Genomic DNA, 57,671 nt, shown 5'->3' on the forward strand with positions numbered 1-57,671 from the left:
ACAACAAATTCTTTTTTGGCTCGAAGTTGTTCTCAAAATCTTCTTAGGCAAGTATAATTTTCAAAATGAAAAATTAGCTTTTTAAGGAATGACTAATTACTAGATTAAAAAAGCAAAGAGGCTGTCCGAAAAGTTTGGACAGCCTCAATTTTTGCTGGTTCTATTCTTACCCCAATACAGGAGGAGTATATGAATATTTGATTCTCAGAAGGTGTATCTGACTTTTAGGTCACTTCCTTTTGCTTTTTTAATCTTCTATAATAAATTTTGTATTGCTATTATCTAATTTAAGAAAATAAACTCCTTTTGGTAGACTTTTCAAATTAACTGTATTCCCATTCTCGAATGGTTTTTCAATTGTTTGAACATTTTGTCCAGCAGAATTAATAATTAATGCAATTTTAAATTTTTTCAAATCTTTTTCGCCAGTTACTCTTAAAACATTTCCTCTAACTGGATTTGGCACAATGGTTAGATTTTTAGATATTGAAACATCATCTACAGCCATAAAAGCTCCCCAAATCAGCGCAACAAATTCAGGGCGGTCTATATATGGATTCCTATTTCCCTGATATGTGAAAGCTGCATTATTTCGTGCTATTTCAAAAGCTGAGACTGGATCTCCATCATTCCACGCAAGTAATTGTTTGAGTTCCCAAGTTTGAAGACCTGGAAATGCCGAAGAGCCTAAAATGTTTCCACTGCTGAAACCAGAAAGTTGTGTTTCATATCTTGTTACAAAATATAAAATCATTCTTGCAATATCTCCCTTAAATTCATCTATTGGTTCAAAAACAGTACCTGCGTAGCCCGCGGAAGCCGAACTTCCTAATTTTGAACCATTTAATGAAGTAAAGGAAACCGTTCCTACTTTTCCAAATGGGTAATTTGATCGCATTCCGTTTACCTTGCCATCAGTTGGTGTCACAAAATGGACATCTGATCTCATTGGTAAGTTTTGGTTAAATAAGCTTTGTGGTACTACATGCTCCCTATTATAACAATCGCCTTCACTGCTGTAATTACCACACTGGTTAGAACCGTGGTTATAGTTGTATGGATCTGATCCAAGTGGATTTTCTGAATACATATCCATTACAGTTCCGTCGTTTTCATAAAAATAATCTCGGTCTGTAGTTTGAAATGCATTTAATAATCCTGCATACCCTTTGTCTTGGTGCCCATTGGTAATTATTGTTTTAAGTTTTGATTTTAGGGTTGCTCCAGAAAGACCTGCTGTTCCGTCATAATAATTCGTTGGTGCTTGTGCAGAGATTGTACAAAATACAAAGCCCGTCAAAAGATTTAGTAATAATTTTTTCATGCTAATGTTAAAAAATAAAAGGTTTATAAAAGTTGTTTGAATGAATTTTTGTTTGGAAAATATTGTTTGGAGAATATTGTTTGGAGAATACTTAATTTTTATTCAGAAAATGATACATTGTATTTTAATTATTTAGAGTGTGTTTGATGGTTAGATGGTCTGGGATGAATTTTTGTATACTTAATACTAAATTTATAAGTCTGATGTATTATTAGCAAAAGAAAAAAAAGGGCACAACAGATTAGATAAAAGATATCCTTGGATGAAACCCTATGTTTACTATTACGTATTGCTTTTCTTTTTAATGTCCTTTTAAAACTCATTACATTACTTTTAAAAGGACAATTGATAGTTTAGCCCCATTATATTCGTTTTATCAAATTTTTGATAAAATGGCGAAATCATAGAAGCAGACTTACCCTTGCTGATGTTAAACAAAGAATTGATTTTGGGATATAACCAATAAGCTATTTCTGTTGACAATATCCCAACTCCAGCGCCTGCAAATACATCAGTTACCCAATGTTTGTTATTAATTACCCGGTATACACTTGTAAAAACCGCAAATGAATATCCCGATATTCCAAGCCAGTAATTGGTGTCCTTATATTCACGGAATAAAAAGTGGGCAGTCGAAAAGGCAACAGCAGCATGTCCCGAAGGAAACGACATATTATTGGATTTATCAGGTCGTTCTTCTCCGATTAATTTCTTACTTGGAAGTACAATAGCCGCTGTCAAAGCCTGGCTGGTTGCAAAAATAATTGTTCTTTCTTTAAAATTATGTTTACCCTTCATTCCTGCTATATTCAAGGCATACACCATTGCAGCAGGGACGTACTGTGTATAATTATCCAGCTTTGAATTGGACAAATTATGTTCATTCACTTCTCCCCTAACATCACGATCTATTTCTTTCATCTCAGGAACAACAAAACTGATGGCACCGACTGTAATCAAGCTTGCCGGGATAATTAATTTCTTGTAACTTAATTGATGATGTTTCAGATCAGATACTTCTAAAGAATCATAGTAATCTAGAGTATTTAACTTCAGACTGTCTTGTGCTGAGGCTAAACAACAAATCTGCATCAATATTATGAGCATATATTTTTTGAAAAAATTTGTCATGGGAATATGCATTTTGATTTAATTCAGTGGTTATTTTCGAACATAGTTATTGATGTTCCGATATAAAACCGGAATAAAAACAATAGAATTATATTGATTTAAAGATTAGTTAGATATTGGAGGTTGCTTTAAAAACTTCATTTTATTTATTGAATTGCAATGTTTAAAAAAATCTGAAAAGTAATTATTCAAATTTCATTTTCTGAATTCTTACGGCATTCAGAATAGCAATAAGTGAAACTCCTACATCAGCAAAAACAGCTTCCCACATGGTTGCTAAACCACCAGCTCCAAGAATAAGCACAATTGCTTTCACTACAAATGCTAGGATGATATTCTGCCAAACAATCTTTTTTGTTTTTTTACCGATATTGATTGCCATGGGAATTTTTGAAGGTTTATCATCCTGAATTACGACATCGGCTGTTTCAATAGTCGCATCACTTCCTAATCCACCCATAGCAATTCCTACGTCACTCAATGCAACCACTGGTGCATCATTTACCCCGTCACCAACAAATGCGACGCTCTCTTTTCTTGCTTTAATCTCTTTAACTTTATTGACTTTGTCTTCTGGAAGTAAATCACCAAAAGCATTATCAATTCCTATCTCGTCCGCAACATATTTAACCACACTACTTTTATCCCCACTGAGCATAGTCACCTTAACATTAAGATTATGAAGTTTTTTGATTGTAATCCCTGCATCTTCTTTTATACTGTCTGCAATAGTAATAAGGCCAGCAAATTTTCCTTCATATGCTATTGCGATGATAGTATAAATAATTGTGGAAGGGTCAATATCATATTTAATATTGAATTTATCCATTAGCTTAAAATTACCCACCAGCAAATCTTTTCCGTTCACAGTCGCTTTAAGACCGTGACCTGCAATTTCTTCAGTATTATCAAGATTGATAGAATTATCAATTTCTCCAACATACTCATGAATAGCGGTTGCGACAGGATGCGTTGACTTACTCTCCAGCGTATTTACAAGTTTAAGAATTTCATCCTGGTCAAAACCTGGTTCAATTTTAACTTCCTGAACTTTAAAAACACCTTCAGTCATTGTTCCGGTTTTGTCCATTACAACGTTTTGTATCTCAGCAATTTTATCGAGAAAATTACTTCCTTTAAATAAAATCCCATTTCTGCTTGCGGCACCAATCCCTCCGAAATATCCTAAAGGAATCGATATTACCAATGCACAAGGGCATGAGATCACTAAAAATACCAGCGCACGATACAACCAATCTCTAAATACATAATCATCAACAATGAAATATGGTACAACGCAGATTAAAATTGCCAATAAGACGACTATAGGTGTATATATACGAGCAAATTTTCTGATAAAAAGTTCTGTAGGGGCTTTTTGTGATGTGGCATTCTGTACCAATTCCAAAATCTTACTTAATTTACTGTCTTCGTAAGCAGTAGTGATCTTTACTTGTGCGACGCTCGTCAGATTGATCATTCCTGCTAAAACTGACTCCCCTTTGCTTTTCGTATCTGGTTTACTTTCGCCTGTTAAAGCAGCGGTGTTGAAGGATGCCGAATCACTTAGCAATTCACCGTCCAACGCTAATTTTTCACCAGGTTTCAATTGAATAATCTCTCCTATTTTAGCTTGTGCAGCTTTTATAGTTTTAGGAATATTATTCTCCAAAATTGTAACCTCATCTGGTCGCTGGTCAAGTAAAGCTTTAATATTACTCTTAGCCCTTGTAACTGCGAGAGTTTGAAAGGTCTCTCCTACAGCATAGAACAACATTACAGCAACACCTTCAGGATATTCTGCGATAACAAATGCGCCGACAGTAGCAATGGTCATCAGTAAAAATTCCGAAAAAACATCACCTTTTACGATACTTTCAATAGCTTCTTTTATAACAGGAAGGCCAACAGGAGCATAAGCAGCCACATACCATATTGTCCTAATCCATCCATCAAACCATTCAATTTTAACGTAATTATCAAATACAATTCCCGTTAATAGAAGCACAAGTGATATTACTGATGGTAAAAACATTTGAAAAATAGTTTTATCCGTGCTTCCGTGGTCGTGTCCGTCTTCATCGCTATGATCATGATCATGCCCGTCGTTCGCTGTATGTTTCGATTTTTTCAGGAGATTATCAGCCTTTTTATCAATCTTTTCCTCTTGTGCAGAGCAGCAGAGCTGTTTGCCCTCTGCGTCATACTTGTGAATGTGTTCCATAATATTTTGATTAAATGTTTACATTTTTAAATCTTAAAGTAAGCTAAACGTTGTTTCCTTCATCATGATTACTTTTGTTTGAAATATTACTTTTTATTATCTTTCTAAACCATGTGAATTTATTAAGAGATAATAATATGTAAATTAAAACGGTAGAAAATATGGCCAGTACATACATATTGAGAGCAACTGCAGAGCCGACTGCAGCCGTAGCCCATAAGGCAGATGACGTTGTTAGCCCCATAAGACCGTTGCCTTTATCCTTAAAGCTCAAACCTGCGCCGATAAAGCCGAGTCCCGTTGCTATCGCAGCGAGCATTCGTGCAATAGCAGATTTATCATCTGTAAGGTGAGATGCAATTGCAACAAACAGACACGAAGCCAAGGTAATTGCACCAAAAGTTCTGATTCCCGCATCTTTATGGGATGTTTCCCTCTCAAAACCTATAATACAACCTAATACTATTGACAAAAAGAGTTTAGCTGCAATAATTAACTCAAAGCGGAGATCCATATTCATATCAATTATTTTTTTTGATTCTGCTTCAAACCATTATTTTTATAAAGGTAATAGGCTGTTTGATAATTCGCAATTGCCCTTCTTACTATTTCCGGCTTAGGTAATACAGCAATCTGATCGTTTTTTCCTTGTATATATTTAAAAGTCTCAACTTTTTGTTGGGGTGAAAGGATGACGAGATCATCATTCTCCATATAGGCAAGTTTTTGGTAAGTCCCAACAAATATTCTGGGAATATAGTTGTCGCTAAGTACATTTTTTCCATACAGATTGCTTGTATATTTCCATCCTAAAAAGTTAAATAAAGTAGGATACAAATCAATTTGAGAACACATTTTATCGATTTTCAAAGACTGCTTGTCTTGAAGATTTACAATCATCGCGGGAATATGGTATTTTGATATATCAATTTCATTTTTCCCAGCGCTGCTGGCACAGTGGTCTGCAACAATAACAATAACAGTATTTTTATACCATGGCTTATTTTTTATCTTTTTCAGAAATGCTCCTATTGCATAATCTGTATATTTAACTGCTCCTTCTCTTCCTGAACCAGAGGGAATATCAATTTTTCCATCCGGATAGGTGAACGGTCGGTGATTTGACGTAGTCATAACAAAGTCGTAGAAGGGTTTGCCACTTTTATATTGCTGATCTGATTTTCTGATTACCTCATTGTAAAGATCCTCGTCACATATACCCCATGCGTTTTCGAAAGTAATATTTCTATCATCGATTGAAGTTCTTGGCGCAAGATAGTTTTCCTTTGCAAATGCATTTCTGTTTCTATCAATAATGTTATATCCGTTATTCCCAAAATACTTGTTCATATTATCAAAATATCCGTCCCCTCCATAAAAAAAACTTGTATCATAACCCTGCTGACTGAAAATTGATCCTATTGTTGTCAGCTGGTCATTATTTTTTCGTCTGACGATACTATTACCTGGTGTAGGGGGTATTGCAAGAGAAAGAGCTTCCATTCCTCGAACCGTTCTCGTACCTGTAGCATACATATTTGTAAATAAAACACTTTCTTTTGCAAGCGAATCCAATACCGGAGTTATACCCTGATTATTTCCAAAAGTTTTCATGAAATCTGCACTGAAACTTTCCATTGTAATCATAATTACATTAGGTCTTTGTACAGTTGCTGTGGTGGGTTTAATTTTTCTTTCGATTGAGAAACTGTTCTGCAGAAATATAGAACTGCTGTCTTTCAAATCATTTTTAATAATCTTAAAAGCATCCTTATTATCCATAAGTTGATAAAAATGATCGTAATTAATTTCATTATTATTATAAGCAGAAAAGAATGAATAGATTCCTGATTTTGACAATTCATTTTGATAGCGGTTGGTACTCAAATCCGCAAAATTGTTTTCGACTAAGAAAGCATAAACAAGAGTTGCTACAAAAATTCCAACCGTTATTTTCAGCCTTGACAAAAATCTGGTAGTGCCTTTGAAAGTATCAAAAAAATATTTTTTTCGGATACAGAAAAAAATTACAAAAAATGTGAGAATTATCATCACTGCAATTAATATTGGCAGGGGATAAGACTCATTGATATTATTAATTACTTCGTAAGTGTAAATAAGATAGTCTACAGCGATAAAATTAAACCGGCTTTCAAATTCCTGCCAAAAAGTTATTTCAGCAAAAAAGGAAAAAAACAGAATCAATACAACAAGAGAAAAAGAAAAGTAGGTAATGATTTTATTTAATCTAGAATCTACCAATCGTTGGGGCAAAATCAACAAATAAAGGCTATATGGAAATATGAAAAACAAACCTACCCCTATGTCATATATAAGTCCTAATAAAAATACTCTAATAAAAGCTACTGCAGAAAACTCAGCCTTAGGAAATGAGGACAATACAAATCCCAGCCTTAGTAAAAAAGACATTATGATAAATAATAGAAAAAATCTGGTAAGCAATGCATAGCTGCTCTTAAAAAGACTTTTAGGTTTCATACCGAGAATAGATTTATTTTAAAGTTAAATGTGGATAGCGATCCCATGAACCGCCAAGGAAGCTTCCTGAAGTGATTGATAATACGTGGGCCAGAGCCAATAATTATGACATCAAATCTGTTTTCCATATTCCAATATTTTTGATTATTAATATTGTAAATCTTTAAAGATGTGCTTCGCCTTCTTTGTGTCCTTCTGTTTCAATTTGAAAAGTAGTATGTGAAATTTTAAAATCAGTAGTAGCTTTTTCTGTAAGTGTTTTTAGTAGAATATTCATATCCTCACTACGCTCAGCAATGACATGTGAGCTCATTGCATTAAATCCTGAAGTAAGAGACCAAACATGCAGGTCATGTATTTTTTTGACTCCATTTATGGATTCAAGGGATTTCCGTAAATCTTCTATGTTAACATCATTTGGTGTACCTTCTAAGAGAACATTTATAGCCTCCTTCAACAGTTTCCAAGTCCTTGGAAATATTAAAAGACCTATTGCAGCAGAAATTAATGGATCAGCATAATACCAACCTGTTGTTAACATTATTATTCCTGCAATCATTACTCCTATCGATGTTAATCCATCGGAAAGAACTTCAAAATAAGCGCCCTTCATATTTAGACTCTCGGAAGAATCTTTACGGATAATTATGATCCCTATGATATTTACCACTAAACCAATCCCAGCTACAATCAACATAGGAGTACTTTGTACCTCTGGAGGATTATTAAATCTCTGATATGCTTCAAACAAAACATATATAGAAATACCTAATAAAACAACCGCATTAATAACGGCAGCCAATATTTCTGTTCTATAGTAACCAAAAGTTTTCTGAGAAGTTGCTTTTCTTTCACCTATCTTGATAGCAACGAATGCTAAAAATAGCCCTACCACATCTGTCAACATGTGTGCTGCGTCAGCTAACAACGCGAGACTCTTTGTTGTAATACCTCCTATTACCTCTGCAATCATATATGTGCCACTTAAGCACAGTACAATCAATAGATTTTTTTTGTGCTTTGATGAGGCTGAAAGATTTTTATTATCGTTATTCATAATTTCTAGATGTTATCTTATATCCAAACTACATTTCAAAATAGGAATCATTCTCTTTTTTAGCGGGAATATTTTTCTCACCAATCATTTGAAGTAGGTTGATTTCAATCGTCTGAGCCAAAGCTGTCATTGGTGTATCAACAGGAGTATTCTCAAAAGGATCCTGCATGATAATAGCTGTTTTCTCTATCGTAATAAATATAATAGGGACAATAATAGTAGTGACTATTTCGACAGTCAACTGAGAATCTTCCAAACCAAAAGGCAATAAAAAAGCAAAAACATAAATCAATGTATGCAGCAGGATACTGTAAGCTCTTGGAAATACTGTATTTTTCAATCGCTCGCATTTTCCCATGCTGTCGCATAATCTCATAAGAACCTCATTTAACTGAACTTCTTTAAAATCAGAAATATGACCTTCCGCAGCAATTTTTCTAATCTGTTCGGAATGCTTATCCAAAATTGCATTAGGAATATTTGTTCCTGTAATGTTATGGGACTGCAGATAATTCTTCACTTTATCTGAAAATACCTGTTTTCTCAATGCTTCACCCAAGGCATACACCCACACAATCTGTCTTTCTGCAACTAGCCTGCTCTCCTCGGGTAGTTCAGGAACAAACTGTCTTACTAATCTTATAAAAGATCTTGAATCATTGACGATAGCGCCCCATACGGTTCTTGCCTCCCACCATCTTTCATATGACTGTGCTGTTCTGAATGCCAGAAGTAATGACACTGCCGTTCCCAGCAATGCGGGGATACTTAATGGAATAGATATTTTTTTAAATAGAGATATATCATCCAAAAAACCTATAAAAAAAGCAAAAAATACAATCAATATGATCTGGTACTTAATCTGACGGACAAAATATCCTATCGAAATTCTTTTGTTGAGTAACATCGCTTTTTTGTATTTGATATTTATATTTTTTCTACTTGTTAATTTCTAGGGAGAACCCTTTATTTCTTTTTATTATTTTCAAAACAACATATAACAGCATAGTCACTATGCAACCTATAATAAAAACATTATTGAAATGAAGATGGTTATTCATAACTTCTGCCGAAATATCAAATACAGTAAAAATCAGAAAGATGGCAAAAAGTCCGTTTTTTTCTTTAAGCAAAACTTTTCTGATACTGAACCTCAGCTGATTACTTTTGAACAATGAAAAATTAGGTATAAACGGAGGTACTCTTTCAGTCCACCTGATATAATAATCCCCAAATTTTCTTTCAAGAAATTGCTCCTCAGCAAATATGATTCTTTCATAATAGATCCAATAAAAAAGGACGAATGAAACTATAAACCATATGCTTTCAGTCAACAGAGCTAAACCAAGCCACATAAAGAAATTTCCGAGATACAGTGGATTTCTGACAATACTGTAAATTCCTGTCGTATTTAATTCATCAGCTACCTGACCCGCTTTTGTGTTTCTGCCTGATGTATTTTTTGGAGTAAAGCCAACTGTGTAAATCCTTATGCTTAATCCGAAAATACTTATAAGGAGGCAAAACAATTCATAATAAACATTACATTCAGAGATACTTCTGTTCCAATTGGTCTCAATAAAAACTGCTAAACCAATGAAAAGAATGATGAGCGGTAAAAAACTTCTGTATCTGAATAGCCAGTTACCTTGTTTTTCAAGTTCTTGTTTTAAGGCCATAATCATTAAATTTTAAATAAGAGTGAAACACCTTAAGGTTAATTTCACTCTTTTAGTTTACTAATGTCCGTGATCTCCGGCATTTGATAATTTAGCATTCACGAAAAAAGCTCCTTTCACTACAATTTTTGAATCTTTTGGTATTTCAACGACAGGAGTAATAGCAGTATATCCCATTTCAGATGAGCCTTTGGCTACTTCCACTTTCTCAAAATTCATTTTCTTTCCCTGCTCCTTTGCATGATTACCAGCTTCCTGTTCATTTTTGTGACCGTGTTCAGCTTCTCCTTCATCATGTCCATGTCCATGATCATCATCTGCCTTCTCTAGAGCTTCATGCTCCTCAGCTTTTTTGTCTGTCTGTACAAATACATAGAACTTACCGTCAGCCTCTACAATTGCCTCATCGGGAACTGCAGGCGTTGTCGCACTCTCAAGATTAATTACACCTGTGATATTCATTCCGTCGATCAACCCCACTTTATTTCCTGTAACATTGGCATGAACAGAAATGGTCTTGCTTTCATTTTCAAAAGAAGAACCGATACTGTAAACCGTTGCATTATAAAATATTTCAGGATTATTGGTTAATTTAAACTGTACTTTCTGACCTACTTTCATTTTAGGTAAGTCTCTTTCAAATACCTGAAGATCCAAGTGAATTGAACTGTTATCTATCATTTCCAAAACCGGTGATGAAACATCTACATAACTTCCTATTTGTGCATTGATATTACTAATTACACCACTGATAGGAGCAGTAATAACCAATCCTGAACGGAGATTTCCATTGTTGACTCTTCCTGGGCTTATGCCCATCAGCTGAAGTTGTCTCTGTAAAGATGCTCTTTGTGTTCTCAGACTCTTCAGTTCGGCATCAGAACTCTGTAGATTCTTTTTGGCTCCTGCATCATTGTCAAATAGCTCTTTCTGCCTTCTGAATTCCTGCTCTGCAAAAGATATTCGACTGTTTACGGTTAAATATTGCTCCTGCAGCTGAATGTATTCTGGATTACTGATGCTTGCCAACACCTGCCCTTTTCTTACATAATCACCAATCTGAAAATTAATGGTCTTAATAACACCTCCATATAAAGAGGTCACTGTAGCTTTTTTATCATTAGGAACCCTCAACAATCCGTTGGCTTTTATGGTTGACGTTAGGTCTTTCATTTCAACTTGTCCCAGTAAGACTCCTACAGATTTCATTTGTTCTTCTGTAAGTTCAGCAATAGTTTTCGGTCCTTCTTCGTGAGCACCCTCTTCAGCTTGTTCTGTTTTGGGTTTTTCTGTTGTTGCTTCCGCTGTATCTTTCTTTCCGCAACTAACAGCAAAAAGTGAAATTAAAGCTAGAGATACAATACTATATTTGATTTTCATCTTTATAAATTTATTTGTCAGATGAAGTACCTGTAATACTGATTAATTAATAGCATTACAGGCATTTCATTTTATTGATTGATTATTGAATTAATGATAATGACAGATTCATTGACCTGCTGAATGGATTGCAGATATTTCAACTGAATATTGGTAGAAGTCTGCAAAGCAAAAAGATATTCCACATATGATATTTCCCCTGTTTTATATCCCAACTGCCCTGCTTTTGTAATCTTCTCAGCATTTGGAATAGCCTGATTGACATAGTAATCATACTGTTTTATATTTTGCTGATATTGGTTCAAAGCATTTTCAAGCTGTGCTTCCAATTGTTTTTGCTGAAACTTCGCATTGGACTCCGCCATTTGCTTTTGATAATCCAGTGAACGAATTCTCGCCTTGGTTGCACCAAAAGTTAATGGAATAGAAACTCCAATTGTTGCAGAATGAAATCTGTTTCCACCGTTAAAATATTGATCCATTCCATTTACAGTCTGAAAACCAATCAGTGACTGATTTGTATAACCTATTGTGAAATCCGGTAAACCTAGGGACTTTTCAACCTTTTTGTTTTTCTCAGCAATCTCCATATCCTGATAAAAAGCCCTTACCGTAGGATGTCTTGCAACAACAGTACTGTCCAGAACATAATCCGCTTTCAGAGGATGATAATTCTCATCATATAATATGGTAAAATCCTCAGAAGTATTTAAAAGTGCCTTTAGGTTTTTGTAAGCATTAATCAAATACACCCAATTTTGTTTGAGTAACAGATTAATTTCTCCTTTCTGCGTTTCAGCGGTATTAATTTCAATTTTTTTAACATCTCCCGCTTTAAACCTAACTGTTGCAATTCTAATAAAATCGGTATATAAGCTGTCCAGGTTTTGAAGTTTTGTCTGATTGTACTGCAAGTACTCAATCTGATAATAATATGTTCTAACCTGTTTAGCGAGTTCATTTGCAGACACCTCTTTACTTATTTGTTTACCTTTCACCTGCTCGTTAATAAGGTCTTTTTTGGCTTTAAATAAGCTGGGAAATGGAATTGTCTGAGAAATGGAAAACATTTGATCAAACTTTTTCGAGTTATACTGTCCCAATTGCATATCTGCATTCATTTTAGGAAGTTCTTTGGCGGTAGGCAATAATGCTTCCGTGGCCTTAATATCCAGATCTTTTGACTTCATCAGGTTATTGTTGGTTAGCGCCATCTTGGTAGCCTCCTCAAGACTCAACGGATTACCCTGCTGTGCTTTAAAAGTCTGACCTAAAAATAAGAATCCTAATATCACAAGTGTTGCAACTGATTTATTACCTATTTTCTTTATGTTGATTTTTGTATTAAAAATAATATAAAGCATAGGCAATACAAATAATGTCAGGAATGTAGCTGTTACCAAACCTCCAATAACAACTGTTGCCAGTGGTTTCTGAACTTCTGCTCCTGCTCCCGTAGAAATTGCCATTGGCAAAAATCCTAATGAAGCCACCGTCGCTGTCATCAAAACGGGTCTCAACCTCGTTTTGGTACCTACCAATACGCGCTTTAGAATATCGGTTTCGCCTTCTTTTTCCAGTTGGTTGAAAGTGCCTATCAAAACAATTCCGTTCAAAACCGCAACTCCAAATAAAGCAATAAATCCAATTCCTGCACTGATACTGAATGGCATATCTCTTAATATTAAAGCGAAAACACCACCAATAGCACTCATTGGAATGGCTGTAAAAATTAGCGCAGCCTGTTTAAAAGAGTGAAATGTAAAATATAAAAGCATAAAGATCAGTAGCAACGACACAGGAACAGCAATCATCAACCTTGCGCTCGCCGCCTTTAGATTTTCAAACTGACCACCATAGGTGAAATAATATCCCGACGGAAGTTTAACCTGTTGATCCAGCTTTTTCTGAATATCTTCCACAACGCTTTCAACATCTCTGCCTTTGACATTGAAACCGATAACAATTCTTCTTTTTCCTGCCTCACGACTGATTTGTGCGGGACCTAATTTATAACTGACATTTGCCACCTGTGAAAGAGGAACCTGCACTCCGGAATTGGTGGAGATCATCAGGTTATTTACATCATCGATATTAGTTCTGTTCAGACTGTCTAAACGGACAACAAGATCGAATCTTCTTTCATTTTCGAAAACCTGTCCTGCTGCCTGTCCCGCAAATGCAGTACTTACAGCACTGTTGACATCCTGAATATTCAGTCCATAATTGGCCATTCTTGTTCTGTCGTATTCTACATTAATCTGCGGCAGTCCACTAACACGTTCTATTTGTGGGGAAGTTGCTCCCTGAACCGATTGAATAACTTTTGCTGTTTTATCTGCATAAATTGCCAATGAATCTAAATTCTCACCAAATATCTTCACCGCAACGTCCTGTCTGATACCGGTCATTAGTTCATTAAAACGCATTTGGATTGGCTGGTTTTTTTCAAAGAAAACTCCTGGAATGGTCTCCAGTTTTTCAGAAATTTCGTCGGCTAATTGTTCATAAGATTTCTTGGTTTTCCACTCATCCTGTGGTTTTAGTACGACAATCATATCCGTGGCTTCCGGCGGCATAGGATCAGTAGGGACTTCTGCAGCTCCTGTTTTTCCGACAACCATTTTTACCTCATCGAATTGCTTGATAATTCTTGAAGCCTGCATAGAAGTTTCTATACTTTGACTTAAAGAACTTCCTTGTGGTAAAATACAGTGAAAAGCAAAATCTCCTTCTTGTAACTGAGGAATAAATTCTCCTCCCATTCTACCAAAAATCAAAACTGCAATGGCAAATATGGCAATTGTCACTCCTACAAGCCAATATTTAATTTTCAGGGCTTTTTCCAGAAGTGGCTGATAGATTTTTTGGAGTCTGTTCATCATCTTATCTGAGAAAGTCTCTTTATGAGATGGCTTTTTTGACAAGATTAAGGCGCTCATCATAGGAATATAAGTCAGTGACAAAATAAAAGCTCCTAGAATTGCAAATCCTACTGTCTTAGCCATTGGTGTGAACATTTTACCTTCAACACCCACTAAAGTTAGAATCGGAATATAAACGATTAAAATAATGATCTCTCCGAATGCAGCACTGCTTCTAATCTTTGACGCAGAAAGGAAAACCTCTTCATCCATTTCATTTTGAGTCATTACCTTCATACTTTTTCTCATTCCAAGATGATGAAGGGTGGCTTCGACAATAATCACTGCACCATCTACAATCAAACCAAAATCAATAGCTCCTAAACTCATCAGGTTGGCGCTTACCCCAAAAACATTCATCATTCCTAAAGCAAATAGCAATGAAAGGGGAATTGCTGAAGCTACAATCAAACCAGCTCTTAAATTTCCAAGGAAAATAACCAAGACAAAGATTACGATCAATGCTCCTTCAATCAGGTTTTTTTCTACAGTACTGATTGCTCTTCCTACCAGATCTGTTCTGTCCAAAAATGGCTCAATCACAACATCTGCCGGAAGCGATTTCTGAATGGTAGGAATTTTTTCTTTAACTCTTTGAACGACTTCATTACTATTGGCGCCTTTCAGCATCATAATTACACCTCCCACTGCATCTACTTCGCCATTATAAGTCAAAGCTCCATAACGGACTGCGTGGCCTAAGCCAACATTGGCTACATCTTTAATGAAAATCGGAACACTACCCGTTTCATTTTTGACAGCTATATTTTTTACATCTTCAATCGAAGTAACGATTCCGATTCCACGAATAAAATAGGCATTCGGCTTTTTATCAATATAAGCACCTCCGGTGTTTTGATTGTTTTTCTCTAAAGCAGTAAATATATCTGTAATACTTACTCCCATTGCTTTTAGACGGTTTGGATTTACTGCAACTTCATACTGTTTCAACTCTCCTCCAAAGCTGTTAATTTCCGCAACACCAGGAGTTCCGTTAAGCTGTCTGCGGACAATCCAGTCCTGCATTGTTCTTAGCTCCTTACTGCTGTATTTTTTCTCACTGCCTTTTTTAGGGTGAAGAATATATTGATAGACTTCGCCCAAACCTGTACTTACAGGAGCCATTTCAGGTGTTCCCACACCTTTCGGAATTTCTTCGGCAGCTCTTTTTAATTGTTCGCTGATTAACTGACGGGCAAAATAAACGTCTACATCTTCTTTGAAAACAACGGTAATAACTGATAGCCCAAACCTTGAAATACTTCTTGTTTCTTCAATATTTGGGACATTGGCAATACTTTGCTCGATTGGAAAAGTAACGAGTTGCTCCACTTCCTGTCCTGCAAGCGTCGGGCAAACTGTAATAATCTGTACCTGATTGTTGGTGATGTCCGGTACGGCATCAATAGGTAATTTTGTGGCGCTCCAAGCACCCCAAATGACTAACATCAAAGTCATCAAGCCTATGATGATTTTATTTTTGATGCTAAATCTTATGATATTATCTAACATTGGATTTAAATTTTATTGAATGTCGAGCTCATTTCATCAAAAAAAAAGGATGAATTATGAACGACAAAGATGAGCGGAAACACGATGCAATGATATTGCAAAGTTTCCACGACAAAATGATGAAAGACACACGTCTTACATTAAATCAATAAAAATTAAATTTTAGGGGGTTGCCAAATCTGGTCATACACCAAATGAGCAAAATCATTTTTTTGAAAATGAATTTTTTTTGAGAAATATTCGGTTACCTTTTGTGATAAAGGCATTAAAGGCTCTATTTTAGAAGATGCTACTGTTATCTGACAACAGTTACAGGTACATAATGGAGAACAAATATCTCCTTTGTCTTTAGAATGAGAATCTTCAGAATTGCTAATAGTACTGTAAGAATCTTTAGAATTATTTGGAGACTGCGCATGGATATCACTACAAGGCACTACGGCAAGCACCATGAAATAAATAATTAAAAAGAACTTAACTAATCTCACTTTACAAATATAAATATATTTTTCAAAGTTTAACTAAATATTCTAAAAACTTTTAAAATAAAAATTCTTGAAAAACAAAAACTTATTATTAATAAACTTTTTAAATTTCGCAACTATTAACAAACGACAATCAAATGTAGATTTTTCATCTGTTTTATTTTTGACTAATGATACTGTGAAGCTGTCTGTCTACTATATCAACAAACTAAAATGAATGGTGAAACTTTGATAAGATCTGCCATTTCATTTTTTTATCGATATTTTTATTCCAACTCATCTTTTTCTTCTAAAACTGCAAAACACAAAGTTCTGATTGGTATTAAAAGGTGTTCTGTGGTCTACGGTAAAGCATTCTATTTTATTTAAATGTTCCTTAAAGCGACTTTCCAATGAACTTTCAGAATACTGTTTGATTTCAATACCACTACATTTTATCGGACCTTGTTCTGAAAAGCTCCCGATTACCAAAATTCCTGTTGGTTTAATGTTCTGTTTAACCGTATCGATGTAGCTTTCAATTTCATTATCCTCTGTCAAAAAATGAAAAGCAGCCCTGTCGTGCCAAAAATCATATTGTTCTGTGGGTTTAAATGTACCGGCATCTTCAACTATCCATTTTACACGGTTTGACTTTTCGCCAAGTCGTTGCTTAGCTTTACTAAGTGCTGTCTCTGATATGTCTAAAACTGTAATGTCCTGATAACCCAAGTCAAGCAAGTGATCAACAAAAAAACTATCTCCTCCGCCAATATCAATTATTTTGGCCGTTTTTGATACATTGAATTCTTTAATAAATGCTAATGACGTTTCGGGTGTAGGCTGATACCAGCTTACTTCTTCCAAAGCTTTGGTATTGTATATTTTTTTCCCAATGATTTTTTCTATCAGATAATGACATATCTCTTTAATTTTTTGTACTATTCAAATTTAACTCATTTTTTTTTTACTATATCTCACGTTTAACCACAAACTTACCTTTACCAATAGTATCAAGACGGGAACTTCTACCAACGGTCCAATAACTCCCACAAATGCTTGTGGGGAATGGATACCGAAAATAGATATTGCTACTGCTATAGCCAATTCAAAATTGTTTCCTGTGGCTGTAAATGCGATGGATGCGTTTTTGTCGTAAGGAACTTTTAAGGCTTTATTGATAAAGAAACTAACGAAAAACATTAGTATAAAATAGATAATTAGTGGTATGGCTACTTTTATTACATCCATTGGTAACTCTAATATTTTATCGCCTTTCAAGCTGAACATTAAAACAATAGTAAACAGTAAAGCATATAATGTAATGGGCGATATTTTGGGTACAAATTTCCTGTTATACCATTCTATCCCTTTTGATTTTACTAATGCATAACGGCTTATAAAACCTGCTAAGAATGGAATGCCTAAATATATCAATACGCTTGTTGTAACATCTTTCATTGATACACTTACATTGAAATTTGTCAATCCTAATTTACTCGGTAACACGTTGATGAATAGCCAAACTAAAAAATTGTAACTTATTATCTGAAAGATACTGTTTAATGCAACTAACATAGCTGTATATTCCCTGCTTGCCTTAGCTAAGTCGCTCCATACGATTACCATTGCGATACATCTTGCCAAACCTATCAGTATCAAGCCTGTCATATAATCGGGTTCATTGTGTAAAAACAAAACCGCTAATCCGAACATCAATACTGTACCGATAACCCAATTGAGCAATAATGATATCCCTATTACTTTTTTATCCTTAAATGCTTGGGGCAATAATGAATAATCCACTTTTGCCAATGGCGGGTACATCATCAGTATTAAACCTATTGCCAACGGAATATTTGTAGTGCCTGCGGATAGGGTATCTGTAATTTTTGAGATACCCGGAAAGAAATGTCCCAATCCTATACCTACCGCCATTGCAAGGAATATCCATAAGGTAAGGTAACGGTCAAGAAATTTTAGTTTTGGTTGCATAGCGTTGCTAATTTGTAAGTTCTTTATATTGGTTTGCTGTCAATAAGTTTTCTAATTCTGTAAGGTCTTTGATTTCAATTTTTATCAACCAACCATCTTTATAAGGGTTGTCATTGATTAGTGTAGGTACTTTCAATAGTATGTCGTTCGTTTCAATGATTTTACCCGATACAGGCATAAATAAATCGCTGACCGTTTTAACCGCTTCAACAGAGCCGAATACTTCATCCTGCTGAAAATTATATCCAACATTCGATAAGTCTGCATACACAATTTCGCCCAATTCACTTTGTGCAAATTCTGTGATGCCTATTGTACCTATGTTATCCTGTACGCTTATCCACGTATGTTCTTTTGAATATTTTAAATCGTTTGGAAATTCCATTTTTCTGATTTTTTAGATTAATAACCTCTCCTTAAATTTTCTGCGTATTCGTTTGGTAATGGGCTTTCTTCAATTGCTTTTGCTGCTTTTTCAATATCATAATCAAAGCGTATAAATTCTACTTTGATACTGTCTTTATCCAATACTGAACTATCTTCATTGATTGTAAGCATTACATAACCACCTCTCACATCGCTGTCTTTTGGTTTACCTACTGAACCTATATTTATGGCGTGTCTAAAATGATTTTGTCCGTCAATACCGGAGTTTAAAATACGGTGGTATGGCTTGTGTGTATGCCCAAAACACATAACGTCTGCATCAGCTTGTTCCATTATCCTAAGCATACTTTTTTCTTCCCTATCCTCAAATAAGTATTCGTTTATTTTTCTTGGACTTCCGTGTACTAATAATAAATTGAGCTTATCTTCATTCAATTGAAATTCTACTTTGATATGTACAGGAAGTGTACGCAAATAGGCTCTTTCTTCATCTTTCATAATAGAGTTGGTAAATGAAATAGAGATTTTCCCATTATCTTTTTCCCCGTCTGTTTTGTACGCACATCCACAATCGTTGCTCATACGCCCGATGCCAAAATCATAATTTCCTGCAATGGTTGGTATTTTCCTTTTACGGATTTCGTTTACAACTTCATTTGCCCAAATATTATAACCTACCAAATCGCCTAAGCAATAAATACTGTCGGGGTTTCTTTTTTCTACATCTTCAAAGAATGCTTCTAAGGCAGGTAGATTGGCGTGAATGTCGCTGAATAATGCAATTTTCATTTTTATTGATTTTTATGTTTTGAATTTTGTTTTACTTATTAAGATATTAACAACAACCACCTCCTGGCGTACAAGCGTTTGAATTGTTTACAGATAATTCAGTCAAATTTTTCTTTTGTTTCTCTGAAGGAATGCCACAAGCATCCTGAGCCAAACACGCAGTCGTTTTATTTTTTAGTACAAATGTTTTCCCGTTAAACTCCAAATCGTACTTGCCAATTGTTCCGCTTTGATATTCTACTTCTATCTCAGCATCTTCCATTCCCAATTTTTCTTCAGATAACTTGATGATGTTTAATAGTTTGGTCGGCTTTAATCTATGCTCGTAATCATCTGCATTCCATAATTGAAAGTTGACCACTTTTTCATTTCTGATTGTTCCACCACAATCGATGAAATTCTTTGTAATTACACCCACTTCTGTAACGTGAAAGTGTTCTGGTACAAATATTCCGTTCTCTAATTGAAATTCAACATTATCTAATGTTGGTAAGATTTCTTTGATGTCTGATAGTTTCATAAATCTTCTATTTTATTATGATATTTTTCTATACTTTGGAATTCTATTTTTGATATACAAATTTAATCGATACATAATATTGCAATATAACGATATTAAGGAATGTAAAAAAATGCCTTTAACAGCATTGATTTACTTTTACTTCCTGTTCAAAGAATTGATTGAAATACTCTTGTATCTCTTTCCATTTCTTTTCTTCTATACAATAACAAACTGATTTTCCATCTATTGTACCCTGTATAATACCCATATATTTCAACTCTTTTAAATGCTGCGAGATTGTCGCTTGCGCCAAACCTAATTTATCCACCAAATCATTGCAAATGCAGGATTTTTGATTGATAATATATTGAAGTATAGCTACCCTTGCAGGATGTCCAAAAACTTTAAACAAAGAAGCTAATTTATTTTGTTCATCTGAAAACATATCTGATTTTGTAAGCCCCATACTTAATTATTTAATATCGCAATATTACGATATTAAATTTGAAATACAAAAAGATTTAATAGCTTTTTACAAATTATATTTAAAAAAGGTATCAGGATATAACTTCTATTTTTTATAAAATTATATTTTGAACTTGTTACCATCTTTGAGACAAAATCATACACATTATTAATAATTTTCTAAAATTTTTTCTTTACAACTTTTAAAGACAATCTTCTCGCATAAATCCAGTGATAAATGAATGTGAAGCTCTCATTCCTTTTGTTTCTAATTATTAGACACTAAGAAGGATGCTATATCTCTCACAACTTTACTTATAAATACAGGATATCTCTGGAAAAAAATGTTTTTCTTTCTGATCATTAAGCTGGATTTCTTTTTCAATAAAAAATACTCCGCTAACCTCACACAACTCCCTACAGGAAAAATATTAGGATGTTTTTTGCTAAATTCAAATCTTACGATCTCTCTTGGAAATCGAAAGATATATAAATAAAAAATATATGAAGATTATTAACAAAAGATGACTAGCAGCTTTTTTAGGATGTCGAACTTAAGTTTTGTCTTCTTCAAGACATTTTTGAAATCTTAACAGACAAATTTCAATATCTTTTTAAAAAAACTGTATCATTACTTTACAAGGCATATCAACTTCGAATATAGATCCTCTATACAACTATCTTTGTCTGATAATTTAATTATCTCAGAAATCTTTTTACATTCTTTTGTCAAGATATTTTTGTTTAAGTAACATCATGTCCTCACTAACTTTGCTATCTAATATCTTCGCATAATGCTGCGTAGTTTTAATACTTTTATGACCTAGCATTTTACTTACACTTTCAATAGAGACCCCGTTAGATAAAGTAACGGTTGTTGCAAAAGTGTGGCGTGCAATATGGTAAGTTAATTCCTTATTGATACCGCACAGATCTGCAATTTCTTTCAAATAGGCATTCATCTTTTGATTACTAAGAATAGGCAGAAGTTTTCCACTATTAAGGCAAGCCGGATGATTTTTGTATTTTTTAATAATTTTCTCTGTTTGAGAAAGTATGGGAATATTAGAAGTAGTTTTAGTTTTCTGACGTTTGGTATAAATCCATTGAGAGCCATCAAGACCTAAATTGATATTTTGATATGTTAGTTTTTGGGTATCAATGTACGCCAGTCCGGTGAAACAGCTGAACAGAAAAATATCTCTAACCAAAGACAATCTCTCATTTGTAAAATCTTTGGTAAAAAGCACTTCAATTTCCTGTTCATTAAGAAACATTCTCGTCACTTCATTAAACTTAGAATGATAGTTCATAAAAGGGTCTCGCTCTATCCATCCATTCGCAAGACAAATACGAACAATCTTACCAAAATTCTTAATATACTTAACAGCAGAATTATTGTTGCAGGATCTCTCGGTTCTTAAAAAAAATTCAAAATCATTTAGAAAAGCATAATCAATCTTTTTAATTTCAATGTCGGTAATACTATATTTCCATTTCAAGAAATCTTTTGTATGTTTGAGACATGTTTTATAACGTGTCAATGTTCCTTGTGCAAATTCTTTTTCAATCAGTTTCTCCATTCGATCATTATGATCCTGAAAAATAGGAATGAGCATTCTGGTCAATTTACCTTTACCAACTAACTTATTTTTAAGAGTCTCACAAGTTACTGTTTCCTTATCTCTGATTAATTCGTGATAGGCATCATAAACTTTCTGCTCAAAAGTTTTCAAATAAAAATTAAGTGATCTAAATTCTTCAGAAGAGCCACTAACCTTCTGCATTGCAGAATTCCATTTTGAAGCCTTTACTGTACGTTTTGTGCTTATCTCGGATATCTTGCCATCAATTGTAATTCGTAAGTAAATAGGAGACTCTCCTAAAGAATTGATTTTAGCTTTTTTTACATAGAAAAGTAAATTGAATGTCTTGTTCATTTCGTAAAGGGTTTGAGATTTAAAATTAATCTTAGCAAAAACTTATCACAAGATATTCAGTTCCTGAACTAGCTACTGAACCGGGTTTGTTGAATTTTCAGTGACCTTTTTAAACCTATTTTAACAGGTCACTGAATAGGTCACTTTCAAATTGTGCTTTTTTAACTTTCTTTGAATAGACATAAAACGAAAAAAGCTTTAAAACATATGTTTTAAAGCTTTTTGCACTACTTTGATATTGTAGTTGCGATCCGGACGGGACTCGAACCCGCGACCTCCGCCGTGACAGGGCGGCATTCTAACCAGCTGAACTACCGGATCAATTTTTTTAAAAGTAATTGAAAAAACTTTATGCGATCCGGACGGGACTCGAACCCGCGACCTCCGCCGTGACAGGGCGGCATTCTAACCAGCTGAACTACCGGATCATTTTTTTTGTGAAAGAACGTCGTTTCTTTTTCGTGGTTGCAAAATTACACCTTTTTTTATTACCTGCAAATTATTTTCAAAAAAAATGCCTCCCAATCGTGGAAGGCATTCATTATCAAACTTATTTTTTTATAAGTGAGCGCTTAATTTTTCAGCGATTACCTCTTTTGGAGCTACACCTACTAATTTATCTACTACTTCTCCGTTCTTAAAAATAAGAACTGTAGGAATATTTCTGATACCATACTGCATTGAAATCTCCTGGTTGTTGTCTACATCTACTTTTCCTACTACTGCCTTTCCTTCAAAATCTGATGCTACTTCTTCGATGATTGGTCCTAACGTTCTGCAAGGTCCGCACCATACTGCCCAGAAGTCTACTAATACCGGTTTATCTGATTTTAAAACCGTATCCTGGAATGAGCTGTCTGTAATTTCTAAAGCCATTTTTTGTTTCTTTTATTTTAATTAATATTATTTTCTCTTTTTAACTATTGAGTGTTCAAAATTACGATTTTTACATCATAAGACTATCTATGCTCAACATTAGTTTTTTCTATAGTAAAATCCTTAGAGATTTCTTTTAACGCATCTACCAACGCATCAATATCTGCCTTAGTCGTCATATGACTGAAAGAAATACGTAATGGCGTACAATGATCCATTTCGTCCTCAGAAAGCACCATCATCATTACCATAGAAGGCTTGGATGCTCCGGAAGAACATGCGCTTCCCTGAGAAATTGCAATTCCCTTCATATCCAGCTGAAGTCCGATTAACGAGTTTTTATAAGGCAATAAAGCACTTAAAACCGTATAAAGGCTATTTTCCTTTTCGGCACTCCTTCCGTTGAATTTTACACCTTCAATTTCCGCAGAAAGCCTTTCAATAGCATAATTTTTAATATCCTGCATATGGTTGGTATATTCATCCATATGATTCAAAGAAATTTCTAATGCTTTTCCAAGTCCTACGATACCACTAACATTCTCTGTTCCGGCTCTCAGACTTCTTTCTTGAGGTCCTCCCGTAATAATTCCTTTTAAACCAGTTGCTTTTCTGATGAAGGCAAAACCAGAACCTTTCGGTCCATGAAATTTATGAGCACTGCACGAAGCGAAATCCACCGGAATATCCGATAAATCAAGATTCATATGTGCCATTGTCTGCACTGTATCTGAATGAAATAGTGCTTTGTGTTCCTTGCAAAGTTCTGCCACTTTTTTAAGATCAATAATGTTTCCGATCTCGTTATTAGCATGCATTAAACTTACTAAAGTCTTTTTATCTGAAGCTTTTAATAATTCTTCTAATTTATTAAGATCAATATCTCCTTTTTCATTCGGACGGATGTAGTTTACTTCTACTCCTTTTCTGCTTTTCATATCCAAAATACTTTCGGAAACACATTTATGTTCCAAAGGAGAGCTTATGATCCTTTCCACTCCAAGATGTTCCACTGAGGATTTGATGATCATATTGTTTGATTCTGTACCACAGGAAGTGAAAATGATTTCAGCAGGAGTTACATGAAGATAGTCTGCAACCTGTCTTCTTACATTTTCAATAAGGATTTTGGCTTCCTGTCCAAAGCTGTGAGTTGAAGACGGGTTTCCGAAGTTCATCTTCATCGTGCCAACCATTGCATCTATTACTTCATCTGCAAGCGGAGTGGTTGCGGCATTATCTAAATATATTTTATCCATTATTATTTTGAATATTTTAATTGTACGGAGGTAAACTGGTAATTTGCCGGAACAGCAAAGATAAACCAAGGACTTGAAAGTACCTGAATTTCCATTCCGCCGGAATTTGATTCCTTATTCGGAACTTCTACAAAAAGGACATTATCCTTTACAGATACATTTTTAATTTCATTGATTGCATGACTTCCTGATCTGAAACTTCCCAGATTGTACAAAATGACTTTCTTGTCTTTTGGAAATTTCGGGTAATTATCTGCCGGATTTTTTCCTTCTTCTACAAGCTGAAAACCACTATTAGCAACGGCAAGGTATTCTTTCTCATCTTTAATGATTCTAAAACCATTTTCATTTGCTCCTCCCTGATTTTGAGAGACAAGAAGTTCTACAGTTTTCTGCATATCCGATGGTTTTTGAGATGATGTACTTGCACAGCTCATTAAGATTGCTGTACATGCAATTAACAGGCTTTTCATTTTCTACAATTTTATCACCCAAAATTAGTGAAAAAATTGATAATGTCCTTCATTTGCCCATCTCAACATTGGCTTATCTCCGGAAGTATCACCAAAAGCAATAATTTTATCGTATTTAGAATTGTTGATTTCTTCTTTTATTCGCACCAATTTCTCTTTTCCGTTGCAGTTTTTTCCAATAAAGTTTCCTGTAAAAACTCCGTTTTTAAACTCTGCCCGCGTAGAAACAAGCTGCATGTTCAGTTCCTTAGCAAATGGTTTTACCCAGATATCCAATGAAGCGGTCACTAATAAGCTCTGTGTATTATTCCTATCGATATTTTGAATAAAGTCCAACGCATTTTCTCTTACAATTCTTGGATAATGAAGTTCAAAGAATTGTCTGGATTTGGTTTCTATTTTCTCTTGAGTCTGCCCTTTTAATATAGAACCGATAAAGCTTTTCTTTACTTTTTCTGCTTCTGCCAGCTTTAGTTTCAAAAGAATAAAAAGTGGCACATGCTTTAAAAATTGTACCCGATATTTCGTAGAATCGTAGAATTTAAGATACATAAACATTGTATCCTTATACGTCAGGGTTCCGTCAAAATCAAAACAATACAATTTTTTCATTTTTTTAAAGCTTTAATTTTTTAAATATAAATTCAGGAATATTCCTGATAATCATCATAATAATACTCCAGATCGGCAAAACGTACGCTACGTTCTTTTGCTTTTTAAATGCTTTATAAATACAAGCTGCTGCCTGTTTTGGAGTAGCTGTCAATTTAGGATTTAAAGGTAAACCTTCCGTCATTTTGGTAGCCATAAACCCTGGTTTTACCGTCAGAACATGTACTTTTTTACTGAAAAGGTAATTTCTAAGCCCACTTAAATATGCTGTAAAAGCAGCTTTGGCACTCCCGTAAATAAAGTTACTCTGTCTTCCTCTGTCTCCTGCCACCGATGAAAGTCCAATGATCGTTCCTGATCTTCTGCTTTCAAACTTATGGGCAAAATAATTCATTACCGGAACCAACTTTGAATAATTGATATTAATAATACGTTCTGTATTCTTATTATCATAAAGCCCTTCTTCCGTTCCTTCACCTAAATATCCTACGGCACAAAATAATACATTTGAATTGATATAATCAAATTTGTTGTAATCAATCTCTTTCATCAGATCCAGTTCAATGACTTCAGACTGTTGTAAAAACTTTACATCAATATGTCTTGCAAATCTTTCCGTTGTTTCTTTATTTGAGGTAAAAAGATAGATTTTTTCAAATTTTTCTCCTTCTTGAAGTGCTTTTTCCACAAATGCCTGTGCTACTTCAGATGTACTTCCCAGAACTATCATTATGAGTTGTTATTTAAAATTCTTTTGTGCTGTAAAGACACAAATTTAGGACTACGAATATTTTTCAGGTAATTGGTGAGTGAAGATCTGCTCATACTGTCTTTCGTCAGATAGATTCTTCCTCCGAATTCCTGTACAATACTATCAAGCTCATCTACAAGCTTTTTAAGCTTTGAATTTACTTTAAAATCAAGCGCCAATGTATACCCTTCTACAGGGAAAGAGTTGTAAGCTTCCGGATTATTTTTCCCGAAAAGTTTTAAAACAGCTAAGAAAGAGCCATTTCCGCTTTTCGCAATCGTTTCAAGGATTCTTTTCATTCCTTCTTTTCCTGCTTCTTTAGGAATCACCATCTGATACTGTATGAAGCCTGATTTCCCGTAGATTTTATTCCATTCATTGATGGCATCCAAAGGATAGAAGAACGTCTCATAATCTATGAAGCTTTTCACTTCCTTTTTGGATTGCTTTTTATAATACAGCCAGTTGAATATTTTCACAGTCAATGCATTCAATACAAATCCCGGAAAATAGAAAGGAACTGTTGGCTGCAGTTTTTTCTTTAATCTTAAAGGAGTCTTGGCGAGATTTTGAGGCAGCTCGTGTTGAAAAGCGTGTTCTCCTCTCATCAGAATACTTCTTCCGATATTTTTTCCTTTCTGAAGACAATCAATCCATGCTACAGTATACGTCCAGCTTTCACTTTCATCAAAGAGTTTAAAGATCTCATCAAGATTATCTGCTTTGATACTTTCCTGACGAATGTACGCAGATTCTATATTTTTTAGCTTAAATTTTGCAGTAAGAATAATTCCTGTAAGTCCCATTCCACCAATGGTAGCCCAAAACTTTTCCGAATTTTCTTCTCTTGAGCATGTAATGATATCTCCGTTTTCGGTCATTAATTTAAACTCAATCACGTATTCTGAGAAACATCCTTCTGCATGATGATTTTTACCGTGTACATCTGATGCAATAGCTCCTCCTACTGAAACAAATTTTGTTCCCGGAGTTACATAAAGAAAGTATCCCTGCGGAACTGATATTTCAAGAACGTCTGAAAGTAATACTCCGGATTCACATTCGATGATTCCGTTCAAGCGATCAAAACTGATGAATTTATTTAATTTTTTGGTAGAAAATATCGTTTCTCCTAATGAGGCATCTCCATAGCATCTTCCGTTTCCTCTTGCAATAACCTCATTGTGATTCAGTACAAACTCCTTTATTTTTTTGAAGCTGTCTTCAGATCTCATTTCTTTTTCCACTACCGGGAAATTACCCCAGTTTGTAACCTTCTGTGTGAAATTTGGCTTCATTTCTTAAAGTAAATTTGAATTAAAAATGCGGCAACCCAAAGTAATAGAGTAACCTGTATATAACGGTCTCTGTAAACAATTTTTGTGGGAGATTCCGTTCTGTTATAGACTAAAGTTTGCTGTAAATATCTTAACAGGGCAAAAACTACGAAAACTACGGTATAAAAAACTCTTTGATGGAATCTTGCCTGTACTTCAGGAGATAGGGTAAACATCAGATAACACACGATAGCTAATGTTATGGAAATAGAAAGCGCAATATCTGCAAACTGAACATTATAACCGTCCAACGCTTTTCTTGTCTTCCCGGAAACCTGAGCGTTAATAAGCTCACCTCTTCTTTTTCCTATAGCAAGCACTAATGCCAATACAAACGTCAATAGAATCGCCCATTGTGAAATCCCAATCCCTGTGATATAACCACCTGCTAAAACACGCAGAACAAATCCAATGGCAATGATAAAAATATCAATAATCGGAACATGTTTCAATCTGAAAGTATAAGCAAGGTTCATCACTACATAGAATGCGATGATGGTTGCAAACTTCCATAGCAACTGATGGAAATAAAGCTGAGCAATTATGACGAGAGCAATATCGGCAATTACAAGTCCGATAAGAATTCCTATGGCTTTGGATTTTGAAATAGCACCACTTGCCAGCGGTCGCCTTCTTTTTTCGGGATGCTTTTTATCTGCTTCAATGTCGTTATAATCATTCAGAATATAAACAATGCTTGCAGCCAGTGAAAAGATGATAAAAGCAAATACACTTTTGGTAAGCAGCTCCAGATTGGTAATATTTCCGGAGAAAAATAGAGGGACAAATACAAAAAGGTTTTTCACCCATTGCTCCACACGGAGCAGCTTTAAATATTTCTTCATTTATGTTATTTCAAGTACAAAAATAATAAATTCAAAATTGCCAGCATAAAAATACAAAAAAAACCGCCGAGGCGGTCTTTTACGAAAATATTTATATGTTAAATTAACTATTGTCCTTGTTTAGCATCGTTAATCATTTTTTCATTTGCAGTAATTGCAAACTCTACTCTTCTGTTTTTAGCTCTTCCTTCGTCTGTATCGTTGCTTGCAACCGGCATATTTTTACCTTCACCTTTAGTGAACATTCTGCTTCCTGCTAATCCTTTTCCTACTAAATAAGCTTTTACAGCATCAGCTCTTCTTTGAGAAAGTGCCACGTTGTATGCATCTTTACCTACGCTGTCTGTGTGACCATAGATATTGATATTAGTATCTGGATTATCAACTAATACTTTAGCTAATTTATCTAAGTTATTTTGTGCAACAGAAGTAAGGTTTGAAGAGTCAAAAGCAAAGTTTACAATACTTTCATTCATTGTAACTTTAATACCGTCTCCTACTCTTTCTACCTGAGCTCCTGGTAAAGTTTCTTTAATATCTTTAGCCTGCTTATCCATTTTGTTACCGATAACGTTACCTGCAACACCACCGATAATACCTCCTAGTACAGCACCAATTGCTCCATTTCCACCTTTACCTACATTGTTACCTAAGATACCTCCTAATACTGCTCCTGATGCAACACCTACAGCAGTACCTCTTTGTTGGTGATTTGAATTCTGAACCGCTTCACAGCTTGTCAATAATAATGCTGATGACAAGAAAAGGGCTCCTACGTATGTTTTAGTAAATTTCATTTTTTTTATCTTTTATGTTGTTAATTATTTCATTCCAGCTCTTTCGAAGTTGTAAACAACTTTTACGCTACCTCCTTCGAATGGAACGTCCTGCTGAAGTGAAAACTGATCTGTAGTTTGATTAATTACCGTTAAAGTATACCCTGCAGTGTTTTGTTTTGCTTTAGTACCTTCATAAATTTTCTTAAACATAAATGTATCGCCGTTCTTGATTTCAAACTTGATAGGCTGTGTAATCGCCGGGCAACTTCCACCACCGTTCAGCGTATAAGCACCCGTCCAGTTATTAGGGATCAATCTCCAGTGACTTCCTACGAAGCACTGTGCGTCTGCTCCTTCGTCAAAAGGCTTAATTTTATACCCTTTATCGTAATCTACGCTCACGATCTGCCAATCTCCTTTTAATTTAAGAAATTCAGCTCTTTGATTTTGAGATGTAGCTGCTTTATTCACAGAGGAACAAGACACTGCAAAAAGTGATGTTCCCAACATCCCTGCAAGTAGTAACTTTTTCATTTTGTTGTTTATTATTTTGTTACAATAAAGTTACAAAAAACCGTGCCAAAATAGAATTTAAAAAATAAAAAAATCCGAAAAATTTCGGACTTTTTTATTACGTGTTTAAAAATGAATCGTTTAATAGTTTTTAAGAAGATAACTCTACTTTATCACTTCATTTTTAACTATTAATGTTTAAAAACCATCCGTTAATGAAATGAAAATCATAAACATTTATGAGTAATTATTTTTTAACAGCCTTAGCTTTGATTGCTTTTTTAACTGCAGGTGTTTTTGCTCCGTTATAAAAGTTATTGTATGCGTATTCCGCAGCTTTTTTAACGTCTATTACTCCTCCAGCTGCAGAGAAATCACTGAAGCCGTCCGCTGTACTCTGATTACTTGATTTTTTTAACGCTTCTATGATCTGATCCGGTTTCAGGTTCGGCATATAAGCTAATAGGATTGCTGCAGCTCCCGATACAACCGGCGATGCCATTGATGTACCATCCAGGTATTCATATTTGCTTCCTGTAACAGTAGAATAAATTCTTGATCCAGGTGCAAAAACGTCTACCATTTTCTTATTGAAGTTCGAGAAATCTGCTCTTAAGGCATTATTCTGATTAGTACTTGCTCCTACTACGATCACGTTATTTACAAATGGTTTTTCATCTGTAACATTTTTAAAGTTTGTAGGATATGCTAAGTGTTCTGCAACGTCTTCATTTTCATTACCTGCAGCTTTTACTAAAAGTACTCCTTTATCTTCAGCGTACTTAAAAGCATCCCAAACTACATTTTTCCCTGGAGAAACCGGTTTACCAAAACTCATGTTCAAAATCTTTGCTCCGTTATCTACAGCATATCTGATAGCGTTTGCTACATCTTTATCTCTCTCATCACCATTAGGAACAGCTCTTACTGTCATGATTTTTGCTACTCTGGAAGCTACACCATGCTGTATTTCCTTTCCTTGAGGAAGCCCTGCAATGATTCCGGAAACGTGTGTTCCATGTTCTGCATCAGGTCCTTCATAATGGTTGTTTCCATAGCTTTTTTCTGAATAATCATCATAGTTATCTCCTACAATTTCTTTTCTCGGATCGTATGAAAGATCATATTGTTTTGCTGAAGGTGCATAATGGTCTAAAGCATCTTTCATATCTTTCTTCATTAATGTTTCAAATTCTGCAGCAGATTTTCCTTTAAAATTAGCATCCTGAGAAACATTTCCTAAGATTTCCAGAGCAATTGCATCTCTTTGATCAGTAGGTTTTTTAATGGCTGCGATATTTTCAGCAGTTAATGGTTTTCCTGCCAACATTTTAACCATATTCGGGATCAGTTCATTGACCATAGAATATGTTCTGAAGTTTTGTTGTGCATCAATACTTTTCTTAGTAAAAAGATCTTTAGCTTTCATATACATCGCAAATTCTTCTGGCATTTTTGCCTGATTTGCTTTGTTTTTTGTGGAATCATCTCCTTCAAAAACAGATTTATATTTGGCAACCACTCTTGTCACTTCCATATTATCAATGTCGATATCTCCATTTTTTCCACCAATGAAGTTCCAACCGTGGATATCGTCGATATATCCGTTTCCGTCATCATCTTTCCCGTTTCCTGGTATTTCATTAGGGTTTGACCACATATTTTTCACCAATCCCGGGTGATCTACCTGTACTCCACTATCTAAAACTCCTACGATTACCGTTTTCGGCTTTAAACCTTTTGATTCCAGATATTTATATGCATTTTCTGTATTTACACCGTATACTTTAGAAGTAGCAAAATCTTTGTGATACCACATCATAAGATCTTTATCTTCTTTTGGATCAATACTTTTAGCTTTTGATTCCTGTGCAAATGAGAAACCGAAACCTGCTAAAAAAACTGCAGCTAATAATACCTTTTTCATATGTTGATATTTGTTTTAAAGTCATATGCAATCGTCATCTGTTTTATTTATCATGAAGTTTTTCCAGTGACGATCTTATATTAATGTTTTATATTTTTTATGTAAACAAGCGATTCCGGACCTTTGTTACAGATTAGGTCTAAAACCGATAGGTCTTCCAAAAATCCTAATTTATCCGAGAAAGTCTGATAATAGCTTTCCATTTCAAATTCTGAAGGATGTTTTGCTGAGAACTTTTCTCTGAAATCGATCCCCTCCGGATTTTTGATATATTCTTCATTCAAAGAGTGTGCCTTTTCTGTTTTCAGTATTTGTTGGATTACTTCAATACCTTTAAGGTTAAAATCTAAAAGATACTTTTCTTTTAAATCAAAAACCTTTCTTAACTTATCTTCATAGTATTCGAAATAAGGGGAACTCTGGTATGCTGTTTTGATTGATTTCCAATGAAGACCTCTCCAGTCTTCTCTGTAAGAAATTTCAATATCCTTCATTTCTCTTTTCCCATTGTGATTAATTGGGATAATAAGAGATAATTTTCCGTTCGCTCCATAGATATTAGCTCTGTTTCTATAGGTTTGTTTCGGAAAGTTTTCAAACTGTTCAAATACAACGTCATTTTCAGCATCTAAAAACACTGAAAACCACGAAACCGGTGGCATATAAAATACCGGCAATAAAACATTCTTCATATTCATAATGCAAAAATGAAGTATTTTTTCAAATACTTCATTCTATTTTAAATTTAATTTTATTTATAATTCGTCTTCAGCCTTATTCTTTTTGAATAGTTTTACAAAATATTCCCAACCGAAGAATAATATTAAAATCATGGCTGCAATCCACCAGTATGAAGTTTTATTGGCTTCTCCTGTGTTTGTTGCTTTAAACATTCTATCCCAACGAACTTTGAACGGTGCCTGATAAGTAGAGCTGCTGTCTGCAAATGCTCCCTGAAGGCTCATCCATGTAAACATTGGCTTTCCAACGATATTTTCTTCAGGAACGAAACCAAAGAATCTAGCATCTAATGAAGCATCTCTGTTATCCCCCACCATCATATAATAATCCTGTTGAATAATATATTGGTTAGCTTCTTTTCCGTTGATAAAGATTTTTCCGTTCTTTTTCTCTAAGCTGTTGTGCTCATATTCGGAAATGATCCACTGATACATTGGAAGAGATTCGTTATTGATCGCAACTACATCTCCTTTTTTCGGAATTCTTACTGGACCATACCAGTCACTGTTCCAAGGTTTATTAACAGGGAAGATAGATTGAGTTGTATCAATTTTAGTTCTTAGATCATCTTTGTAGGCAATAGCTGCTTCCCCTTTTGGAGAAACGTCTTCTTTCATTTCTATAACTTGAGAAAGACCTTTAATTTCAGCGGCAGTTTTATCAGTTAATCCCTGGAAAGCATATAAATATCCTTTATCAGTCTGAATTTCCTGCACTGGTAAAAATCCATAAGTGTTATACAATGAAGGAATATCCAGCTGACTTCCTGTAGTTACAATATATCTGTGCTGTACTTCCTGATCTCCTAAAACTATTTCGGGTTTTCCGTTTACAAAAAGTCTTCCGGCTCTCATTTCGAAAGTATCACCTGCTGTAGCCACACATCTTTTTACATATGGATCTTTTCTGTCGATTGCTGTATGAACTGAATCCTGAGGATAGTTGAAAACAACGACGTCATTTTTTTGTGGTTTATTGAATTGTAAAATTCTCGTGTAAGGTAGTTTTACTCCATCTACATAAGATTTAGGATCGTCTTTTGGATTTCCTTTCTGTCCTGTATCCATAATGGTTCCCTGAAGGAAAGGTATTGCTACCGGACGCATTGGAAGTCTGTATCCATAGCTCCATTTGTTTACGAAAAGGAAATCACCTACCAATAACGTTCTCTCCATAGACCCGGTAGGAATCCCGAATGGCTGTGTTACAAAAACGTGAATAATAGTTGCAAAAACTACTGCAAAGGTAATGGAACCAAGGAAAGTATCTTTCTTTTTTGCATCCTTCTCTTCGTCTGTAAGAAACAGGTCATTTGCATTTTCGTCTTCAAGTTCTGTATCTTTAGAATAGTTGACTGTTGCCATATAAATGAACGGCAGAATCACTGTAAGGATTTGATCTTTGAAAAGTGATTTTCCAAACTTTTTCATTAAATAAAGATGGAAAACAGACATCATGATAGGTCCTACAATCGGAAAATACGAAAGGATTGCCCACCATTTCGGGTGCTTTGTTTCTTTTAAAATAATAAAATAGTTGTAGAACGGTATAAATGCAAATAGAGGATTATACCCCATTTTCTTGAACAACTTCCAAGTTGAAATTCCCATCAATACGGATAAGATGAGAACATACACTGTATAAGTTAAAAAATAATTCATAAATTTTTTGTGCCTATTCTAAATATATAAATGATAAATGATGAGTAATAAATGATTCCAGCGTTCTGCTATCTACAATTTACTATTCATCATTTTCTGTTATTGGTCTGCAATTTACAGAATTTGTTACAAATTAAAGTCCCAAAACGTCTTTCATTCCGAAGTTTCCTTTTTTATCTTTGATCCACTCAGCAGCTACTACTGCTCCTAAAGCAAATCCATTTCGGTTGAAAGCGGTATGTTTGATCTCAATCTCATCTACTTCACTTCTGTAGAAAACACTGTGAGTTCCCGGAACTTCATCTTCACGAACGGCGAAAATACCAAGTTCTTTCCCTTCAGTTTCTTCTAATTTCCATGCATCGAATTTAGGATTGTTATTAATAATACCTTCCGCTATGGAAATTGCGGTTCCGCTTGGAGCATCTTTTTTATGAATGTGATGAATTTCTTCCAATTGGCAAGAGTATTCATCTACGTTTTTCATAAGATCGGCTAGCTTTTCGTTTAAAGCAAAAAATAAATTCACTCCTAAGCTAAAGTTTGAACCATATAAGAATGCTGTACCATTTTCTATAGCTAATTTTTCTATTTCTTCTTTTTTCTCCAACCAACCTGTTGTTCCACAAATCACCGGAATTTTATTTTCAAGACAAGCCTTGATGTTATCATATGCCACTTCCGGCAATGAAAATTCGATCACAACATCGGGGTTATTAAGATTTTCAGCAGTTGGGGTTTCCTTTAGACGCGCCACTACTTCATGTCCTCTCTTCTGTGCAATCTCATCAATGATCTTACCCATTTTACCGTAACCAACTAATGCTATTTTCATGTAATCTTTTTTATTTTATTGTGACATAAGACCTTTCGGACTGATGTATTATTCTGTATTAAAATCTATAACTTAAACTAAATCCTGTTTTTGGGGCATCATATCCATACTGATCCTGAATCATTGATGGTTTAAAAGTAAGATCAGGGTCATGACGGCTCTCATAAAGATGAGCATCTACTACAGCATCTACAATATTCAAAATATAGATCAATCCTGTAATGGCAATGGCATAATCTCTTTGTCTTTTTGATCTGTCCTGCGCATTCCCCAGAGCTCTTTTATCTAACCATGGATGGCTATCCACAAATTCATTGGGTGTCCCATTCAGCTTGGCAATATAGTACTCACGATACTTTTTGTATTGGTTGTCATTCCATACAGCAATACCAACTCCGGCACCTACAGCTCCCCAAACAATAGGAATCTTCCAGTATTTTTTATTATAAAACTGTCCTAATCCAGGAAATACTGCTGAGTACAATCCTGCTCTTGTAGGATTCAGTTTTATGGTTTTCTTGGTGGGACCATTGGCTTTTTCGAGATCAGAAATAATCTTTGATTCTGTTTTTCCAGGTTTTACAGCAGGATATTCCTCTTTCGAGGTTGTTTCTACCCGAACTGTATCAATAGGTGCAACTTGTGAATAGACCAATGCCGTGATACACAAGAAAAATGTGAAAAATATTTTCTTCATTTATTTAATGTGGGATAAAATATATTCCAGCTCTTCTTCATTTTTGAAGTCCAGAACAATTTTACCTTTTTTACCGTTTCCAGAAGTCTTGATTTCTACTTTCACATCCAGGATGTCAGCAATCGTCTTCTGTGCTCTTTTATAATTGTTGGATAGCTCGGCATTTACTTTTTTGGCAGCCGGAGACTTTGGATTTTTCAATGCAGCGGCAGCTTGTTCAGCCTGACGAACATTTAGTTTTTCCTTAATAATCAATTCAAATAAAACCTGCTGATGTTCTTCGCTTTCTATACTGATAATTGCTCTACCGTGTCCTGCAGAGATCTCACCGCTTCTGATTGCATTCTGAATATCCGGATTTAACCTTAACAATCTGATTGAGTTAGTAATCGTACTTCTGTCTTTCCCTACTCTCTGGCTAAGGTTTTCCTGAGTAAGCCCGATTTCTTCTAAAAGCCTGTGATACGTCAAAGCGATTTCGATGGCATCAAGGTCTTCTCTCTGAATGTTTTCAACAAGAGCCATCTCAAGAAGTTCCTGATCATTCACCAAACGGATATATGCCGGAATAGCTGGTAAACCTGCAATTTTACTTGCTCTGTAACGTCTTTCCCCGGAAATAATCTCAAACTTCTCGCCATCTTTCCTTAAGGTAATCGGTTGAATTACGCCTAAGTTTTTAATAGACTGAGCAAGTTCGTTTAATGCTTTTTCATCAAAATAAGTTCTCGGCTGCGTCGGATTCGGATAAATATCTTCAAGCGCAACTTCTACAATATTTCCCACAAACTTATCTGCTCCTTCATCAGTAGCTGAATTGATAGTTGCTTTGGATTCTGCACTTAAAATGGCGCCCAAACCGCGTCCCATAGCTCTTTTTTTGTCCTTCATAGATATAATTGATAAATGATGTCTGATAAGTGATGACTAGCATTCACTTTTTTGCCATTTATTGATTAATTTAATTTTTTATTAAATTTTCGTTCTTTAAAAGAACTTCTTCAGCTAACTGAATGTACTGAACTGCCCCTTTACTTTCGGCATCATAGTTCAGGATACTTTCTCCGAAGCTTGGTGCTTCACTTAATCTTACGTTTCTACTGATAATTGTTTCGAAAACCATTTCAGGGAAATGTAAGTTTACTTCTTCTACTACTTGATTTGATAATCTTAATCTGCTGTCATACATTGTAAGAAGAAGACCTTCTATTCCAAGATCTTTGTTGTGAATTTTCTGAACATTTTTTACTGTATTCAAAAGTTTCCCCAGTCCTTCTAAAGCAAAATACTCGCATTGGATAGGAATAATCACAGAATCTGCTGCTGTAAGAGCGTTTACTGTAATAAGTCCTAAACTTGGTGCACAGTCGATGATAATATAATCATAATCATCTCTCACACTAGCCAGTGCTTTTTTCAGCATATATTCGCGATCTTCTTTGTCTACCAATTCAATCTCTGCTGCTACCAAATCTATATGTGATGGAATGATATCAAGATTTGGAGTTGCTGTTCTCTTGATACAAACTCTTGTATCTGCACTATGCTCCAAAAGATTATATGTAGAATACTGTACATCTTCCACTCCCAACCCAGACGTTGCATTTGCCTGAGGGTCAGCATCGATGATTAATATTTTTTTTTCCAATACTCCTAATGCTGCTGCTAAATTTACAGCGGTGGTAGTTTTCCCAACACCTCCTTTTTGATTAGCAATACCTATGATTTTTGCCATTATTAGAACTTTAAGTTTCAAAAATACACTTTTTTCTTTGCTCCCGATGAATGGGTAAAATCAAAATTGAGTTAAAATATTGTTAATAAGCAATTTAACTATTAAAAAAATTATCCACAAAAAAAATTCTTTGTGGATAACTATTAAAATTTGAGTTTCGATATTAATTATCAAACTTCATAGAGATTGGAAACTTGAAGTAACTTCTTACAAATTCTCCTTTTTTGTTTTTGGCAGGAATCCATTTTCCTTTGTTAGAAATTGACTTCACTGTTCTTACCGCTTCATTATTAAAATCGGCGTTGGTTCCATTAGCTTTTACCCCTGAGATTGTTCCATCCATTTCTACAATGAAAGTAACCGTAGTTTTTACAATGTTTTCTGATTCAAATCCAGAAGCATCAAAGTTGTTCATTACTTTGTTTCTGAAAGAGTCTATTCCGCCATTAAAATTGGCTTCTACTCCAAGATCTCCTTCATCAACAATTATATTTTTGTCTACCGGCACCTGAATGGTTGGTGGCGGCGTATTGATTGCCGGTCCATTTCCTATAGGCGCAGTTGTTGGAACATGAGTATTTGGCGCTACAATATCCCCTTTAAAATTGTTTGTAAAGCCTGCTACTGCATCATCAGGAATGGGATCTTTTTTTACATTATCCTGAGCATTCCTTGATGGTGTTGGAACTGTGCTATCAAATGTCTTTGTATTCGGAGCGGTTGCTGGTTTTACCGGTGTAATAGTTACTGGCGGAGTAACCTGTGTATTTGGAATCTCTGGCATAAAGTCTATAATAACTCCTTCCGGACCTTTTGCTACAGGCTCTGTTTTAAATGCTGAGATAGCAAATGGAGTAATTGAAATTGCCGCCAATAAGCTCACTCCTACAAAAAGTGCTTTGGTTAATATTCTATCTGATTCGTTTCTTAATGCATAGGCGCCATATTCTTTATTACGGTGCTCAAAAAGAACTTCGTTGAAGCGAAATTCTTGGTTTTGGTTCATGTGTTTCATCACTATTACTATTTAAACTGTTAAAAAAAGTGATTATTAGTTTTATTAGTTCTTATCGATAAGCAATGTTTCAATATCAAAAGATTTGCCAGAATTTTACCAAAACAACATAATATTATAAAATTTTATGAAAATGTTTAAAATTTAACATTTCAACTATTGAAAATATACACCTAAAATTCATTAAAGTATTGGATTATGTAAAAATCATCAGCAGCATAATCACTGGTATTAATAATCCCAGTGCATTGATAATAATAAGAATAACTGAACTGATCTTTGCTCTTTTATAACTTTTAGCGGCAAAATAAATACCGGCAACACTAAATAACAAGCTGCAAACAATAAACAATTTCCACAGAAAATTATTATGAAGATTTATTGGAAACCCTAAATAAACACCTATTAAAACAGCATATGCAATAGTAAAGTATAAGCTTATTACAATATTGTTCATTGTAGATTGGGGTACTCTCTTATTTTCCATTTAATTTAATATAAGATTTAAATATAAGGACTTTCAACAACATTAACATTTTTGGACCACATGATTATCCATGTCAATATTTAAAACTTTAACATGAATAGCAGACAAAAAAAAGAGACCATCAAAATTGACAGTCTCTTTTTTATTTTATTTTCTAAGTGTATTAGAATAATTCTTTTCTGATAATGTTCTGGCTTCTTTCTGGTCCTACAGAAACTAAGTAAACATTGATTCCTAAATATTCTTCAATAAACTCGATGTACTTCTGAGCATTTACCGGAAGTTCATCATAGCTTCTCGCTTTAGTAATATCTTCTTCCCAACCTGGTAAATCATGGTAGATTGACTCATAGTTGTATAATTTTTCTGTTGACGAAGTAAAGTAATCGATAATCTTTCCGTCTTCAGTTTTGTAATGTGTAACGATTTTAAGGTTTTCAATTCCTGTAAGAACGTCTAGTTTAGTAATTACAAGGTTATTGATCCCGTTGATCATACAAGCATGCTTCAAAGAAACAAGATCTAACCAACCTGTTCTTCTCGGTCTTCCTGTAGTTGCTCCAAATTCACCACCGATCTGTCTGATTTTTTCACCTAATTCGTTATCCAATTCAGATGGGAAAGGTCCGTTACCTACTCTTGTACAGTATGCTTTTGCAACACCGATCAGGTTTTGAAGTGAAGTTGGCGGAACTCCTGCTCCTGAGCAAACTCCTCCCGTAGATGGAGAAGATGAAGTTACATACGGATAAGTACCGAAATCAATATCAAGCATTAATGCCTGTGCTCCTTCAAATAAAACGTTTTTACCGTCTCTGATCGCTTCATTTAGCTCTAATTCAGTATCAACGATTCTGTCCTGCAGTTGTTTTCCAATTTCTAAATATTCATTATAGATCTCTTCAACGTCTAACGCTGGTTTTCCGTAATATTTTTCAAAAAGAGAGTTTTTAACTTTTAAGTTTTTCTCAATTTTATCTCTTAAAATTTCAGGATTTAAAAGGTCAACCATTCTGATTCCAACTCTTGCAATTTTATCTTCATAACAAGGTCCGATACCTTTTTTGGTTGTTCCGATCTGAGTTCCTCCGTGTTCCTCTTCACGGTAAGTATCCAAAAGGATGTGGTAAGGCATGATAACATGCGCTCTTCTGCTGATAAAAATGTGATCTGTTTTCAAGCCTTTGCTTTCAATCTGATTCACTTCTTTAATAAAAGATTTAGGGTTTACCACTACTCCGTTCGCAATGATACATTTCCCTTTGCATTGAAGAACTCCTGAAGGAAGAAGGTGTAAAACGAATTTTTCTTCACCTACATATACCGTGTGACCAGCGTTGTCTCCACCCTGGAAACGCACTACATAGTCTGATTTTGCAGATAAAACATCCGTGATTTTACCTTTACCTTCATCTCCATACTGAAGACCTACAACTACATAAGTTGACATATTTTACTTTTGTTTTAAGATTCGTGCAAAATTACTCTGAAAAAAAATGACAGCCAAATTATAGTGGTAATTTATTTTTGGATGGGGTGAAAATCATGGGGTTTAATATTTTAAAAACAAACCTATGAAAGGATTTATTCTGTATTATTGTAATTATAAAAAACTAGAATGCAACCCAATTCAACAAAAGATTATATTAGAGTAGCCAGAGAATACTTATTAAAAAATATTGGAGATCACATTGATGTTATAGAAGAATATGCTGAAGATCTTGATGATGTTTTTTTATTTTTTTATCAATCTAAAAAATATCTTGAAACAAGAGACGAAAGATACATGTTGATTGGACAAGGTCCTATGTTTATTATAAAAAAAGACGGAAGAATTATAGATTATGGAAGTGCTTGGGGGCATAAAATGGCACGAATAGACATAATTAATAAGTTAAATAAGGAAAGATTAATAAGAATATTCTATAAAGATTATGACATATGGAATGATTATTATGTCCGTAATATAAGTTACAAATTGATCATCAAAAAGCTTCACGAAGATGATATTGAGGGTTTTATCTCCATATTATTGAAAAATAAGATTCAATACCATGTTATTGATGAGAACAAAGATTATTCATCTCATTATTATAGTAAAGAACAACTTGAAAAGAAATTCGAAAAATTCCCTGTCAATCTGGGTAATAGATTTTCTAATTTTTTCCCTGATGTTCTTATTGAGCTGATTAACGATTATCCATATTGTGATTTTACACTTTCTGAAGATGTTTAATAAAGGTATTTTTTTATTTATTGTGTATCTTTGATAAGCATTTAAACAAGCTATTATGCCAATTTCTAAAGCATCTGCATACCTGCCATCAAATATTAACAGTGAATCCCAACTGTTTTATACTATGTTTTCACCAGAAACGGTAAAAGCCACCTTACTCATTGTTCACGGTATGCAGGAACACAGTGGAAGATACGCTGAAATAGCAGAATATTTTGCTAATCATGGAATTGCAGTCTTGACATATGATCACCTAGGACATGGGAAGTCTGTAAAAGATAAAAACGAGATTGGTTTCTTCCAGCTTGACAAACCTGATGACAGACTGATTTCTGATGCAGAAATGATGGCAGATCACCTTGCAGCACAATATCCGGATGTTCCCCATTTTATTTTGGGACATTCTATGGGATCTTTTGTGACCCGTTGTCTTCTTAAGAGAGCGAGTAAGAAATTTGCAGGGGCTATTATTACCGGAACTGGTGGACCTTTGCCGGGAATTGATGTATTAAGAAGGTATTTATCATTCGCTAATATGATAGCACCCCATCATCGTACTTTTCTAAATTCTGTGTTTACCAAAGTCAATAATAAACAATTTAAAAAGGATAAAAATTTTGGTGACACAAGCTGGCTAAGCGTTAATCAAAAAAACAGAACAGCTTTTGAACAGGACGAGTTGTGTGGGATTCCTTTCACGCATAATGCCTTTTATACCCTGTTTACGGTTTATAAAAGAGCAACTACAAGGAATTGGGCTGCTTCTATTTCCCTATCGTTCCCTTTCCTGTTTGTAAGTGGACAAAATGATCCAATCGGAGATTTTGGTAAAGGAGTTACCCTTACCATCAATAATTTAAAAAATGATGGATTTCAGGATGTCAATGCAAAGATTTATCCGGAGATGCGTCATGAGATTTTAAATGAAGAGATACGAGAGAAGGTTCTGAGTGAGATTTATGATTGGATGTTGAAACATGGTAAATAGGTTCTTACGGATTTTTTCTTGTTATACTTTTGTCTTGAAACAAAAGTATACAAAAGTTCAAGACTGGAATCATCCGCTAAAAATTTAAATATACTCCTAAAATTCCCAAACTCGCATGGATCACTTGATACAGCTTCGATTCAATGGGCCAACCATGCTCAGACAGTGGGAATTTTTTAACGGATTATATTGAAATTTTCTTAACACTCCTAATTCCTAAGTCGATGAAGAAATACAACCTACTTATCAAAGTAGTGAACAAGTATTCAATCTTCTTACCTACCACTACTTTCAATCCATTCTGAGAAAGGTTTCCGATAGGTTTCTCCTACAGTGACGAAATCCATGTTTCTCATCTGGATTCTGTTTCCTTCAATGACTTTGATTTTATCAGTTGCGATAATGTAAGACCTATGAATACGCATAAATCTGTTTTCAGGAAGTTTCTCTAAAATATCTTTCATATTTTCCAGCACCATGATTTTATCGTTGATGGTGTGAATTCTGATATAATCTTTCAATCCTTCAATATAAATAATCTCATCAAGGGCTATTTTGTAATATTTTCTGTCTGACCGGACAAAAAGATGGTCCATCTGCGACTCAGGAATGAATGCTTGCTGCCATTGTATAAATTTTTGTACTCCTTGATAAAAACGATTAAAAGTAATTGGCTTCAATAAAAAATCTACCACATGAAAATCAAAAGCTTCCAAAGCATATTCAGCATAAGCAGTGGTTACAATGAAATTATGATTCTTATTGAACATTTTCATCATTTCAATTCCCGTAAGCTCAGGCATCTGAATATCAATAAAAATAAGGTCTATATTTTCTGACCCCAGCAATCTCATCACTTCATACACGTCACTTCCGGCATAAATGATATTCAGTAGATCTGTTTTTTGGGCATAATCATTTAAAAGCCTTACAGCAAAGGGTTCATCATCAAGGATAATACAATTGATCTTTTGTCTCATGAAATTTGAATTTGTATGGATGCTTTAAATTTATTTTCAAGACGAGTGGTTTCCAGTTTGTATTTACCATGATACAGCATATCTAACCTGTTTTTAAGATTATCAAGACCGATGCCGCCCAATTTATCCGTTTTTTTATTTCCTATGGAATTGATAACTTCAAAATTCAGACTTTTATCATCAGAAATTATATTGATTTCAATGGGATCTTTTTCTGAATAAGCTCCATGCTTTAAGGCATTTTCTATCAATGGGGACAGAATATACGGTGCTATTCTTTGTTTTTCATCTTTAATTCCTGACTGCCATTTTACAATATTATTTTCATAATGTCTTAATTCTTCCAGCTCTATATAAGCTTTTATATAATCCAACTCTTCCGACAGGGCAATATGCTCTTTTTGAGCCTCATAAGTGGTAAAACGCATAATGCTGCTCAGTTTTTCAATAGCAGAAAGAGATTCAGGAGATTGAAAATGAACCATTGAATAGATATTATTCAAAGTATTGAAAATAAAATGGGGATTGATCTGAGCCTTAAGGAATTTGATCTCCGTATTTTTCTGTTCTTCCAAAATCACTTTATTGTATTCTAAAAGTCTTATCACATGGATAATCAACCATAAGAATGAGCTAAAAATAATAGGTTTGCTGCTATAGGCAAGATTATCCAGAAGGTAACTTCCTAAGACCGGATTGGTATAATTCACCTGCCCTAGCCACCAATCTGTTAAAATCTGTTCAATCACAAATCTGGTTAATGTAAAGAACAGATAAGTAATGATAATTCCTGCCAATAGTTTTATCCATTTAAAATCCTTGAAAATTCTTGGCATTACCACGACATAATTGAAATAGAAGGTTAGCACAAAAACTATGGAATAGGTTTTAAAGAATAAATCCAGCTCTGGTATTTCTAAAGAAAGCGGTTTGCCCACTAACATAAAGTACAAGATCAGCAGCCAAAATAAGAAATGTAGACCAGTCTCTGTTTTTTTATTCAGATATAGTTTTCCCATATCGGTTATTATTTTTTTGTAAAAATAGGTTTTTATAGAAAAGCTTTACAATGGGTTTGTCGACAAAAATCCCGGGAACGTCGATAAAATTGGTTTCAGGTTGCTCAATGCTGCAGTTTTGCTGAAAAATAAAGACAAAAACTATGAAAACTTTAATTCTTCCAACTATACTTTTGTTATTCCTAAACACAATGAATGCACAGGAAAAGGAAACCACAAACGAAACTTCATTAGAAACTGTTGTTATCAAAAAACAGAAAAAAATCATCGAAAGAAAAGTAGACCGATTAATTTATAACGTTGAAAACTCAATCGCTTCAACGGGTGGTAATGCTTTGAATGCTTTAAAATCTGCTCCGATGGTGAGAGTTCAAAATGAAGCAATTTCCATCGTTGGCAAGGGTGAGGTTCTGATTATGATTGATGACCGTCTTCAAAAAATTCCGGCAAGTGAAGTTGCAGCTTTCCTGAAAACCATTCCTTCGGATAATATTAAAAGTATTGAAGTCATCACTTCTCCACCAGCAAAATATGAAGCGGAAGGAAATAGCGGTATTATCAATATTAAACTTAAAACAGCAAAAAGCAATTCATGGAATGCCAGTGTAGGAACCAATTATACCCAAAGATTCTATGCTGGCAACAGTGTTCAGGGCATGTTTAATTATAACCATGGGAAACTTTCTCTACAATCTTCTTTGTATGTGGAACAGCAAAAGCTTCGGTCCAATTCTCAAACCAATACTTATTATCAAAATGAATTATGGTCTATGGATACACAGAGTATCAGTAAGAATAAGAATCTGGGTATCAGTTTAGGGGCTGATTATAAAATCACAGATCAATGGACCACGGGAGTAAAATATTTGGGAAGTTTCAGCACCGAAAATGGTTCAAGTTCGCCATTTACGTCAAGAATGAATTATCAGAGTTCTCACCCTAATTCGTTCATTTCTTCCGATACAGAGTCATCCAATAAACCCAATATTAACAGTTTAAACTGGTTTAATACTATAAAAATGGACAGTGCTAAAACTGTACTGACTACAGATTTTGATTTTTTTGAATATAAAAAAGATGATGTGAGGGATTTCTATGGCAGTGAACTTGATGCCAACATGCAAATGCTTCCCGGCACATATTTTTCAGCATTAAATTCAAATGTGAATAAAATTCGTAATTATTCAGGAAAGACAGATCTGGAAACCAAACTATCGTGGGCAGAGTTTAATTTTGGAGGTCGTTTTTCTTTTACCCGTACTGACAATAATTTTTTAGCCTATAATAAAGAAACAGGGTTACCTGTACTTAATACAGATCAATCCAATATTTTCATTTATAAAGAATATAATGAGGCATTATATTTTTCAGTGAGTAGAAAATTCAATAGTCAATGGGAGGCTAAATTGGGATTGCGCGCGGAAGCTACCCAAACAATTGGGGTTTCTGAAAACAACAATCAGACAAATAAAAATCAATATATCAAATTATTCCCAACAGCTTATCTTACGTATACTATGAATACCAATCATTCTTTTTCATTGAATTACAACAGAAGAATCAGACGTCCTGATTTTGATTATCTGAATCCGTTTGTTGTACGAACAAGTCCGTTTTATTATTCTGAAGGCAATCCTTATCTAAAGCCTTCTATCATTGACAATGTGGAACTTTCCTATATTCAGGGTCAAAAGTGGACTTCTTCATTATATTACTCTAAGGTTTCAGATTTCGGACAGGCTTTATCTATATTGAATCCTGAAACCAATGTTACCAGAAATACGCCTATGAACTATGCTGATACTTATCAAATCGGGGTTTCCACCTCATATAATTTCAACTCAATAAAATGGTGGAATAGCTTTTCGGGGTTGAATGTTAATTATCAGAATGTAAAATCAAAAGTACCTTATACAGCCTCTATTGATGGTTACAATGCTTATTTGTACAGTAATAATGATTTTACTCTTAACAAGAAAAAAACAATTTCCTTAAGTGTCAACTATGGCTTACAATTTCCAGGTAGGTATCAGATCTTCCATATTTCTACAATGAATATTTTAGATGTTACAGTAAAAGTATTATGCCTGGACAAAAAATTTTCAATAGCCCTTACCGGAACTGATCTTCTGAATAGCCAAAGACCTTTGATTTCTTATCAATCTAATGGTATTGAAACTAATTTCAGAAATAATAATTATACAAGAGGATTAAGGCTTTCATTAAGCTACAGATTCGGAAATAATGATCTGAAATCTAAGGATAGAAATTTTGGGAATGAGGAGGAAAGAAATAGGATGAATCAATAAAATTCTCATATTGTTTTTAATTCTTAATGCTGATGAGGCTTACACAGATTTCGTAGATGTTTATGGATATGTTTAGCTGCAAAATCTGCGAGCGTTTTTTCCTATATTGAGATTCTTCATTCTAGTTTTAAATTACGTTCGCAGACCTTCAGTCTATATTCAGAATGACAGAGGCTGATTTTGATAATTGAGCGGGTAAATATGGAGTTATTAAAGATTGCTTCGTTTCGCTCACAATGATGTATCTAATAATTTTATATTTTTGAATCTCATGTTTTAAAATAATGAACAGAATTGACAGACTGATTTCCGTGCTTACCACCCTACAATCTAAAAAGTTTGTAACTGCCGATTATATTGCTGAGAAATACGAAATCAGCATAAGAACGGTTTACCGGGATATTAAAGCATTGGGAGAAATTGGAGTTCCTATTGATTACGAACCACAAAAAGGATATACTGTTTTGCAAGGATTCTTTTTACCGCCTGTTCTTCTTACCAGCGATGAAGCGAATGCACTAATCATGATTTCAAAACTTTCAGAACGTTACACAGATAAGACCATACAGAAGAATGTTTCCAATGCCATTGATAAAATAAAATCAGTCTTGCAATATTCTGAAAAGGAGAAAGTTGATCTTTTGCAGAAAAAAATTGGCATCTATGTTTCTCCAGAAACAGATCATAGTAAAGATTATCTTACAATTTTACAAAACTCCATTGTTGATAAGCAAATTCTGAAAATAGGTTATCTCAATAATTTAAATAAAGCCAGCGAAAGAGAAATTGAACCCATTGGCATGAGCTTTTATACCAACCAATGGCATCTGATTGCCTGGTGCTGGGAAAGAAATGGATACCGGGATTTTAAAGTCTTACAGATTCAGAACTTAAGAAATACAGGACTACCTTTTAGGAAAGAAAGTCATTTTACACTGGAAGAATATATTAATTCTTTGACATAGATAGAGGGTTGAAAACTGGAAGAGGCTGCTTACTTTTAAATTAAAAAAACAGACTGACATAAGGTTGACAGTCGCCCTATTTACCTTTGTCCAAAATATAATATAACATGGATAAAGTATACAAAAATTGCCAGAGCTGCAGAATGCCTCTGAAAAAATCACCTAACGGAGGCGGAACCAATTCCGACGGTTCTACCAGCACAAAATATTGTGATTATTGCTATGAAAAAGGACAGTTCAGACAAGCCAATATCACAGCAAAAGAAATGCAAGAGTTTGTAAAACATAAGATGAAGGATATGGGCTTCCCTGGTTTTTTAGCAAGTTTATTTTCAAACGGAATTCCTAAATTAGAACGCTGGAAAAATCAAAATTAATCACCATGACCATAGAAGAACTTTTTAAAGACAAGGCTACAAAAGCAAAGGAAAAAACGGAAATTGTAAGCAAATGGATTATCGATACTTCCCTTCCTATTGATGAACTTATTGCCTTCGCTGAAAAAGCAAAAGATCCTGTAAAAGGAAGCTGTATAGAAGCTATAGAATATGCAACAAAACAGAATCCCACCCTTGCCGATGAAACTGTATTTGGATTTGTAACGAATACTCTTACTGAAAAAGCGCCAAGAATAAAATGGGAAAGCGCTAAAGTAATTGGTAATACAGCACATTTATTCACAGAAAATCTGGATAAAGCTATCAGTAATCTTTTAGCCAATACAGATCATGAAGGAACTGTTGTCCGTTGGAGTGCCGCTTTTGCATTAGGAGAAATTCTTAAACTGAAAACATCACACAATACGACTTTACTTCCCGCACTTGAAGATCTTAGTGAAAAGGAGGAAAAGAATAGTATTAAGAAGATTTATCTGGATGCAGTTAAGAAAACGAAGAAATAATTTTAGAAACAAAACCCCAGAAGTCATTTCCGGGGTTTTGTTTTTTAAGTTTGGGCTAAAGCCTATGGGATTTTGTTATTTTAAAATAAACGGGCTAAAGCCCGTTTCTATTGAATTGAATATATTGAAAACAAGGAAATATTTTGCAAATCATGAAGATTAAAATAAAACACAAACATCTGCGAGAAAAAATCATTTCAACACCACTTCCCTATCAATTCCAATCTCATTAAGAAAAACTTCATCATGAGAAATTACCAGAAGTGTTCCCTGATAATCTTTAATAGAATTAGTCAGTATTTCAATATTCTGCAAATCCAGATTATTTGTCGGTTCATCAAGAATAATCATATCCGGAGCTTTATTACTTATGGAAAGTCCGCACAAAAGAAGTCTTAAACGTTCTCCACCACTGAGAAAACCACATTTTTTCTCCCAAGTATCTTTTCCGAATAAAAATCGGGACAATAACGTTTTGATCTCGGATTCCTGCATAGCATTATCATTAAAGGTCTGAGAAAAATCGTAAACAGACACTTCATTATCAATTAAAGAATACTCCTGATCAATATAGATACTGTTAAAATCTGTTCTATTAATATTTCCTTCAAATGGCTTTATTTTTCCCAGCAAAAGTTGTATCAATGTTGTTTTCCCTGATCCGTTTGAACCTTTAATACAAATTCTGTTTCCACTACGAATTTCCAGATCAAGATTTTCGTTCCATAGTTTCTCATCTTCGTACTTAAAATTAATATTTTCCGCAGACAATAAAATCTTACCGGAATGCAGATTTGAATCATTGAAATTAACTTTCATCTGATCATAATTCCTCAGGGAAGATCGAAGTTCTCTCAAATCTCCAGAAATACCACTGATCTTTTCAGCATGTACACCTTTAAGCTTTGAACTATTTTTTTCAGCATTATTTTTCAGGGTATTCATCATAATCCTTGCTACCCCAGACTTTTCCTGCTTTTGTTTTCCTCTAGTATCCAGTTTTTGTTTACGTTCAAGGGTTTCCCTTTCTTTTTCCTTGGCTTTTTTCAGTGCTCTTTCTTTCGAGTGAATATCATTTTGTAATGCACCTTCTTCAATTTCCTTTTGTTCCGTATAAAAGTCAAAATTTCCGCCGTAGGTAGCAATTCCCTGATTACTCAATTCCAAAATGGTATCAACAAGATTCAATAAAATTCTGTCATGACTTACCATCAGTATTGTAGCAATTGTTTTATCAATAAGTTCATAAAGAAGTGCTCGTCCTTCCTTATCAAGATGATTCGTTGGCTCATCCAGAATAATAATTTCCGGCTGATTGATTTGAATTCCCGCAAGAAAAACCTTTGTCTTTTGCCCACCACTTAAACCTTCCAGTTTTTGGTTTAAATTAAAATCCTGAAGCTTCCAGTATTTCAGAGCATTTTGACAACGTTCCTCAATTTCCCAATCGTCATTTAAAGTTTCAAAGTATTTTTCATCAGTTTCTCCATTTGTAATTTTTTCAAGAGCATCTAGCTTTTGGTCTATTTTTAAACATTCAGCTATGGTTAAATGATTAAAATTTCCGAACATCTGGGGAACATAAAAAATATCACCCTGAATATTTATGCCTCCTTCTAACGGTAGTAATTCATTGGCGATTATTTTTAGCAACGTAGATTTTCCCATGCCGTTGCTTCCCACAAGTGCGGATTTTGTATAAGATTGTATCGTTAAATAGATATGATTAAATAGCAGATTCTCTCCCGGAAACCCAAAGGACATATTTTGAAGTAAAATCATGATTTCTTTCTTAATAATGGTTAAACACTAGTAACTCATTCGCTACTGCTTTAATAAATCTGAAAGAAATTATATCCTACATGTCTGTATTTTTGGGTTTTGAAAGAACAAAGATAGCACAAATCCAGGATTAAACACAAAAAGATTTTATTGAAAAATCAAAAATCCGTAACTTTGCCTCCTACTAAAAATTTTATGGAAAGTATTAAAGTTCACGACAAAACTTTCGTCCCTTATTTAGAGGAAGCCGAAATTCAGGAAATTGTAAAAGAGACAGCGTTAAGAATTTATGAAGATTACAAGGATGAGGTTCCTGTTTTCATCGGTGTATTAAATGGGGTGATCATGTTCTTCTCCGACCTTTTGAAATATTATCCGGGTGAATGCGAGATCGCCTTCATTCAAATGAGTTCTTATGTAGGAACTGAATCTACAGGGATCGTTTATCAGAAAATGGAGCTTACTAAGGATGTAAAAGATCGTCACATCATTCTTGTGGAAGATATCGTAGATACAGGAAATACAGTTGAGAGTCTTTTCAAATATTTTAAGGAAACGCAGCGTCCTAAGTCTGTAAAATTAGCAAGTTTCTTATTGAAGCCTGAAATTTACAAGAAAGACTTCAAATTGGATTATATAGGAAAAGAAATTCCAAACAAATTTGTACTTGGTTATGGATTAGATTATGATGAGTTGGGAAGAAACCTACCTAATTTATACCAATTAGCAGACGGACAAATCAACCATTAAAATGGCTATTAGCTTCTAGCTTTTGGCTATTAGCTTTAAATATTAAATTGAAATAAAAGTAAAATATTAACTAAATAAAGCTAAAAGCAAAAAGCAAGTCGCCCAAAGTCAAGAACTGAGGGTAAAATGCCAACTGCCGGAAGCGAATCAAAATTATGATAAACATTGTTCTGTTCGGCCCTCCAGGAAGTGGAAAAGGAACACAAGCTCAGAATCTAATCGAAAAATTCAACTTAAAGCAGGTTTCAACAGGTGATCTTTTCAGATACAACATGAAAAATGACACTGAACTTGGAAAATTGGCTAAGTCTTACATCGATAAGGGAGAATTGGTTCCGGATCAGGTAACAACAGATATGCTGATTGATGAGATCAGAAAACCTACCGATACCAACGGTTTTATTTTTGATGGATATCCAAGAACAACTGCTCAGACAGAAGCTTTGGAAAAAATCGTTAAAGAAGAACTGAATGACGAGATCGACATTTGTCTTTCATTAATCGTTGAGGATAAAATTTTGGTTGAAAGACTTCTGAAGAGAGGAGAAACCAGCGGTAGATCAGACGACAGCAATGTAGAGATCATCGAAAACAGAATTAAAGAATATTATACTAAAACAGCAGAAGTAGCCGAACTATATAAGCAACAAGGAAAATATGTAGAGGTAAACGGCGTTGGAGAAATTGAAGAGATTTCTCAAAAACTTTTTGCTGAAGTAGAGAAAATTAAATAAGGATTTAGGATTTAGGGATTAGGATTTAGCATAGTTAAATATCTATTCCCTAACCCCTAAGGCCTAAACCCTAAAAATTATGTCAAACTTTGTAGATTACGTAAAGATTCATTGTAAAAGCGGACACGGAGGAGCAGGTTCTGCCCACCTTCGCCGTGAAAAATATATTCCTAAGGGAGGTCCTGATGGTGGTGACGGAGGTCGTGGAGGACACGTTATCATGAGAGGAAATGCTCAGGAATGGACTTTACTTCCGCTTCGTTATACCCGTCACATCAAAGCTGAGCGAGGTGAAAACGGAGCGAAAAACCAGCTTACCGGAGCTGATGGTGCTGATATTTACATCGATGTTCCTATTGGGAGTATCGCTAAAAATGAAGAAGGAGAAATTATCGGAGAAATTCTTGAAGACAAGCAGGAAATCATCTTGATGGAAGGTGGAAAAGGAGGAAGAGGAAACGAATTCTTCAAATCTTCTACCAATCAGACTCCAAGATATGCTCAACCCGGAATGGACGGTCAGGAAGGCTATATAGTCTTTGAACTTAAAATTTTGGCAGATGTAGGTTTAGTAGGGTTTCCAAATGCAGGAAAATCCACACTTTTAGCTTCTGTTTCTGCAGCTAAGCCTAAAATTGCAAACTATGCCTTTACCACATTAACTCCTAACCTTGGAATTGTTGATTATAGAAATTACAAATCATTTGTAATGGCTGATATCCCAGGAATTATTGAAGGTGCAGCGGAAGGAAAAGGATTAGGACACAGATTCCTGAGACATATTGAAAGGAACTCAATCCTGCTATTCTTAATTCCGGCAGATTCTGAAGATCACTTCCAGGAATTTAAGATTCTTGAAAATGAATTAAAGGAATACAATCCTGAACTTTTGGATAAAGATTTCATTGTTTCCGTTTCAAAATCTGACCTTTTAGATAGTGAACTGAAAAAGGAAATCGCTGCTGAGTTCCCAGAGAATAAACAACCATTATTTTTCTCTGGTGTTACAGGTGAAGGACTTGTAGAATTGAAGGATGCAATCTGGAAACAATTACACGGATAATTTAATCCAGTTATAAAATACAAAATAAGAGAGGCTTTATTGCTTCTCTTTATTTTTTTGTTATACATAAATTAAACATCTATTTTCAATAATTCCTTCTAAATAAATGTAAAGCAAAGGTTATATAACCTTGAAATACAACTCTTAAAATTTTAACCTACCTTTGCAGAATGTAATTCTTTCAAACCGAAGGAATTTTTATTTAAATTTTAAAATAATTCATTTGAATTTTACAGACTTAAACTTAATAGAACCTATTGCTAAGGCAATCCAGGAACAGGGATATACAGCTCCAACCCCCATTCAGGAAAGATCAATTCCTGAAATATTAAATGGCAGAGATTTTTTAGGCTGCGCACAGACAGGGACAGGGAAAACTGCGGCATTTGCTATTCCAATTTTACAAAATCTATCTAAAAATAAAATTCCAAACAAGAATATTAAAGCCTTAATTCTTACTCCAACCAGAGAGTTGGCGATCCAGATTGAGGAAAATATCCATGCTTATGGTAAATATCTTCCATTAAAAGAACTCGTGATCTTTGGAGGAGTAAAACAAGGAAATCAGGAAGCTGCTTTGAAAAAAGGAGTTGATATTCTTGTAGCTACACCGGGAAGACTACTTGATTTTATTGCTCAGGGAATCATCAGCTTAAAAAATCTTGAAATATTTGTTCTTGATGAAGCCGACAGAATGCTTGATATGGGTTTTGTACATGATGTAAAAAGAATCATTAAGCTTTTACCACAGAGAAGACAGACCTTATTTTTCTCAGCAACAATGCCTGGAGAAATTCAGAAGCTTGCTAATTCTATACTAAATAATCCGGTAAAGGTAGAGGTTACTCCAGTTTCTTCTACTGCTGATACCATCAAACAATCTGTTTATTTTGTAGAGAAGGATAATAAACTGAATTTGTTATCCCATATTCTGAAAAATGATATTTCAGAATCGGTATTGGTATTTGCAAGAACCAAACATGGGGCGGATAAGATTGCAAGAAAGCTTCAAAAAGATGAGATCTCAGCAGAAGCAATTCATGGTAATAAATCTCAGAATGCTAGACAGAATGCCCTGAATAATTTTAAATCGGGAAAAACAAGGGTTCTTGTAGCTACAGACATTGCAGCGAGAGGAATTGATATTGATGAATTAAAATTCGTTATCAATTTTGAATTATCTGATGTTTCCGAAACTTATGTACACAGAATTGGAAGAACAGGAAGAGCGGGTGCTGAAGGAAATTCTATCTCTTTTGTAGATGGGCTTGATCTTTTAAATTTAAAGAATACGGAAAAGCTTATCGGAAAGAAAATTCCTGTTATTAAAAATCACCCTTTCCATACGGATGATCTGGTTGCACAGAAAAGAGATTCTAATAACAAACCTGTTGCTCCCCGAACTGAAAAACCAAGAACAACAAATAATACTAATTCTGGGGCAAATAAAAACAAGAAAAAACCTTCTCAAACGGCTTCTGTTGGATTTAAGAAACCTAAGAATAAGAATTTTACAAGAAAAAAATAATTTTTAATTAAAATATATTTCTGTATCTGCTTTTCAAACTAAGAAACCTTTTTTCATAATATTGATATGAGAAATGCGCCACCAGTATTGTGATTAGTGGAATGGCAAGATAACTTGAAACAATGACTATATAGTCATTTATATTGTATTTAGCCACTAGTTTAAGCAAGACAAACCCCACGGGTTGCATTACAATGGTATGATACATATATATTCCGTAAGAAATTTTTCCAAGATAGATCAGTTTTTTATTTTCAAAAAAACTGATCTTTTTTTGAGTAAAGAAAATAAGAAAAAAACCGAACAAGATTGTACTAAATACTCTATATTGGAATTCAGACATAGTACTGATAAATAGATTTGTCGTAAAATAAATCAGCAACAGTACACAGCTTACAATCTGAAGAATTCCAAAATATTTATTGGGCTTAAACTTTAGTAGAGAACACCATCCGGCAAAAGAAAAATAGAAGAACATCATTCTATATTCATCTAAAAATTCAAAATCAGGCATATGATACAGCCCTATAAATAGAATGGTGAAAATAAGTAAGAATGCTTTGATATTTTTTAAAGAAATGAGCAAAATAAGAGGAGCAATCAGAAGGTAAAACTGTTCCTCTATTCCTATGGACCAAAGTATTTCAAGAATCCCTCCCGGTTCAGAAGCAGAAAGAACATTAGGAAAGAAGGTAAAAAGAAGAGCAATTCCTTCCCACAAATTATAATTACTTGTAAAATCAAACCCCATTTTGGGAAGAACGACATTATAGTACAATAATCCAATAATAGCCACCAAATAATACAATGGAAAAATTCTGAGTATTCTTCTTATATAAAAATTCCTCAGATTTATTTTACCTGTGATCATTTTCTCCTCAAACAACTGTCTGATAATAAGAAAACCACTTAAAGAAAAAAACATATATACTGCTTCACGTCCTTTATCAAACAGAGGCAACTCATAAAAAGTAGGTAAACCTCTGTTATCGAAGAACTGAGGAATATGAAAAATCACAACCAGTAAAGCTAGAAAAAACCTCAGTGAAGTAATATTAGGTAGTACTTTCATTCCTATCTGTTAGATAACAAAAAGTTTCTTAGCATTCTCCGTAGTAATCCTATCTATCTCTGTAAAATCTATTCCATAGATATCTACCAGTTTTCCTGCCACAAGATCAAGATAAGAACTTTCGTTTCTCTTTCCTCTGTACGGAACCGGGGCAAGATAAGGTGAATCGGTTTCCAAAACTATTTTATCTAAAGGAACTTCACTTAAAAACTGATCAATCTTTCCATTTTTAAATGTTACTACTCCTCCGATTCCTAGAATAAAATTAAGATCAATAGCATGCTGAGCCTGCTCAAGATTTCCTGAAAAACAATGAAAAATCCCTCTTAATTTTGGATGTTTTTTTCTTTCCAGAACTTCAAATGTTTCCTCAAAGCTTTCTCTCGTATGGATCACAATCGGAAGGTCTTTTTCAATTGCCCAATCAATCTGCTGTTCAAAAACTTTTACCTGAATATCCAGTGTTGTTTTATCCCAATACAGATCAATTCCGATCTCTCCTATTGCTGGAAAATGTCTGTCGTCAAGATAATTCTTTACAATTTCTAATTCCTTTTCCCAGGATTCAGGTTTTACATAGCAAGGATGAAGCCCCATCATTGAAAAAATCTGTCCCGGATATTCTGTTTCCAAGTTCAACATTTTTACATGAGATTCTGAATCAATCGCCGGAAGATAAAATTCAGAAATACCTTTATCTAAAGCTCTTTGAATAGCTTCTTTTCTATCTTCATCAAATTCTTCTGCGTATAAATGTGTATGTGTATCAATCATTTTCTATAGTTTTAACAGATCTTCATAAGGGTTTTCAAGGTTCATCAGCATTCCAAATGCCGGTTCTGTCTTAATACCCTGCTTTTTAAGTTCTATTATTTTGTGTTTAAATTCTTCTCCTTTTTCCTGTAATATTTTGTGTTCAGCAATCATATGAAGATAAGCGTTCTGCTGAGTGGTGGGCTTATTCTGTCCGAAAATTTCAATCGGAAATTCTTCCAGAATAAAATTCAGTGTAATACATTTTTCACCATTTATGATGGGATATTCCACTTCTACATCGTAAGGAATAAATTTACTGAACATTAGGTCATCCAAAAATTCCTCCTCAAATTCTAAATTCACTTCACAAATAAGATCCAGATCACTTCCTGCTATATCAATTTCAATGGGAACAGTTCCGGCTAGAATAGGTGAATAAAGTTTTAATTTTTCAAAAACTCTGTATTTTATCAAAACCTCGTAGGCTCTTTTCTGTCTTTCATTTCCGGTTTTAAGATAATCAATTCGGGTAAAATCAATCATTTTGGAAATATTGTATGTTTTACTTTTTTACGCTGGCTTTCAATTCTTTGATCCAGTTTTTCTCTGAATTCAATGAATTTCGGATCTTTAACGTCATTGGTTTTATGCTCCAATGCTTTGATAATCTTAAAGTTATCTTTAATGAAGTTTTGAGTTTCATCCGAAAAATAAGAATCTCCAAATTTATCAAAGATATAATTGACCGCTTGAGTACTTGGATGAATCATATCTTCTTTATAAAAACGATAGTCTCTCAAATCATCCATTAAAATCTCATATACCGGCAAGTAATGACAGTCTTCAAACATGGATATAGACTCATGTATTGCTGTAATTAATTTGGATTTACTCAATTGATTTTCCACCATTCCATCCTTGGTATGTCTTACTGGAGAAACTGAAAACAAGATTTGTACACCTTCTTTACAGATATCTTTAAGTTCAAGAATTGTATTGTAAATAGCTCCTGTTAATTCTTGATGGGAAAGTAATCGTTTTTCGAAAAACTTCTGCGGAATTTTATGGCAGTTTGCGACAAGTTTATTCTTGGGGGTAAATTCATAGATAAAGGATGATCCATAGGTAATAATGACCCAATCCGCCTCCTGAAGAAAAGCATTCCCTTCTTCAATAGCCTCATTGATTTTATCCAGCGTTTGATGAATATATCTTGTATCAAAATTGGTATGATGATCCAGTGAAATATATTCCTCGTTGTAGATAATCAGCTCTTCTTCTACATAAAATGAAGAATCATGAAGTCTTTTTATCGCATTATTGATAGAAAAAGGATTGAAAATAGTTCCAAAAGGATTATTTAAGGTCTGAAGTTGCCCATCTTTCAGTAATTCAGTCATTTCAGAGGCAAAGCAAGACCCTATTGAAAATATTCGATCTTCAATTTCAATTTTCTTCTCTGATTTTGGAATATTTACTTCTGTTCTGAACTTCATTATAGATGTTAGGTGTTAGGTAATAGGTTGCAGGCAATTTTGTTACCTACTTCCTATCACCTGTAACCTTATTTAGCTTTCTCTTCTTAACAAATAATTCGCTAATTCAATAAATGGTTTTTTCTTTTCGTCCGGAATATCAATTTTCTGAAGATAGCTCTGACCGATCTCATTATGTTTTTCAATCAGACGAAGTGCTTTTTCATCTACTTTTGTTCTTCTGAAGATCTTTTCAACCCCGTAAATTTTGTCTACGTTATCTGTCTTTTTAGAATAC

Annotated in this window: 56 protein-coding genes and 2 tRNA genes (1 of these 58 running past the window's edge); 11 read left to right on the plus strand and 47 right to left on the minus strand. The window is 34.3% G+C overall.

The features are described 5' to 3' along the window. Positions 1–247: 247 nt before the first annotated feature. From BW983_RS21515 to BW983_RS21535, 5 genes are all read right to left on the minus strand, one after another. Positions 248–1,324 carry an endonuclease gene (locus BW983_RS21515; RefSeq protein ID WP_072996599.1) on the minus strand — a complete coding sequence of 359 codons (1,077 nt, stop codon included), beginning with the start codon at positions 1,322–1,324 and terminating at the stop codon, positions 248–250. Positions 1,325–1,657: 333 nt separating this feature from the next. Beyond that, positions 1,658–2,431 (minus strand): phosphatase PAP2 family protein, encoded by a 774-nt coding sequence (locus BW983_RS21520; RefSeq protein WP_228409061.1) that lies wholly within the window; start codon positions 2,429–2,431, stop codon positions 1,658–1,660. A 208-nt stretch (positions 2,432–2,639) separates the two neighbouring features. Further along, positions 2,640–4,679, minus strand: a complete 2,040-nt coding sequence (locus BW983_RS21525) for a heavy metal translocating P-type ATPase (RefSeq protein ID WP_072996601.1) — start codon at positions 4,677–4,679, stop codon at positions 2,640–2,642. 43 nt (positions 4,680–4,722) lie between these two features. Continuing rightward, the gene (locus tag BW983_RS21530) at positions 4,723–5,199 is read right to left on the minus strand and encodes an MgtC/SapB family protein (protein ID WP_084081246.1); all 477 of its coding nucleotides are present in this window, start codon (positions 5,197–5,199) and stop codon (positions 4,723–4,725) included. A gap of 5 nt (positions 5,200–5,204) precedes the next feature. After that, positions 5,205–6,566, minus strand: a complete 1,362-nt coding sequence (locus BW983_RS21535) for an LTA synthase family protein (protein WP_228409062.1) — start codon at positions 6,564–6,566, stop codon at positions 5,205–5,207. 436 nt (positions 6,567–7,002) lie between these two features. Between BW983_RS21535 and BW983_RS24420 the strand changes: the two genes are divergently transcribed. Beyond that, on the plus strand, positions 7,003–7,149 hold the full coding sequence (locus BW983_RS24420; protein ID WP_228409063.1) for a hypothetical protein: 147 nt from the start codon (positions 7,003–7,005) through the stop codon (positions 7,147–7,149). A 192-nt stretch (positions 7,150–7,341) separates the two neighbouring features. Here BW983_RS24420 and BW983_RS21540 read toward each other — a convergent pair whose 3' ends face one another. The 34 genes from BW983_RS21540 to BW983_RS21705 all read right to left on the minus strand — a co-directional run bounded on the left by BW983_RS21540 (position 7,342) and on the right by BW983_RS21705 (position 40,265). Next, a complete protein-coding gene (locus BW983_RS21540) occupies positions 7,342–8,235 on the minus strand; it encodes a cation diffusion facilitator family transporter (protein ID WP_072996603.1) in 894 nt (297 codons plus the stop codon). Between the two features lie 28 nt (positions 8,236–8,263). Next, on the minus strand, positions 8,264–9,142 hold the full coding sequence (locus BW983_RS21545; RefSeq protein WP_072996604.1) for a bestrophin family protein: 879 nt from the start codon (positions 9,140–9,142) through the stop codon (positions 8,264–8,266). Between the two features lie 31 nt (positions 9,143–9,173). After that, positions 9,174–9,914 (minus strand): methyltransferase family protein, encoded by a 741-nt coding sequence (locus tag BW983_RS21550; protein ID WP_072996605.1) that lies wholly within the window; start codon positions 9,912–9,914, stop codon positions 9,174–9,176. 60 nt (positions 9,915–9,974) lie between these two features. Continuing rightward, on the minus strand, positions 9,975–11,294 hold the full coding sequence (locus BW983_RS21555; RefSeq protein ID WP_072996606.1) for an efflux RND transporter periplasmic adaptor subunit: 1,320 nt from the start codon (positions 11,292–11,294) through the stop codon (positions 9,975–9,977). Positions 11,295–11,365: 71 nt separating this feature from the next. Next, a complete protein-coding gene (locus BW983_RS21560; RefSeq protein WP_072996607.1) occupies positions 11,366–15,730 on the minus strand; it encodes a CusA/CzcA family heavy metal efflux RND transporter in 4,365 nt (1,454 codons plus the stop codon). 155 nt (positions 15,731–15,885) lie between these two features. Further along, positions 15,886–16,218: a DUF6660 family protein gene (locus BW983_RS21565; protein ID WP_228409064.1), complete on the minus strand. Its 333-nt coding sequence runs from the start codon at positions 16,216–16,218 to the stop codon at positions 15,886–15,888. Between the two features lie 273 nt (positions 16,219–16,491). Then, positions 16,492–17,061 (minus strand): class I SAM-dependent methyltransferase, encoded by a 570-nt coding sequence (locus BW983_RS21570; protein WP_425551480.1) that lies wholly within the window; start codon positions 17,059–17,061, stop codon positions 16,492–16,494. Positions 17,062–17,145: 84 nt separating this feature from the next. Next, a complete protein-coding gene (gene arsB / locus BW983_RS21575; protein ID WP_076553851.1) occupies positions 17,146–18,189 on the minus strand; it encodes an ACR3 family arsenite efflux transporter in 1,044 nt (347 codons plus the stop codon). A gap of 7 nt (positions 18,190–18,196) precedes the next feature. Beyond that, positions 18,197–18,574, minus strand: coding sequence for a glycine cleavage system protein GcvH (gene gcvH, locus BW983_RS21580; protein WP_076553852.1), 378 nt, complete (start codon positions 18,572–18,574; stop codon positions 18,197–18,199). A gap of 17 nt (positions 18,575–18,591) precedes the next feature. Further along, positions 18,592–19,365 (minus strand): metallophosphoesterase family protein, encoded by a 774-nt coding sequence (locus BW983_RS21585; protein WP_076553853.1) that lies wholly within the window; start codon positions 19,363–19,365, stop codon positions 18,592–18,594. A 46-nt stretch (positions 19,366–19,411) separates the two neighbouring features. Beyond that, on the minus strand, positions 19,412–19,885 hold the full coding sequence (locus BW983_RS21590) for a DUF6428 family protein (RefSeq protein WP_002981233.1): 474 nt from the start codon (positions 19,883–19,885) through the stop codon (positions 19,412–19,414). 118 nt (positions 19,886–20,003) lie between these two features. Next, positions 20,004–20,333: an ArsR/SmtB family transcription factor gene (locus BW983_RS21595; protein WP_002981234.1), complete on the minus strand. Its 330-nt coding sequence runs from the start codon at positions 20,331–20,333 to the stop codon at positions 20,004–20,006. Positions 20,334–21,048: 715 nt separating this feature from the next. Continuing rightward, positions 21,049–22,272, minus strand: coding sequence for a site-specific integrase (locus BW983_RS21600; protein WP_002981237.1), 1,224 nt, complete (start codon positions 22,270–22,272; stop codon positions 21,049–21,051). 247 nt (positions 22,273–22,519) lie between these two features. Beyond that, positions 22,520–22,593: transfer RNA gene (locus BW983_RS21605), tRNA-Asp, on the minus strand. A 33-nt stretch (positions 22,594–22,626) separates the two neighbouring features. Then, positions 22,627–22,700 (minus strand) — tRNA-Asp (locus BW983_RS21610). A gap of 130 nt (positions 22,701–22,830) precedes the next feature. After that, entirely contained in the window at positions 22,831–23,148 is a 318-nt protein-coding gene (trxA, locus tag BW983_RS21615) for a thioredoxin (RefSeq protein ID WP_027374941.1), read from the minus strand. Between the two features lie 83 nt (positions 23,149–23,231). After that, positions 23,232–24,407, minus strand: a complete 1,176-nt coding sequence (locus BW983_RS21620) for a cysteine desulfurase family protein (protein WP_076553854.1) — start codon at positions 24,405–24,407, stop codon at positions 23,232–23,234. 2 nt (positions 24,408–24,409) lie between these two features. Continuing rightward, on the minus strand, positions 24,410–24,880 hold the full coding sequence (locus BW983_RS21625) for a hypothetical protein (RefSeq protein ID WP_076553855.1): 471 nt from the start codon (positions 24,878–24,880) through the stop codon (positions 24,410–24,412). Positions 24,881–24,904: 24 nt separating this feature from the next. Then, positions 24,905–25,492 carry an HAD-IB family hydrolase gene (locus tag BW983_RS21630; RefSeq protein ID WP_076553856.1) on the minus strand — a complete coding sequence of 196 codons (588 nt, stop codon included), beginning with the start codon at positions 25,490–25,492 and terminating at the stop codon, positions 24,905–24,907. A 4-nt stretch (positions 25,493–25,496) separates the two neighbouring features. Then, on the minus strand, positions 25,497–26,222 hold the full coding sequence (locus BW983_RS21635; RefSeq protein ID WP_065393563.1) for an SDR family NAD(P)-dependent oxidoreductase: 726 nt from the start codon (positions 26,220–26,222) through the stop codon (positions 25,497–25,499). Then, the gene (locus BW983_RS21640) at positions 26,222–27,541 is read right to left on the minus strand and encodes an FAD-binding oxidoreductase (protein WP_076553857.1); all 1,320 of its coding nucleotides are present in this window, start codon (positions 27,539–27,541) and stop codon (positions 26,222–26,224) included. The genes BW983_RS21635 and BW983_RS21640 overlap by 1 nt, the downstream gene beginning before the upstream one ends. Next, a complete protein-coding gene (locus BW983_RS21645; RefSeq protein ID WP_076553858.1) occupies positions 27,538–28,425 on the minus strand; it encodes a decaprenyl-phosphate phosphoribosyltransferase in 888 nt (295 codons plus the stop codon). Before BW983_RS21645 ends, BW983_RS21640 begins: the two co-directional genes overlap by 4 nt. Positions 28,426–28,532: 107 nt before the next feature. Next, complete coding sequence (locus BW983_RS21650) at positions 28,533–29,222, minus strand: YiaD family glycine zipper/OmpA-like lipoprotein (RefSeq protein ID WP_076553859.1); 690 nt, start codon at positions 29,220–29,222, stop codon at positions 28,533–28,535. A gap of 24 nt (positions 29,223–29,246) precedes the next feature. Further along, entirely contained in the window at positions 29,247–29,738 is a 492-nt protein-coding gene (locus BW983_RS21655) for a lipocalin family protein (protein ID WP_076553860.1), read from the minus strand. A gap of 226 nt (positions 29,739–29,964) precedes the next feature. Beyond that, positions 29,965–31,644: a S8 family serine peptidase gene (locus tag BW983_RS21660; protein WP_076553861.1), complete on the minus strand. Its 1,680-nt coding sequence runs from the start codon at positions 31,642–31,644 to the stop codon at positions 29,965–29,967. 80 nt (positions 31,645–31,724) lie between these two features. Continuing rightward, positions 31,725–32,342, minus strand: a complete 618-nt coding sequence (locus BW983_RS21665) for a WbqC family protein (RefSeq protein ID WP_394333194.1) — start codon at positions 32,340–32,342, stop codon at positions 31,725–31,727. 57 nt (positions 32,343–32,399) lie between these two features. Further along, positions 32,400–34,046, minus strand: a complete 1,647-nt coding sequence (gene lepB / locus BW983_RS21670; RefSeq protein ID WP_076553862.1) for a signal peptidase I — start codon at positions 34,044–34,046, stop codon at positions 32,400–32,402. A 133-nt stretch (positions 34,047–34,179) separates the two neighbouring features. Then, entirely contained in the window at positions 34,180–34,881 is a 702-nt protein-coding gene (gene dapB / locus BW983_RS21675; RefSeq protein ID WP_076553863.1) for a 4-hydroxy-tetrahydrodipicolinate reductase, read from the minus strand. Between the two features lie 58 nt (positions 34,882–34,939). After that, positions 34,940–35,578 carry a DUF5683 domain-containing protein gene (locus BW983_RS21680; RefSeq protein WP_076553864.1) on the minus strand — a complete coding sequence of 213 codons (639 nt, stop codon included), beginning with the start codon at positions 35,576–35,578 and terminating at the stop codon, positions 34,940–34,942. Continuing rightward, positions 35,579–36,469, minus strand: coding sequence for a ParB/RepB/Spo0J family partition protein (locus BW983_RS21685; RefSeq protein WP_065393555.1), 891 nt, complete (start codon positions 36,467–36,469; stop codon positions 35,579–35,581). It lies immediately after the preceding gene. Between the two features lie 70 nt (positions 36,470–36,539). After that, on the minus strand, positions 36,540–37,313 hold the full coding sequence (locus BW983_RS21690; protein WP_065393554.1) for a ParA family protein: 774 nt from the start codon (positions 37,311–37,313) through the stop codon (positions 36,540–36,542). Positions 37,314–37,476: 163 nt separating this feature from the next. After that, complete coding sequence (locus BW983_RS21695) at positions 37,477–38,328, minus strand: hypothetical protein (protein ID WP_076553865.1); 852 nt, start codon at positions 38,326–38,328, stop codon at positions 37,477–37,479. A gap of 196 nt (positions 38,329–38,524) precedes the next feature. After that, positions 38,525–38,815: a hypothetical protein gene (locus BW983_RS21700; protein ID WP_076553866.1), complete on the minus strand. Its 291-nt coding sequence runs from the start codon at positions 38,813–38,815 to the stop codon at positions 38,525–38,527. A 163-nt stretch (positions 38,816–38,978) separates the two neighbouring features. Next, positions 38,979–40,265 (minus strand): adenylosuccinate synthase, encoded by a 1,287-nt coding sequence (locus BW983_RS21705; RefSeq protein ID WP_076553867.1) that lies wholly within the window; start codon positions 40,263–40,265, stop codon positions 38,979–38,981. Positions 40,266–40,433: 168 nt separating this feature from the next. Between BW983_RS21705 and BW983_RS21710 the strand changes: the two genes are divergently transcribed. After that, positions 40,434–41,051 carry a YrhB domain-containing protein gene (locus BW983_RS21710; protein WP_076553868.1) on the plus strand — a complete coding sequence of 206 codons (618 nt, stop codon included), beginning with the start codon at positions 40,434–40,436 and terminating at the stop codon, positions 41,049–41,051. A 55-nt stretch (positions 41,052–41,106) separates the two neighbouring features. Next, a complete protein-coding gene (locus BW983_RS21715) occupies positions 41,107–42,039 on the plus strand; it encodes an alpha/beta fold hydrolase (RefSeq protein WP_076553869.1) in 933 nt (310 codons plus the stop codon). A 275-nt stretch (positions 42,040–42,314) separates the two neighbouring features. On the opposite strand, the gene BW983_RS21720 is transcribed toward BW983_RS21715, so the two are convergent. Then, complete coding sequence (locus BW983_RS21720; protein ID WP_076553870.1) at positions 42,315–43,019, minus strand: LytR/AlgR family response regulator transcription factor; 705 nt, start codon at positions 43,017–43,019, stop codon at positions 42,315–42,317. Then, positions 43,016–44,038: a sensor histidine kinase gene (locus tag BW983_RS21725; RefSeq protein ID WP_076553871.1), complete on the minus strand. Its 1,023-nt coding sequence runs from the start codon at positions 44,036–44,038 to the stop codon at positions 43,016–43,018. The genes BW983_RS21720 and BW983_RS21725 overlap by 4 nt, the downstream gene beginning before the upstream one ends. 143 nt (positions 44,039–44,181) lie before the next feature. Here BW983_RS21725 and BW983_RS21735 point away from each other — a divergent pair, with 143 nt between their 5' ends. The 4 genes from BW983_RS21735 to BW983_RS21750 all read left to right on the plus strand — a co-directional run bounded on the left by BW983_RS21735 (position 44,182) and on the right by BW983_RS21750 (position 48,213). After that, on the plus strand, positions 44,182–46,347 hold the full coding sequence (locus BW983_RS21735; RefSeq protein ID WP_084184634.1) for a TonB-dependent receptor domain-containing protein: 2,166 nt from the start codon (positions 44,182–44,184) through the stop codon (positions 46,345–46,347). A gap of 284 nt (positions 46,348–46,631) precedes the next feature. Continuing rightward, the gene (locus tag BW983_RS21740) at positions 46,632–47,312 is read left to right on the plus strand and encodes a helix-turn-helix transcriptional regulator (RefSeq protein WP_076553874.1); all 681 of its coding nucleotides are present in this window, start codon (positions 46,632–46,634) and stop codon (positions 47,310–47,312) included. 107 nt (positions 47,313–47,419) lie between these two features. After that, complete coding sequence (locus BW983_RS21745; RefSeq protein ID WP_076553875.1) at positions 47,420–47,689, plus strand: zinc ribbon domain-containing protein; 270 nt, start codon at positions 47,420–47,422, stop codon at positions 47,687–47,689. Between the two features lie 5 nt (positions 47,690–47,694). Then, positions 47,695–48,213 (plus strand): hypothetical protein, encoded by a 519-nt coding sequence (locus BW983_RS21750; protein WP_076553876.1) that lies wholly within the window; start codon positions 47,695–47,697, stop codon positions 48,211–48,213. A gap of 192 nt (positions 48,214–48,405) precedes the next feature. On the opposite strand, the gene BW983_RS21755 is transcribed toward BW983_RS21750, so the two are convergent. Then, positions 48,406–49,995, minus strand: coding sequence for an ABC-F family ATP-binding cassette domain-containing protein (locus BW983_RS21755; RefSeq protein WP_076553877.1), 1,590 nt, complete (start codon positions 49,993–49,995; stop codon positions 48,406–48,408). Positions 49,996–50,190: 195 nt separating this feature from the next. On the opposite strand from BW983_RS21755, the gene BW983_RS21760 reads away from it, so the two are divergent. The 4 genes from BW983_RS21760 (at position 50,191) to BW983_RS21775 (ending at position 54,070) form a co-directional block, all read left to right on the plus strand. Beyond that, positions 50,191–50,745, plus strand: a complete 555-nt coding sequence (locus tag BW983_RS21760; protein ID WP_065393544.1) for a phosphoribosyltransferase — start codon at positions 50,191–50,193, stop codon at positions 50,743–50,745. A 155-nt stretch (positions 50,746–50,900) separates the two neighbouring features. Further along, entirely contained in the window at positions 50,901–51,479 is a 579-nt protein-coding gene (locus tag BW983_RS21765; RefSeq protein ID WP_076553878.1) for an adenylate kinase, read from the plus strand. A 79-nt stretch (positions 51,480–51,558) separates the two neighbouring features. Further along, positions 51,559–52,542, plus strand: a complete 984-nt coding sequence (obgE, locus tag BW983_RS21770) for a GTPase ObgE (protein WP_076553879.1) — start codon at positions 51,559–51,561, stop codon at positions 52,540–52,542. A gap of 223 nt (positions 52,543–52,765) precedes the next feature. Further along, positions 52,766–54,070 carry a DEAD/DEAH box helicase gene (locus tag BW983_RS21775; RefSeq protein WP_076553880.1) on the plus strand — a complete coding sequence of 435 codons (1,305 nt, stop codon included), beginning with the start codon at positions 52,766–52,768 and terminating at the stop codon, positions 54,068–54,070. Positions 54,071–54,077: 7 nt separating this feature from the next. On the opposite strand, the gene BW983_RS21780 is transcribed toward BW983_RS21775, so the two are convergent. The 5 genes from BW983_RS21780 to BW983_RS21800 all read right to left on the minus strand — a co-directional run. Continuing rightward, positions 54,078–55,142, minus strand: a complete 1,065-nt coding sequence (locus BW983_RS21780; protein ID WP_076553881.1) for an acyltransferase family protein — start codon at positions 55,140–55,142, stop codon at positions 54,078–54,080. 9 nt (positions 55,143–55,151) lie between these two features. Beyond that, positions 55,152–55,916 carry a TatD family hydrolase gene (locus BW983_RS21785; RefSeq protein WP_076553882.1) on the minus strand — a complete coding sequence of 255 codons (765 nt, stop codon included), beginning with the start codon at positions 55,914–55,916 and terminating at the stop codon, positions 55,152–55,154. A gap of 3 nt (positions 55,917–55,919) precedes the next feature. Then, on the minus strand, positions 55,920–56,441 hold the full coding sequence (locus BW983_RS21790) for a DUF4269 domain-containing protein (protein ID WP_076553883.1): 522 nt from the start codon (positions 56,439–56,441) through the stop codon (positions 55,920–55,922). Next, on the minus strand, positions 56,438–57,394 hold the full coding sequence (locus tag BW983_RS21795; protein WP_076553884.1) for a GSCFA domain-containing protein: 957 nt from the start codon (positions 57,392–57,394) through the stop codon (positions 56,438–56,440). Before BW983_RS21795 ends, BW983_RS21790 begins: the two co-directional genes overlap by 4 nt. A 72-nt stretch (positions 57,395–57,466) precedes the next feature. After that, positions 57,467–57,671 carry the end of a polyprenyl synthetase family protein gene (locus tag BW983_RS21800; RefSeq protein ID WP_065393536.1) on the minus strand. Its footprint extends 767 nt past the window's final position, so only the last 205 of its 972 coding nucleotides appear in the window; its start codon lies beyond the right edge, outside the window; it ends in the stop codon at positions 57,467–57,469.

This window comes from Chryseobacterium ureilyticum, assembly GCF_900156735.1.
Classification (GTDB): Bacteria; Bacteroidota; Bacteroidia; order Flavobacteriales; family Weeksellaceae; genus Chryseobacterium; species Chryseobacterium ureilyticum.

Coding starts and splice junctions, on each gene's coding strand:
- BW983_RS21515 (WP_072996599.1), bottom strand. CDS start 1,324: ATGAAAAAATTATTACTAAATCTTTTGACGGGCTTTGTATTTTGTACA.
- BW983_RS21520 (WP_228409061.1), bottom strand. CDS start 2,431: ATGCTCATAATATTGATGCAGATTTGTTGTTTAGCCTCAGCACAAGAC.
- BW983_RS21525 (WP_072996601.1), bottom strand. CDS start 4,679: ATGGAACACATTCACAAGTATGACGCAGAGGGCAAACAGCTCTGCTGC.
- BW983_RS21530 (WP_084081246.1), bottom strand. CDS start 5,199: ATGAATATGGATCTCCGCTTTGAGTTAATTATTGCAGCTAAACTCTTT.
- BW983_RS24420 (WP_228409063.1), top strand. CDS start 7,003: ATGTCATATATAAGTCCTAATAAAAATACTCTAATAAAAGCTACTGCA.
- BW983_RS21540 (WP_072996603.1), bottom strand. CDS start 8,235: ATGAATAACGATAATAAAAATCTTTCAGCCTCATCAAAGCACAAAAAA.
- BW983_RS21545 (WP_072996604.1), bottom strand. CDS start 9,142: ATGTTACTCAACAAAAGAATTTCGATAGGATATTTTGTCCGTCAGATT.
- BW983_RS21550 (WP_072996605.1), bottom strand. CDS start 9,914: ATGGCCTTAAAACAAGAACTTGAAAAACAAGGTAACTGGCTATTCAGA.
- BW983_RS21555 (WP_072996606.1), bottom strand. CDS start 11,294: ATGAAAATCAAATATAGTATTGTATCTCTAGCTTTAATTTCACTTTTT.
- BW983_RS21560 (WP_072996607.1), bottom strand. CDS start 15,730: ATGTTAGATAATATCATAAGATTTAGCATCAAAAATAAAATCATCATA.
- arsB (WP_076553851.1), bottom strand. CDS start 18,189: ATGCAACCAAAACTAAAATTTCTTGACCGTTACCTTACCTTATGGATA.
- gcvH (WP_076553852.1), bottom strand. CDS start 18,574: ATGGAATTTCCAAACGATTTAAAATATTCAAAAGAACATACGTGGATA.
- BW983_RS21585 (WP_076553853.1), bottom strand. CDS start 19,365: ATGAAAATTGCATTATTCAGCGACATTCACGCCAATCTACCTGCCTTA.
- BW983_RS21590 (WP_002981233.1), bottom strand. CDS start 19,885: ATGAAACTATCAGACATCAAAGAAATCTTACCAACATTAGATAATGTT.
- BW983_RS21595 (WP_002981234.1), bottom strand. CDS start 20,333: ATGGGGCTTACAAAATCAGATATGTTTTCAGATGAACAAAATAAATTA.
- BW983_RS21600 (WP_002981237.1), bottom strand. CDS start 22,272: ATGAACAAGACATTCAATTTACTTTTCTATGTAAAAAAAGCTAAAATC.
- trxA (WP_027374941.1), bottom strand. CDS start 23,148: ATGGCTTTAGAAATTACAGACAGCTCATTCCAGGATACGGTTTTAAAA.
- BW983_RS21620 (WP_076553854.1), bottom strand. CDS start 24,407: ATGGATAAAATATATTTAGATAATGCCGCAACCACTCCGCTTGCAGAT.
- BW983_RS21625 (WP_076553855.1), bottom strand. CDS start 24,880: ATGAAAAGCCTGTTAATTGCATGTACAGCAATCTTAATGAGCTGTGCA.
- BW983_RS21630 (WP_076553856.1), bottom strand. CDS start 25,492: ATGAAAAAATTGTATTGTTTTGATTTTGACGGAACCCTGACGTATAAG.
- BW983_RS21635 (WP_065393563.1), bottom strand. CDS start 26,222: ATGATAGTTCTGGGAAGTACATCTGAAGTAGCACAGGCATTTGTGGAA.
- BW983_RS21640 (WP_076553857.1), bottom strand. CDS start 27,541: ATGAAGCCAAATTTCACACAGAAGGTTACAAACTGGGGTAATTTCCCG.
- BW983_RS21645 (WP_076553858.1), bottom strand. CDS start 28,425: ATGAAGAAATATTTAAAGCTGCTCCGTGTGGAGCAATGGGTGAAAAAC.
- BW983_RS21650 (WP_076553859.1), bottom strand. CDS start 29,222: ATGAAATTTACTAAAACATACGTAGGAGCCCTTTTCTTGTCATCAGCA.
- BW983_RS21655 (WP_076553860.1), bottom strand. CDS start 29,738: ATGAAAAAGTTACTACTTGCAGGGATGTTGGGAACATCACTTTTTGCA.
- BW983_RS21660 (WP_076553861.1), bottom strand. CDS start 31,644: ATGAAAAAGGTATTATTAGCTGCAGTTTTTTTAGCAGGTTTCGGTTTC.
- BW983_RS21665 (WP_394333194.1), bottom strand. CDS start 32,342: ATGAATATGAAGAATGTTTTATTGCCGGTATTTTATATGCCACCGGTT.
- lepB (WP_076553862.1), bottom strand. CDS start 34,046: ATGAATTATTTTTTAACTTATACAGTGTATGTTCTCATCTTATCCGTA.
- dapB (WP_076553863.1), bottom strand. CDS start 34,881: ATGAAAATAGCATTAGTTGGTTACGGTAAAATGGGTAAGATCATTGAT.
- BW983_RS21680 (WP_076553864.1), bottom strand. CDS start 35,578: ATGAAGAAAATATTTTTCACATTTTTCTTGTGTATCACGGCATTGGTC.
- BW983_RS21685 (WP_065393555.1), bottom strand. CDS start 36,469: ATGAAGGACAAAAAAAGAGCTATGGGACGCGGTTTGGGCGCCATTTTA.
- BW983_RS21690 (WP_065393554.1), bottom strand. CDS start 37,313: ATGGCAAAAATCATAGGTATTGCTAATCAAAAAGGAGGTGTTGGGAAA.
- BW983_RS21695 (WP_076553865.1), bottom strand. CDS start 38,328: ATGAAACACATGAACCAAAACCAAGAATTTCGCTTCAACGAAGTTCTT.
- BW983_RS21700 (WP_076553866.1), bottom strand. CDS start 38,815: ATGGAAAATAAGAGAGTACCCCAATCTACAATGAACAATATTGTAATA.
- BW983_RS21705 (WP_076553867.1), bottom strand. CDS start 40,265: ATGTCAACTTATGTAGTTGTAGGTCTTCAGTATGGAGATGAAGGTAAA.
- BW983_RS21710 (WP_076553868.1), top strand. CDS start 40,434: ATGCAACCCAATTCAACAAAAGATTATATTAGAGTAGCCAGAGAATAC.
- BW983_RS21715 (WP_076553869.1), top strand. CDS start 41,107: ATGCCAATTTCTAAAGCATCTGCATACCTGCCATCAAATATTAACAGT.
- BW983_RS21720 (WP_076553870.1), bottom strand. CDS start 43,019: ATGAGACAAAAGATCAATTGTATTATCCTTGATGATGAACCCTTTGCT.
- BW983_RS21725 (WP_076553871.1), bottom strand. CDS start 44,038: ATGGGAAAACTATATCTGAATAAAAAAACAGAGACTGGTCTACATTTC.
- BW983_RS21735 (WP_084184634.1), top strand. CDS start 44,182: ATGAAAACTTTAATTCTTCCAACTATACTTTTGTTATTCCTAAACACA.
- BW983_RS21740 (WP_076553874.1), top strand. CDS start 46,632: ATGAACAGAATTGACAGACTGATTTCCGTGCTTACCACCCTACAATCT.
- BW983_RS21745 (WP_076553875.1), top strand. CDS start 47,420: ATGGATAAAGTATACAAAAATTGCCAGAGCTGCAGAATGCCTCTGAAA.
- BW983_RS21750 (WP_076553876.1), top strand. CDS start 47,695: ATGACCATAGAAGAACTTTTTAAAGACAAGGCTACAAAAGCAAAGGAA.
- BW983_RS21755 (WP_076553877.1), bottom strand. CDS start 49,995: ATGATTTTACTTCAAAATATGTCCTTTGGGTTTCCGGGAGAGAATCTG.
- BW983_RS21760 (WP_065393544.1), top strand. CDS start 50,191: ATGGAAAGTATTAAAGTTCACGACAAAACTTTCGTCCCTTATTTAGAG.
- BW983_RS21765 (WP_076553878.1), top strand. CDS start 50,901: ATGATAAACATTGTTCTGTTCGGCCCTCCAGGAAGTGGAAAAGGAACA.
- obgE (WP_076553879.1), top strand. CDS start 51,559: ATGTCAAACTTTGTAGATTACGTAAAGATTCATTGTAAAAGCGGACAC.
- BW983_RS21780 (WP_076553881.1), bottom strand. CDS start 55,142: ATGAAAGTACTACCTAATATTACTTCACTGAGGTTTTTTCTAGCTTTA.
- BW983_RS21785 (WP_076553882.1), bottom strand. CDS start 55,916: ATGATTGATACACATACACATTTATACGCAGAAGAATTTGATGAAGAT.
- BW983_RS21790 (WP_076553883.1), bottom strand. CDS start 56,441: ATGATTGATTTTACCCGAATTGATTATCTTAAAACCGGAAATGAAAGA.
- BW983_RS21795 (WP_076553884.1), bottom strand. CDS start 57,394: ATGAAGTTCAGAACAGAAGTAAATATTCCAAAATCAGAGAAGAAAATT.